The sequence below is a fragment of the Microvirga sp. P4_A5 genome (genome assembly GCF_056402495.1).
The window spans coordinates 1-53,442 of sequence record NZ_JBFUHH010000018.1; the positions used below are offsets into that span (position 1 = coordinate 1).

General features: G+C 59.8%; 34 protein-coding genes and 2 pseudogenes. 12 read left to right on the plus strand and 24 right to left on the minus strand.

Annotated features, from left to right (window positions below; all coding sequences use genetic code 11):
- Positions 1 to 309: 309 nt before the first annotated feature.
- The 10 genes from AC1DVM_RS07665 to AC1DVM_RS07710 all read right to left on the minus strand — a co-directional run bounded on the left by AC1DVM_RS07665 (position 310) and on the right by AC1DVM_RS07710 (position 11,978).
- Entirely contained in the window at positions 310 to 489 is a 180-nt protein-coding gene (locus AC1DVM_RS07665; protein ID WP_477253397.1) for a helix-turn-helix domain-containing protein, read from the minus strand.
- Positions 490 to 917: 428 nt separating this feature from the next.
- The gene (locus AC1DVM_RS07670; protein ID WP_477253399.1) at positions 918 to 1,439 is read right to left on the minus strand and encodes a hypothetical protein; all 522 of its coding nucleotides are present in this window, start codon (positions 1,437 to 1,439) and stop codon (positions 918 to 920) included.
- 303 nt (positions 1,440 to 1,742) lie between these two features.
- Positions 1,743 to 2,426, minus strand: a complete 684-nt coding sequence (locus tag AC1DVM_RS07675; protein ID WP_477253401.1) for a hypothetical protein — start codon at positions 2,424 to 2,426, stop codon at positions 1,743 to 1,745.
- 542 nt (positions 2,427 to 2,968) lie between these two features.
- Positions 2,969 to 3,556, minus strand: a complete 588-nt coding sequence (locus AC1DVM_RS07680) for a protein-S-isoprenylcysteine O-methyltransferase (protein ID WP_477253402.1) — start codon at positions 3,554 to 3,556, stop codon at positions 2,969 to 2,971.
- Positions 3,553 to 4,782, minus strand: coding sequence for a hypothetical protein (locus AC1DVM_RS07685; protein ID WP_477253404.1), 1,230 nt, complete (start codon positions 4,780 to 4,782; stop codon positions 3,553 to 3,555). The genes AC1DVM_RS07680 and AC1DVM_RS07685 overlap by 4 nt, the downstream gene beginning before the upstream one ends.
- A 1,145-nt stretch (positions 4,783 to 5,927) precedes the next feature.
- Positions 5,928 to 6,983: an amino acid ABC transporter substrate-binding protein gene (locus AC1DVM_RS07690; protein ID WP_477253406.1), complete on the minus strand. Its 1,056-nt coding sequence runs from the start codon at positions 6,981 to 6,983 to the stop codon at positions 5,928 to 5,930.
- A gap of 13 nt (positions 6,984 to 6,996) precedes the next feature.
- On the minus strand, positions 6,997 to 7,632 hold the full coding sequence (locus tag AC1DVM_RS07695; protein WP_477253408.1) for a L,D-transpeptidase: 636 nt from the start codon (positions 7,630 to 7,632) through the stop codon (positions 6,997 to 6,999).
- A 24-nt stretch (positions 7,633 to 7,656) separates the two neighbouring features.
- Positions 7,657 to 7,992 (minus strand): hypothetical protein, encoded by a 336-nt coding sequence (locus AC1DVM_RS07700; protein ID WP_477253410.1) that lies wholly within the window; start codon positions 7,990 to 7,992, stop codon positions 7,657 to 7,659.
- A gap of 524 nt (positions 7,993 to 8,516) precedes the next feature.
- Positions 8,517 to 10,310: a SulP family inorganic anion transporter gene (locus tag AC1DVM_RS07705; protein WP_477253412.1), complete on the minus strand. Its 1,794-nt coding sequence runs from the start codon at positions 10,308 to 10,310 to the stop codon at positions 8,517 to 8,519.
- 189 nt (positions 10,311 to 10,499) lie between these two features.
- Positions 10,500 to 11,978, minus strand: coding sequence for a CYTH and CHAD domain-containing protein (locus AC1DVM_RS07710; RefSeq protein ID WP_477253414.1), 1,479 nt, complete (start codon positions 11,976 to 11,978; stop codon positions 10,500 to 10,502).
- Positions 11,979 to 12,228: 250 nt separating this feature from the next.
- Between AC1DVM_RS07710 and AC1DVM_RS07715 the strand changes: the two genes are divergently transcribed.
- Positions 12,229 to 12,678, plus strand: a complete 450-nt coding sequence (locus AC1DVM_RS07715; protein ID WP_477253416.1) for an NUDIX hydrolase — start codon at positions 12,229 to 12,231, stop codon at positions 12,676 to 12,678.
- Between the two features lie 96 nt (positions 12,679 to 12,774).
- On the opposite strand, the gene AC1DVM_RS07720 is transcribed toward AC1DVM_RS07715, so the two are convergent.
- Positions 12,775 to 12,972 (minus strand): hypothetical protein, encoded by a 198-nt coding sequence (locus tag AC1DVM_RS07720; protein WP_477253417.1) that lies wholly within the window; start codon positions 12,970 to 12,972, stop codon positions 12,775 to 12,777.
- Positions 12,973 to 13,397: 425 nt separating this feature from the next.
- Between AC1DVM_RS07720 and AC1DVM_RS07725 the strand changes: the two genes are divergently transcribed.
- Positions 13,398 to 14,492 carry a PLP-dependent cysteine synthase family protein gene (locus AC1DVM_RS07725; protein ID WP_477253419.1) on the plus strand — a complete coding sequence of 365 codons (1,095 nt, stop codon included), beginning with the start codon at positions 13,398 to 13,400 and terminating at the stop codon, positions 14,490 to 14,492.
- A gap of 273 nt (positions 14,493 to 14,765) precedes the next feature.
- Here the strand turns inward: AC1DVM_RS07725 and AC1DVM_RS07730 are convergent, their stop codons facing one another.
- Positions 14,766 to 15,029: a hypothetical protein gene (locus AC1DVM_RS07730; protein WP_477253420.1), complete on the minus strand. Its 264-nt coding sequence runs from the start codon at positions 15,027 to 15,029 to the stop codon at positions 14,766 to 14,768.
- Positions 15,030 to 15,708: 679 nt separating this feature from the next.
- A complete protein-coding gene (locus AC1DVM_RS07735) occupies positions 15,709 to 16,491 on the minus strand; it encodes an outer membrane protein (protein WP_477253422.1) in 783 nt (260 codons plus the stop codon).
- A gap of 578 nt (positions 16,492 to 17,069) precedes the next feature.
- Between AC1DVM_RS07735 and AC1DVM_RS07740 the strand changes: the two genes are divergently transcribed.
- A complete protein-coding gene (locus AC1DVM_RS07740) occupies positions 17,070 to 17,558 on the plus strand; it encodes a hypothetical protein (RefSeq protein ID WP_477253424.1) in 489 nt (162 codons plus the stop codon).
- Positions 17,559 to 18,107: 549 nt separating this feature from the next.
- Positions 18,108 to 19,565: a porin gene (locus AC1DVM_RS07745; protein WP_477253425.1), complete on the plus strand. Its 1,458-nt coding sequence runs from the start codon at positions 18,108 to 18,110 to the stop codon at positions 19,563 to 19,565.
- 518 nt (positions 19,566 to 20,083) lie between these two features.
- Here AC1DVM_RS07745 and AC1DVM_RS07750 read toward each other — a convergent pair.
- Positions 20,084 to 20,982, minus strand: a pseudogene (locus AC1DVM_RS07750) (HlyD family secretion protein); the annotation flags it as partial.
- Positions 20,983 to 21,248: 266 nt separating this feature from the next.
- On the opposite strand from AC1DVM_RS07750, the gene AC1DVM_RS07755 reads away from it, so the two are divergent.
- The 4 genes from AC1DVM_RS07755 to aspT (AC1DVM_RS07770) all read left to right on the plus strand — a co-directional run bounded on the left by AC1DVM_RS07755 (position 21,249) and on the right by aspT (AC1DVM_RS07770) (position 29,270).
- On the plus strand, positions 21,249 to 22,877 hold the full coding sequence (locus AC1DVM_RS07755; RefSeq protein WP_477253426.1) for a bifunctional aspartate transaminase/aspartate 4-decarboxylase: 1,629 nt from the start codon (positions 21,249 to 21,251) through the stop codon (positions 22,875 to 22,877).
- 105 nt (positions 22,878 to 22,982) lie between these two features.
- Entirely contained in the window at positions 22,983 to 24,674 is a 1,692-nt protein-coding gene (aspT, locus tag AC1DVM_RS07760) for an aspartate-alanine antiporter (RefSeq protein WP_477253428.1), read from the plus strand.
- A gap of 123 nt (positions 24,675 to 24,797) precedes the next feature.
- Positions 24,798 to 27,545: a decarboxylase gene (locus tag AC1DVM_RS07765; RefSeq protein ID WP_477253430.1), complete on the plus strand. Its 2,748-nt coding sequence runs from the start codon at positions 24,798 to 24,800 to the stop codon at positions 27,543 to 27,545.
- 39 nt (positions 27,546 to 27,584) lie between these two features.
- Complete coding sequence (aspT, locus tag AC1DVM_RS07770) at positions 27,585 to 29,270, plus strand: aspartate-alanine antiporter (RefSeq protein ID WP_477253432.1); 1,686 nt, start codon at positions 27,585 to 27,587, stop codon at positions 29,268 to 29,270.
- Here aspT (AC1DVM_RS07770) and AC1DVM_RS07775 read toward each other — a convergent pair.
- The gene (locus AC1DVM_RS07775; RefSeq protein ID WP_477253433.1) at positions 29,227 to 30,399 is read right to left on the minus strand and encodes an AI-2E family transporter; all 1,173 of its coding nucleotides are present in this window, start codon (positions 30,397 to 30,399) and stop codon (positions 29,227 to 29,229) included. The two genes, aspT (AC1DVM_RS07770) and AC1DVM_RS07775, sit on opposite strands and share 44 nt — an antisense overlap.
- A 1,209-nt stretch (positions 30,400 to 31,608) precedes the next feature.
- Between AC1DVM_RS07775 and AC1DVM_RS07780 the strand changes: the two genes are divergently transcribed.
- Complete coding sequence (locus AC1DVM_RS07780; protein WP_477253435.1) at positions 31,609 to 32,100, plus strand: ATP-binding protein; 492 nt, start codon at positions 31,609 to 31,611, stop codon at positions 32,098 to 32,100.
- Between the two features lie 650 nt (positions 32,101 to 32,750).
- Here AC1DVM_RS07780 and AC1DVM_RS07785 read toward each other — a convergent pair.
- Both AC1DVM_RS07785 and AC1DVM_RS07790 read right to left on the minus strand, forming a co-directional pair.
- Positions 32,751 to 33,620 carry a hypothetical protein gene (locus tag AC1DVM_RS07785; protein ID WP_477253436.1) on the minus strand — a complete coding sequence of 290 codons (870 nt, stop codon included), beginning with the start codon at positions 33,618 to 33,620 and terminating at the stop codon, positions 32,751 to 32,753.
- Positions 33,621 to 33,650: 30 nt separating this feature from the next.
- Positions 33,651 to 33,866 (minus strand): annotated as a pseudogene (locus tag AC1DVM_RS07790) (hypothetical protein); the annotation flags it as partial.
- Between the two features lie 2,443 nt (positions 33,867 to 36,309).
- Here AC1DVM_RS07790 and AC1DVM_RS07795 point away from each other — a divergent pair.
- Complete coding sequence (locus AC1DVM_RS07795; RefSeq protein WP_477253438.1) at positions 36,310 to 37,170, plus strand: DUF2279 domain-containing protein; 861 nt, start codon at positions 36,310 to 36,312, stop codon at positions 37,168 to 37,170.
- Between the two features lie 1,632 nt (positions 37,171 to 38,802).
- Here the strand turns inward: AC1DVM_RS07795 and AC1DVM_RS07800 are convergent.
- Positions 38,803 to 39,195, minus strand: coding sequence for a hypothetical protein (locus AC1DVM_RS07800; RefSeq protein WP_477253439.1), 393 nt, complete (start codon positions 39,193 to 39,195; stop codon positions 38,803 to 38,805).
- A 142-nt stretch (positions 39,196 to 39,337) separates the two neighbouring features.
- Here AC1DVM_RS07800 and AC1DVM_RS07805 point away from each other — a divergent pair, with 142 nt between their 5' ends.
- Positions 39,338 to 40,363 carry an AraC family transcriptional regulator gene (locus tag AC1DVM_RS07805; protein ID WP_477253441.1) on the plus strand — a complete coding sequence of 342 codons (1,026 nt, stop codon included), beginning with the start codon at positions 39,338 to 39,340 and terminating at the stop codon, positions 40,361 to 40,363.
- A gap of 299 nt (positions 40,364 to 40,662) precedes the next feature.
- Here AC1DVM_RS07805 and AC1DVM_RS07810 read toward each other — a convergent pair whose 3' ends face one another.
- Positions 40,663 to 42,339: a recombinase family protein gene (locus AC1DVM_RS07810; protein ID WP_477253443.1), complete on the minus strand. Its 1,677-nt coding sequence runs from the start codon at positions 42,337 to 42,339 to the stop codon at positions 40,663 to 40,665.
- A gap of 448 nt (positions 42,340 to 42,787) precedes the next feature.
- On the opposite strand from AC1DVM_RS07810, the gene AC1DVM_RS07815 reads away from it, so the two are divergent.
- Positions 42,788 to 46,792, plus strand: coding sequence for a PIN domain-containing protein (locus AC1DVM_RS07815; RefSeq protein ID WP_477253444.1), 4,005 nt, complete (start codon positions 42,788 to 42,790; stop codon positions 46,790 to 46,792).
- Between the two features lie 366 nt (positions 46,793 to 47,158).
- Here the strand turns inward: AC1DVM_RS07815 and AC1DVM_RS07820 are convergent, their stop codons facing one another.
- The 5 genes from AC1DVM_RS07820 to AC1DVM_RS07840 all read right to left on the minus strand — a co-directional run.
- On the minus strand, positions 47,159 to 49,225 hold the full coding sequence (locus AC1DVM_RS07820) for an ATP-dependent helicase (protein WP_477253445.1): 2,067 nt from the start codon (positions 49,223 to 49,225) through the stop codon (positions 47,159 to 47,161).
- 78 nt (positions 49,226 to 49,303) lie between these two features.
- A complete protein-coding gene (locus AC1DVM_RS07825; protein WP_477253447.1) occupies positions 49,304 to 50,353 on the minus strand; it encodes a tyrosine-type recombinase/integrase in 1,050 nt (349 codons plus the stop codon).
- Entirely contained in the window at positions 50,353 to 52,458 is a 2,106-nt protein-coding gene (locus AC1DVM_RS07830) for a tyrosine-type recombinase/integrase (RefSeq protein ID WP_477253449.1), read from the minus strand. Before AC1DVM_RS07830 ends, AC1DVM_RS07825 begins: the two co-directional genes overlap by 1 nt.
- A gap of 175 nt (positions 52,459 to 52,633) precedes the next feature.
- Positions 52,634 to 52,813 carry a helix-turn-helix domain-containing protein gene (locus tag AC1DVM_RS07835; RefSeq protein WP_477253451.1) on the minus strand — a complete coding sequence of 60 codons (180 nt, stop codon included), beginning with the start codon at positions 52,811 to 52,813 and terminating at the stop codon, positions 52,634 to 52,636.
- A 229-nt stretch (positions 52,814 to 53,042) separates the two neighbouring features.
- Positions 53,043 to 53,442, minus strand: a 400-nt coding sequence (locus AC1DVM_RS07840) for a hypothetical protein (RefSeq protein ID WP_477253452.1), incomplete at its 5' end; no start/stop codon positions are given.

Consider the following 53,442-nt stretch of genomic DNA (forward strand, 5'->3'; position numbering starts at 1 on the left):
GACGGCGTCGCGCCGGGTCCGCTTGGCGCGGGTCCGGATCGTGACGGCAGCCTTGCGACGCGGAGTCGCCGACACCGGCTCGGCATCAACTTCAACGTTGTCACTGCTGAGGAAATCGAAGCTCATCTGGGACATCGGGACCGTCTCCTTGGGACAATCAGGGTCTCGGGATGACAGGGGCGGACAGGGGGTCCGATTCGGGAGATAGCAGCTTTTTGGTCTTACGGAGTTCAACCGCCGGCGGTCTCCCGACGGCCGATAAGATGCTGACAACGCTGGACAAAATCGGTCAGGTGGGGCCATCGCTTCTCACCCGCGGCGGAGGCGCTCGTAGACCGTCACATCCTCCTCGGAGAAGCGCAGCTGGGAGCCGATGCGGTGCGCCTTGAGCTCGCCGCGCGCCACCATCCGGCGCAGGGTTTTGACGCTCACCCCCCAGCGGGAAGCCAGCGTCCCAAGCGTCGAAAGCGGTTTGGGATTGGTCGTCATGGACGATCCTCCGGTTCAGGGTTGAGGTCATCGGAGGCGGCAGGGGACGGGCTGGCAGCGAGGGCTTCGCGCGCCGCTTGCCGGGCCAAGAGACGAACGAGTTCAACCAGCGCCGCAGGCGCCGAAGCCGGCGGGCTCTGGTCTGAGTCGAGACGTGGGCTTGCTGGTTCGTCCACTGGGTGCCTCCAGTGGACAGGTTCGGCCGAAACCGGACGTGCGGTCTAAATCGTAAAATCCGACTTAGGACTCGAGCTCGACTTCGGGAAAGGGCGGTGGCTCAAAGGACTGAATGTCACGAACTGGGAGCGCCCAGCGCACCATCTCGTCGATCAACCGGGGCTTGAAGGCTCTTCCCTTTGGTGCGTGGCATTTGAGGGCCCGTCTGATGAAGGCGGCGACGCCGGTCTTCGCCAGACCCGTGTTGGGATCTATGGTGAGAGTGGGAAAAACACCCAGGATCTGCTCGTAGGACTGCACGAGGTGAGCCACCAGACTTCGCAGATTATAGTCTGGCGTCCGTCCCCGCGATGGTCCTCAGCCGATTCCGCAAGGTCCTCGGCCGTCTCTGCTGCCTTGATGCTCCAGGCCGCGAGCCGCTCGAGATAAAGGAGATGGCGCGTGAAATCGCCGGCGGCGGCCTCCCGGTTGGCGCCTGACGATATGGCCATAATCAGCCACCCCTGCTCGCCGAGCGTGCTCGCAACCCCAGCGGCGTTGGTGAGATGCTTGCTCAGCAAGGTCAGCTGCTTGGCAATCTCCGCCGGCCGCAAGGCTTTAGGTGCCCGCAGATAACCCTCAATGGCCCTCTTGGATTCTTCCACGAGGGCGACAACGCTCTCGTAAGGTGGGGCGTGCTCGCGGCGACCCAAGTCTCGTCGCAACCCCTTCACGAGGTGAGCTTTCTTTGTGGCGCTGCCTATAAACTTTCTTTTGATGGGATGGATCGCCATCGAACCTCGCAGCGAACTCATTGAAACCACAGTCAAGGATCGTATGCCCGTTGAAGAAATATGGAAGGTGATTCGAATCCCTCCCGTCTCCGGGTTGGGCCCTGATACGAGTTGCCGGCCGCAATTCAATCGGAAGAGGTGCCGCCGGCCCGGTCTGGGCGCGTCGGAACCGTAGACGCCGAGAGGAGTGCGATTGACGTCAGAGCCGTGTAGGAGAGAAGCCTGCCTCCGGGCCCACGCTCTTTGATGTCAGCACGAGTGGTTTAGCAGGCGAGCGCTTCGGCATCAGTGGTTGCGTCGCTCTCAGCCAGCCGAGAGGGCGGTCGGCGGCCGACCTTCGTTGAGAGTGCGTAGGTTATTAATGAAGTCCGCCGGATACAACAACGTCGAAGATGGTGTTTCAAGCCCCATGAACTTTGCAATGTCTGCTACAAACGCATTGCAGTTGTAAAGAACTGCATGCCACGTGGGCGAGTTCGTCTGTAGTTGTTTGATATAGGCAGTGAGCTTGCGATACTGAGATTCATTCAAGGGAACACGGTAGCGAGCGGTAATATAACGCTCATCGTGATCACCAATGCTCGCTCCAGTCTCCGACGGTACCAAAAAAACGTGTCCGAGCATCCAGGGAACTGGGCTGTCGCCGGCAGGATGAAGCCCCGCAACCTCATATGCCGAAATATTGCCACGTCCGTTCAATTGGCCAAACGCCGCGAACGTGTGGCCGTAGCTCAGAGCTTGCCGCGACCGGAACTCAATGAAATATTGGGAAACAGATCGTTGGCGCTTGTGAGGCGCTCTGGCCGCCGGGGCAGTGGATAAAAAGCCGAACTGTCTTGGAGTATCAGCTCGCGAAGTGGCCGTTTCTGTAGCCATCATCGGAAGTGCGAACAAAACGGTTAACAAGCCCGCCCTCAGCCGGCTTTGCGATGCATTTCTCACCATCAGCTCCCAGTGGCCAAGCGGACCCGTTTTGGTGCTCATCATCCCGGAGATACGAGCCTACGAATCTTCAGATCGTTGCGTTTCCGCCTTCGTGCAATAAAGTACAGAAGGGCTAGCGAACCAGCCCTTCTGTGTGGCATCAGCCTTTGACGACCAAGGGGGCTTGGGCCGGAGGCGGAGCCTTGCCGATTCCAACAGGCCCGTATCCTGGGGCTTTGCCCACGCAGGCACCCATTCCCAATGCGACGAGAGACAGCGTTGCGGCAAGTAAGAATTTCCGAGCAATCATAATGCGAAGACCCCTCTTTGTTGGAACACAACGAGCCTAGCAATACCCAGACACGGTGCTAGTGCACAAAAGCCACACTTGGCCAAAGTAGTAATACTAACGGATCGCAAAAAGGTAGTCAGAGATGTTCTTGTTCATTTCTTCGTGGCGCATCGTAAGGAGTTTTCGCCACGGCGGGACGCTCTCGTCGGTTGCTAGGGGACGGGGCGTGGCGCCGAATCTGTAAATCGGAGGTGCGCCTCTGTGAAATTAGGGCAACCGGTGGGATCCCATGAATCAGGGCCTGCAACTCCAGTCAGAAGACCTTGGGAACAAGCCTGGTTGTACGGGCCATGTAGCTTCGATAGCTATCGCCAAACGCCTCAATCATTAGGCATTCTTCGTGGCGAATACGAAGAAAATAGAGCGTGCCAAAACCAAGAATCCCGGAGAACCCGGCAATCCAGTTAGGCAGGAGCAGCGCCTGCGCGAGTGCCCACAGCCAAAAGGCCGTGTACATCGGATGCCGTACCCGTTCGTAAATACCATCGGTCACAAGCTTATGGCTTTGCCGAACCTCTAATGTCACCGACCAATTCCGTCCAAGCGCGCTGTGTGTCAGATAAAACATCGTTATGGCGCCGATTGCTAGGAGAAGGCCGGCCGATGCGAAGATTGGCCGGAATGGATAGTTTGCGAAACGAAAGACGCCGGTGAAAACGTAGAGAAATGGCAGGATGCCCAAGCCAGTGAGTGAAACAAGCAGCAGCGCAATCTCCCTGACTCCCCTTGCGCTGCGGGAAATCGGCGTGCGACGTGAACGCCGAGCGTGCGGGAAGCGGATAAGGTACCAACCAGCCGCCATGAGAACGAAGGCAACCTTGGCAATCGTCAATGTGATCAAATCACTTCTCTCTCTGGGTGCTGAACGAATGGTGCYGCGGCGTCCGGAGTGTCGAGCAGACGTCCGTCCGATCCGATCACCAAAGTCGCTCCTAATGGAGAGTGGATCTGAGCCACCGCGGAGAGGGGACCGCACAAAAACATAAAATAGTCATAGGATGTGCGACAGTCGTTCGCCCGAACGAATTGACAATGCACACGAAAGAGATTCCGTCGAATGTGCCGGTAGGTCGACGGATCGAGCATGCGCCTAATGCGCACAAGCCGAACCACCGGCGACGTTCCCTTGAGGCCCAAGCTCGAAATTGGGTTGGTCTTATAGAAGTTCATAACGTCGGTGAGAGCCTGGTATTCACCCCAGACGACACCCGGTGCCGCAGCCACGCGTTGCAGGGCCGCACGGAACCGGCTCGCACCCTGATGCAGGCCAATCTTGAGGATCGACGAGCCGACCGACACGAATATCATTCGCGTTCCGCTCCGACCCAGTTGAGGCCAAAGCAGCAGCGCGCGGTCGAGAAGATCAACCGCGAGGACAGCCCCAAGGCTGTGGCCGACAAGGACGATTTCCTGTGCTTCGCCGCGTCTTGCGGAGGCGACAAGTTCGCGAGCCAACCGATCGAGCCTTGGATCGAGGACCGGGTGGGGGGATTTGATATAGGCCCGCGAGAAACTCCAATCATCGAAAAGGATCGGAAGATGGAGGCGTCGCCCCGGCCATTGCATCAGTCCAGCCAATGCTGCAGCGCCGGCAAAGGCACCAAGGGGAGCCGTTCCGCTGATGTGCCCGACTGATGCACCAAACATCCCCGCGATGCCTGCGAGGAGCGCAAGCAAGAAAAATGGGTAAAGAAAAAAACCCGCATAGCGCCAGTTTGACCGTAGATAGGCAAGGAGCGCACCGGCGGTGACGAAATCGACAAACGCGTGCACCCCATCCAGCGTGCGGCGCCAAAGTTGAGTCCGGGTGGATGCGTCGATCACGTCGTCCCAGCGGACCAGGCGATACTCCGTCTCGACGCCCCAGTTAGGGCCCGAAGCTATAACCTTCCATGTTGCCTTATCTTGATCGACGGTCGGCAACTCGGACGGCGTAGCCTGTACCGACCAGGTCTTCTCAAAGCGGCGCAACTCCTGAATGAAACGGCGATGCGCTGACATGGGTGACCGTGACTCATAGCCACCGATGTGGAAAACCAGCCTCGTCGACTTATTCATTTCCGACATTCGCACCCCGCTTGCGACGCCCAGCTGATCCCCAAGGTATCTGCGGCCGACGACTCGACTAATAGAGCATGCGCTAATGAGGTGCCACTGAGTTCGGGCCGTCTCGAATGAACGCAATGCGACAACAAATCCATGCGGCATTTTCGCGATTCCGAGACGATACTTCCCCGGTGAGCGCCACCTCGAAGTCCAAGTGGGTGCCCAAGGCTGGAGTGTCGAAATGGTATTGCCGCCGTTACGCCAACTCCCAATGGAACCCGGCGAGTAAGCCCGAGTTGGATCGCACGCGCTCAAGCGCAGCAAGCGCGACGCGATGAGAACGATGCCGATAAGGCCCTTCAACGACGCTCACACGGTCACAAAAGATCCGACGAAAGACGACCGACAAGGACTTGCCCGCGAGCGACCCGAACCGTCAACAGCGGACGTGGCGGCAGATAAAGACGAGGCTGGTGCTGAGTAATCAGTTATCGAGGCTGGCCGCGCATGGGCATCGCGGCTCCCCCGAAGGAGTCATTGCGGATCCCCGGCGACTGGGTCGCTTGCGACGCGACGTAGTTCGGCGGCCGACCTTCCGACCCTGAGCCGGAGACGCAACCCGTTAGGAAAGCACACGCTGCGAGCGAGAGAACGATGGTCCGCATAGAACCTCCTTTTATTGTGAGTGGCGGGTCGCCACTGTCGACAAACCCGCAGATGCGTGTAGCGGCATCCTATTCGATCGCCGGCGGAACCGTAGGTTCTGCAAGCAAGATCGCCGGCACAGACAGGCCGACGGCGATACCGAGTGGCACGCTCATTATGATCAAACCGAGCATGGCTCTTCCCCGTGAAAGCCCCGTCGGAACTATCCGAACGGGCGCGACTTCCGAAGGCCGCTGGTGCGCAGATTACGACAGGGGGAAGCCTTGCGGAAGGTACGATCCCGCATCCGACAACAGGTTGCTTGACCGTTCAAGACAGATGCTGAACTCTTCGGGACAATCGGCCCTTTCCGGAGGATTTCAGCCGCGTGCACCGTGACGACGTTTCGGATCCTCTTCCGCCGAAGCGTGGCGTTAATTCCTATCCGCCGGCGAGATATCGTAGCCGAACCCGATCAGTCGTTCTTGATCTTGAACGCAGGTTCTCGATGGCGCAGTTGGTCACCGGATCGGAGGCGCGTAAAGAATTCCGCCGTTGGACCACAATTGGTTTAGGCCACGCGGGATCCCGAGGCGTGAACCGGTCCCTACGTTACGTTCGTAGATCTCAGCGTAGTTGCCCACGGCCTTTACCGCACGCAAGGCCCACTCATTGTCGAGTCCGAGTGCGATGCCGAGCCTGCCTTCTGTTCCAGCGAAGCGACGAACGTCCGGCTTGACTGACTTTGACGCCTCGCTCGTGTTCGACGAGGTGAGGCCGAGTTCCTCCGCGTTGATCAATGCGAAGTTGATCCATTTGATGATGTTGAACCACAAGATGTCGTCAGCAAGCGTAACCGGCCCGAGGGGCTCCTTCGAGATGATATCCGGTAAGATTACGGCGTCCCCGGGTTTGCTGAGTTTCAGGCGTTCCGCGAAGAGGCCCGAACTGTCAGTCGTCATCGCATCACATTCGTTGGTTTCGAACGCCCTTAGCGTCTTCGCCGCATCGGGGTAAGCGCGCTGTTCGATAGCCATGGAGTTGGACTGGAAATAGTTTGCCAACAATTCTTGACCGGTTGTTCCGGCTTGCACGCACACTCGCGCTTTGTCGAGTTCGAGCGCCGAGGTAAAATTGCGCTCCCGCCGGACCATGAAGGCTTGTCCGTCGTAAAAGTTCACGCCTGCGAACAGCAGTCCAAGCTCAGCTTCTCTCTCGAGAGTCCAGGTCGAATTTCTGGAGAGGACATCGATCTTGCCGAGTTTGAGAGCCTCAAATCGCTCGGTTGCCGACAGCGGCACAAATGACACCTTTGTCGCGTCATCAAAGATCGCTGCTGCAACAGCCCGGCAGAAATCCACATCGAAACCGGACCAATGACCATTAGCATCGCGCTCGGAGAAGCCATACAATCCTTGGCTGACACCGCAGTTTATCGTCCCTCGTTGGCGCACCTGGTCGAGTGTGCCGGCAGAGGCGCTATCCGCGCCGATCGTCGCCAGCGTCAGAACGAGGCCGGCCAGGATGCTCCTAATTTTTGTTGCCGTGTCGCAACGCGCGTATCGATCGCTGTTCATTGGAATCCTCGTATCAGATCGAAGCGCCGTGACGGATCACGACCTTTGCGCCCATGGAAACCCGGTCGTACAGATCGATCACATCGCCATTCGCCAGTCGGAAGCATCCCGAGGAAATTGCATGTCCAATGGTTTCCGGCTGGTTGGTGCCATGGATGCGATAGACCGTCGATCCAAGGTACATCGCGCGTGCTCCCATCGGATTTCCGGGTCCGCCAGCCATGAACCGCGGCAGATAGGGTTGCCGGCGGACCATCTCGGGAGGCGGGGTCCAGTCCGGCCACTCGGATTTGCGCGAGACTTTTACCAGGCCCGACCACTGGAATCCTTCACGGCCGACGCCGATCCCGTAGCGGAGCGCACGGTTGTTCCCAATCACCAAATACAGAAATCGTTCGGATGTATGTACGACAACGGTCCCCGGTGGCTCCGTGGATCGGAAAAAGACCAGCTGCCGGGCGAAGGGCCCCTCGGTGATCGTGACTTCTTCGGTGGACACGCGTCCGGGCTCATCCCCGACATCCATCGTTTCCTTCACCACGCGCCCGCTGGCGGACTGCCCGAAAGAGTAAGTGGTCATCATGCTGGCGGCCCATGCCATACAGGCAGTGAACAGGATGGCGGCGCGTGCGGATCGTGCGAAGTTCATGTGGCACCCTCAGGCTATTGACGGTCACCCGACACATCTGACGTAAATAAATGTCCCATAGCGATTGTCGGCGTCAGGATCGGAAAATCGCATGACCATCCTCTTGTTCGACATGGAAATGATCTCGCGATCCTGTGGGTGGCCGGGCGGAGCTTCAAGACCCAGATAGGTCTTTCCATTTGACGCGCCTTTGAGGCGCAATTCATAGAGCTTCGCGTCGTCCGCCACATGCATCATCACCCCGTCGGTCGGACCCCTAGTGATGGTATAGGGGAGTTTGCACTGGTCGCGCGCCTGTGCCTCGACACGGTTCCTATCCTTCTCTTGTCGGTAGGAAGCCATGCCCCATTTGCCGATCATCGTTTCTGATCGCAGGGTCGTCGGGCGCTCCACAAGGCTGGAAGCCGAGGTCGGCGCAGAGGCAGGTTTCGCGGTTTCGGACGTCATGCTGCAGGCCGCCGCCGCGCACGACACGCCGAGGGTAATCGCCACTCGGACCGACCGAAGAAATGGAGTGTCCAGAACTAACACGACTGCAATTCCCCTCGATTTACGTCGATTTATTTGAACGCTACGATACCTTTGGAACAGTAGATATATAGACTGACGGAGTAAACGGCTGAGTTGGGGCCCTGTGATCCCCAATCTCAGCCGGAGTATCGTCTTCCCCACATCATCGCAGCTGGTCAGGCGAATTCTCCTATTGCTGGCCGTTGAATACATCTTTTGGGCGGCAGCTCCTTGTTCCGGGTTGGTTGCGTCGTTCAAAGATGCAGTCGGGACTCGGTAGGTCAACAATGGCGGCGACGACGAATGGCGCCCCAATGAGGGCATTGCATTCGAGCGCTCGCGGCGGTGCCTCCGGGCACAGCTTCTGCCGGTTTTTAGCACAACCTGTCCGGGTGTGAAGTATTGTGCCCTTGAATCCCCTCCCTTGGGGGCGGCGTCGTATGCCCGTGCGCACTGTCGCTTGTTCCGGTGCTGTCGTCGGACCGCTGATACGCGAGAAGGGCATCCTCGAGATCCTCGAAAATCATAGAGGGCGTTAGCGCCCGGATCACGCCGACCCGATCAAGGAGGGCCCGTGCTTCGCCATGCAGCTCCGCGATCCCAAGTAGGATCTTTCGCCGATCCAGCTCCGCATGAAAGTCTTCCAGCACGGCCGCACCGCTGCTATCGACCATGGAGACGGCGGCGGCATCGAGCACGAACCAGCGGGTTGCGGACGGAAGCTCATCGGCAATCGCGAACAGGCGGCGCCTGACCTCGTCGGCACTGAAGAAGAGGAGACTTCCCTGCACGACACAGATCACCAATCCCGGCACCGGTTTTGCAGCGTCAAAGCGATGAAGCTTGTAAAAACCGCCGCGCCCGGGAATTCGACCACACAGAACGACGCGGGGCTGCATCCCTTTGTACAACACGTAGGCTAGCGTCGCGGCGATTGCGATGCCCACGCCCTTCAGCACACCGAAGCTGACCGCTCCCGACATCGCGATGAGCGCGAACGAAAACTCCAGGCGGCTGATGCGCCAGATCTCCCGGAGGCTTGCAACATCAATCATATGGAGGGCCGCAGACACGAGAATCGCACCCAAAGCCGGAATCGGAAGCAGCCGAAGCAGGTCGCTCAGGAAAAGCAGAGTTCCAATGAGAACGAACGCAGCGGCAATTCCTGCAAGCTGCGAGCGACCACCGACCGACAGGTTCACGGCAGTTCGTGAATCGGCCGCTGTGACCGGGAACGAGCCAAACAGTCCAGAAGCAATGTTCGCGGCGCCGAAACCTGCCAGTTCTCCATTTGCGTCGACCGTTGCGCCCGTCTTGGCCGCAAAGCTGCGTGCTGTAATGATCCCCGATCCAAACGTGACGATGAACACCACAGCCGAGCCGAGAATGAGGTCGCCTATTGGCAAGTTACCGACGAAGGGCAACCTCAGCGGCGGAAGGCCGGACGATATTGAGCCCACGACCGCCACGCCACGCCCCTCCAGGCCGACACTCCATGACAGAAGAAGTGCCAGCACCACGACCAGGACGGGCCCGGGAACCGCAAACCTCGCGACCTTTGCGCCCTCAAGGATGATCAGCATGAAAAGGGCAAGGATAAGAGAGGGCAGATGTATGGATCCCAGCTTACTCACGAGTTCGACAAGAGGGGGGACCAGCCCGTCCGAGCTAATCTTCAGGCCGGTAACGCGGCCGAGCTGCCCGATGAGAATGTCGAGGGAAATGCCGGCGAAAAAGCCGGTGAGAATCGGTCGTGAGAGCAGACTTGCAAGCATGCCCAACCGAAGCGTCTTCGCCAGGAAGCAAATCACCCCGACGCCGAGCGCAACGATTGATGCCGCTGCAATCCGATCGGCCTCTGTCAGTGACGGGTTGTTTTGGAGCGTGGTGCCCAAGACGGCAGCCAAGACCGTTATGGTTGCTGCATCAGGCCCCACGATAAGCTGTCGGGAAGGTCCGAACACCGCATACGCCAGAAGCGGTGCAATGCTCGCGTACAGTCCTACCTCGGGGGGAAGGCCTGCGATCGCCGGATAGGCAATCGCCGTGGGAATGCTGACTGCCGCGATTGCGAGACCCGCCGCAATGTCATCCCGGAGCCAGGCAGGCCGGTATCCCGTAAGCCCGGCAACGATCGGGAGCGCGCGAAAAAACCGTGGACCTGACATCTCGTTTTGTGGCCTCCAGAACTATTCCGGTCCGSTGGACTTTGCACGCAGGACAGGAAATTCGGTTCGCTGCCGATTTCTGCCCTGCTGACTTCGATCCCGTAGTTACGGCGGACGCACAACTTCATTCGGCGTTAACTTGACGGCTCAGACCCGGGTTTGGCTATCTCCTGGCGGGCCTTATCTGCGTCAGCTCCAAAAGGGCTTGGCTCGTTTGAACTTCTTCCAGGTTGCGGTCAACTCCGCGTCAGCGAGGCTGGTGCCCCTAGCTTGCCAGCCAAGAATAAACCCCGATGCCGTCGCTGCATCAGAAGTCGTGGCCAGCTCTTTCAAAAACTGTTTGCCCGTAACGGCGTCGTTGTGGGTGCCGAGAAGGTTTTGTAGCGTCGAAACCATGCCAAGGTAGACTTTCGTCCCCCGAGGGTGGCCGAAAAGTCCGCGGAAAAACTCGGCACAATAGCGTAGGTTCTTTAGGGCGATCCGCAGATCATGCCGTGCTTCGTCAGACAGCTCCGCCAATTTCCTCCCTCGCTTCAGCGCGCGGTTGTTCAGCCGATTAAGGGTATGCTGGGCGAAATCAGCCGCCGGTGCGGTCAGCTGCGCCAACTCCTGACCGGAGAGTGCGTTGCGCCAGGCGCGGCGAGCCAGGAGGCTTTGCACCTTCAGGACGAAAAGCGTCGTGGCGAGATCCTCGATCTTCGAGTTCGCGTCTTCATAAGCAACAATCCGGCGCTCCTCGATCGCCGCGAACAACGAATTGCAGTTTTCGGGTCGGTCGGGATGCGCCAGCGGGCCACTTTCTGCGGTTTCGCGAAAGACATCGCATTCGCGCGCCGGGCCCAGGGCCGACGCGATCCGCTTTGCCTCTCCCCGGAGGAGATCGAATGCGGCGCAAGGCAACACCCTTTTGAACATCGCCAAGGCGGCCCGCATGCGACGCAGGGCAACCCGCATCTGATGGAGGGAGTCTGGATCTTGTGCTTCCCTGAGCGCGGCCCAGTTGGCCACGAAATGCCATAGCGTGTTTGAGATCACTGCCTGCACCGCGTCATCAAGCTTCGCCTCCGGGGCGAACCGGATCGGGGCGGCCTTGACGGCGCCGGCGGGTTCTCGAGCGAGTGCGCGGAAGCCGCACTCACCTTTGCTGACGAAGTCGAGCCGCAGGGCCAGTTCCTCGGCAAGTCTCATCGCCAGGTCGTACAAATCGGATCCATCCCCCGATTTCAACTTTAGTTCGATCTCGGTCAGCGGCACGCTCCTATCAGCCGCGGCAATGACTCCTTCATCGAAGGCCACTTCGACCCGGGAGCGACCCTGCTCGACCAGGATCGTCTGACGCTTGATGTCTGTCTCGAACTGCGCTGCAAGTGGGCGGCCACCCACAAGGGAGGTCAACTCGATCGCGGTGGCCTCCTCCAACAGGCTCAGGTCGGGTTGCATGTCCGGCGAGCGGACCTCGATTTCCTTTCGGGAGAATGGGCCATTGTCCGCCTGGGCCGCCCTGATGCCGAGGATCGGGCTCCCACGTCCTTTTCTTCGAATGCGCAGAAGGATCCCGTTCTTCCGCAGATCTCCCGCAGCGGTGTCGAAATAGGTTGTTCGCACACGCTCGGTGCGGGGGCCGGACACCGATGCCAGAACCTGCGACGCGCGCGCGCTTGAGGCCATCTCGGTCGGTTCTGAATTTGACCTCGATTTCCTGGCGGCCGAGCTCCACCTCGGGCGCATCGTTGACGGGTACACTTGCGGCAACGCTTGCAGGCTTGGTCATGTAACCATTCCGTTATCGACTGTGCATCCGCCTCAAATCGGAAGTAAGTGCCGAAGATCGACAAAAGTCAGCCGTCCATTTATTCGACGTTAAGATCGGGAGAGCAAGCTTGTCATCTGAGTGTCTTTTATTCGGGATATGCGTCCCATGCTCTCACCCACACATGAGCTGCGTCAGGTCGGGGCCTTGCCAATGTGCGTCAATGCGGCCGGTGGAATTGACGTATTTCTCGTGACGGCAAGAGGCAGCGGGCGCTGGATTATTCCCAAGGGCAATCTCATCCGTGGCCTTTCCCCGCACGAAGCTGCGGCTCAGGAAGCACGTGAAGAAGCGGGCCTGGTCGGCCGGATCGAGCGGCGTTGCATCGGGACATTTGATTTCAGCCGGCATCGCAGCGGCCGCGCGATCACATGTTTCGTCGATGTCTATGCGCTCGAGGTCGAGCGGCAGTTGCGCAAATGGGCCGAGGCGGACCAACGCTCCATTCTTCAGTGTAACGTAGGAAAAGCCCTATCGCTCATTTGCTCTCCGAGCCTCGCGACGCTGATCCAACGATACGTATTCTCGGCACGGCAATATGCTGACGGCGACGCATGACCTCAGCCTGCGCCTCGCCAATGCGCGTCGTAACGGCAGCCCGTCCCAGGGCCACGCACTCACGGGCGACGTAACGGAGGACTAAGGCCCCAGCGCTTACGGCGCCTCGCCTGCCCGCGCGAGACGTTCCGACAGAACCGCGATCAACTTTTCATGGGCCTCCCGCGCCTTCGCGATCTCTTCACCAAAACCGGCGCTGTCCAAGGCACGGAGGTGCTCTCGCGCAAGGGCAATGCGCTTTCGCATGCTTGCCGCCGTAATGTGCTTGGCCGCTTCTCCGTCAACCCATCGCATTCAGGAACCTCCGCGCGGTGGAAGTTTGTCTCATTCGGCAAAGTAAATTCTTAACAACTTGCCCAAAACTCAGTTCCCTCAACGTTTGTGAAAATCCGCCACTGTCATGCGCTTGCGATCCTTTGCCGCCACCAGGAAAACGAAGGCCTCGCTAGAGGCCCAAAAGAAGAAGGCGGCCCCGCGGGCTTTCCGCCCCGCTTGCCCCGCTAAGATTGCAAACGAATTCTGACCGGTGCCACGGCGACCACGCCGGTTTTTGCTGTCCGGAACGGCTTTTGGCATAGAAAGACGCCAACTCCGTCCTTAGGATTAGACAGGGTCCGGCGCTAGGCTGCGCAGATCCACCAGGAGCGGGCGGGATGCCTGATTAACGACTGGATGGAGCGGACACACCGACCATCGTGGTTCTGAACAGGAGTGGCAGAATGGGCAATGACGCTTCACGTCGGTCTTGGGTGTCCCGAGCCGTTCAAATTATCGAGGCCGATTTCAATCGATCGTCTGACACCCATCTTCTGCGCGTGCCACTGCCCGGTGCTCCCGGCGTCGCGCTCTACCTCAAGGATGAATCCACTCACCCGTCGGGSAGTCTCAAACRCCGCCTCGCGCGCTCCCTGTTCCTWTATGGACTTTGCAATGGGTGGATCGGGCCGGACACSACCATCATCGAGGCATCAAGTGGTTCGACCGCTGTTTCGGAAGCCTACTTTGCTCGGATGCTTGGTTTGCGCTTTATCGCCGTCATGCCGCGCTCGACCTCCCCAGAGAAGATTGCGACGATCGGCTTTTACGGGGGCGAAAGCCACTTCGTGGATAGTGCGGCGGAAATGTATACCGAGAGCGCGCRCCTCGCCACGGCTCTTGGTGGCCAYTACATGGAYCAGTTCACCTACGCCGAGCGCGCAACGGATTGGCGAGGCAACAACAACATCGCCGAGTCGATTTTCAATCAAATGGCCCACGAGGAACATGCCATCCCGCGCTGGATCGTCGTCGGGGCMGGAACAGGCGGTACGTCCGCCACGCTCGGACGGTACATCCGCTATCGGCGKCTGCCGACACGCCTGTGTCTTGCCGATCCCGACGCCTCCGTATTCCACCGTCACTTYGCCGATCGTCGCGTTCGCACGACATCCGRATCGCCATCCCTGATCGAAGGAATCGGGCGACMGCGGTGCGAGCCATCCTTCATTCCTGATCTTATCGACCGTGCATGTGSKGTGCCGGATACCGCCAGCATCGCCGCCGCGCGCGTCCTCTCACGCAGGATCGATCGCTCCTGCGGCGGATCGACCGGCACCAACATGTACGCAGTCGCGCAGGTCGTCAGCGAGATGGTTGCGCAAAACGAGGTGGGATCGGTCACGACGCTTTTATGCGACTCGGGCGAGCGCTACCGCAGTACGCACTTGGATGATGCATGGCTGAAACAACGCGGGATCGAAATCCAGCACGATGAGCAGAGGATCGAGCGCTTTTTCGAGACCGGTATCCTCGAGCGATCCATCCGCCGGATTTAAAGCTCAGCGGGCAACGATGTCGTCGCTCCTTGTCGCGTCGAGCGTGAAAGCTGCGCGGGCCGGGAGTACGACTTTAAAACGGCGAGGAGAGAATTATCGCCAGCCACGCTTCGGCGGAACAGCGGCGGCGAGGGATGCTCGTGCCGTATTAGCTCGCAACTCCGAATCATTCGCCGAATAAGTGGGTACTTAGCGACCAACATATGAGAGTCGTCCGCCACCGGAACGAAGCGGTGACGGCTTCTTTCTGGCTCGCGCCTCCGAAGCAAGCCTTTACCGCCGCGCTCCAACGCGATTGACGCCACCATTTAAGTTGCCACCGGCGTTATGACGGACCGCAGCGCGCGCCACCGGACGAGGCCTGAGCACGACGCCGGCCCTCGCCACGCAACCGGCAGGATAGCTGACGTACTGGCAGTACACGACCGCCTTGGCTGGCGCCGGATTGAGAGTGAGACTTGCAAGCCCCAACAGGCCGCTAGCAGCAATTCCGGCAAGGGTCGCTGACTTGATCGAAAGACGCTTCCACGGATGCATGGCGGACTCCTCTTTGCGCTTGCGGACCTGAAAGGTAACGGGAACCACACTCAAGTGCGGCTGAACATAGTGTTGTCGCCACTGTATCGCAGTCGTTGACCTAGATCAACGGAGGGCCTGCCTAGCGCCAAGCCATGAGACCGAGCGTACACTGGGGGTTCAAAACCCGGAAGTCGCGGCCTTGCGGCTGGATGCCTGCCAATGGCCGGTTCCCATGACGTGGTCCGCTTTGATTGTTAGTGCATGATCGGTCTGATGCGCTTGGGAATGGTGGTCCAGAGCCATACATCAGGGAGGACCACTTCAAAGATGTCAGACCAGAGCGGGCCGCCTCACAGCCTCCACCTGCGCTTCAAAAGGAACCCTTATGCGCGATCGAATTTCGCGGAAATGCACGGGTATGGCGGTGCGTTAGGAGTTTAAATGGACAAGGGACCGGCTCCGATCGAATGAACTCGCCCGCCACGCAAGGAGGGACCGCATGACTTTAGCCGTTGTGGCCGCATTGGGTATCACGGTGTTCGCCTTGCCGTTGGCGCATCTCTCGGGGTTCGTGGTGTGACCGGCCTCTAATAAGACTATTCAAAGGCTTATCGAAGATTCGCCTGTTTCTTGCCTCTCGGGCAACAAAGAGGCCCGGGTTTAACCCGGGCCTCTTTGTTGCTGTTGATCGGCGATCTTAGTACGTGCCGAACTTGAAGTTCAGCTTGGCCCGCGCGATGAAGAACTCGCTGTCGTTGTTCCCGATGGCGGGCGCAAAGACGTTGACTGTGGGGCCGCCGGCCGGTCTGAACGTTCCGATCGGAGTGGTGTTGAAGTTAAAATCGTTCTCATTGTCCACGCTGACCCACAAGCCTTCGATGCCGAAGGTGGCCGCGTTGCCGATACCACCGAACAACCCACCCACCGGGAGAGCCCACTCGAAGCCGCCGCCGACAGCCCAGCCGGTGTTTTCCTCGGTATAGGCGAGACCGCCAGTCGCGTAGACCAACACCCGGTCAAAGGCGACGCCGGCCCGCAGGCGCAGCGTGCCGAACCAATCCGACAGGTCATTTCGGAACGTGCCAGGCACGAAGGCGCCGTTAGTCCCGAACGGCACGAATGCGACGGCCTCGCTGTTACCGGACTCGACCCATTGGATGTCAGTCTCGGCGCCGACCACGAAGGAGCCGAATTGCCAGTTGTAGCCGATCTGGCCACCGCCGACGAAGCCGCCATCGCCATTGCCCGGGAAGAACAGCGTGCCAGGGACCGCACCGCCGAGAATGACGGCTTGCTCATTGCTGTCACGCCAGCCCCAGCCGGCGTTCACACCGGCGTAGAAGCCGGTCCAGGTGAAGATGGGAGCCATGATGATCGGTGCCGGTGGCGGTGCCTGAGGAAGATCCGCCGCAGAGGCGCCAGACAGTCCGGCCGTCGTCAGTGCTGTTGCGGCCAAGAGGCCAAGAAGACGATGTTTCATAGGCAATCCCCTTTTGTGCAAATATAGACAACAGCAAAGTATGACCCGTTAGCCAGGAAGAGCTATAGCAAAGATGCAACACTGAGAGACTTTGCCGGTAACGTCAGTATTACTGACTTGAATACATGCCTATCAAACTAAAAATACGGTTTTCTGATTTGACACGCAAAACGTGCGATGGCCTACTGAGCTGACTTCGGAGTCATCCCCGAAGGCGAGGAGAACACTGAACCCTGCCCTCTCCGGGCAGGGTTTTCTTGGCACCTCCTTCCGAATGCCCAATTTCGCCGCGCCGCTTCCGGCTCGCAGGCCTCCGTAGTATGCAGGAAATCCAGCGAAAGAGTCGTGAAATTGATGGGGCGGTCGAGATCCTGCAGACCCGCGAACAGGCTCGACGATCCGATGGCGGCCTCAGCATCATGGCTTTAGGGCAAGCAGATTCTTCGCGTCCGGCGGTAGGCTGGCCGGGCGCACGAGGTGGTTCGCTTTGACCCTGCTTGGTGGCAATTGGCCCGCTCCAAGCCCGCATTCAGGTGCGTCAGCCGCATTATGGTAGGGAAACATCCTTGAGTCGGGTCATGATGTTCATGCGTTATCTCAATCCACCAATAGGGGAGACTTCGATGGGGACGGTCCGGCAAGCTCTTGGCCACGTCGTAATGACAGTTGCGGTGGTAGCATCCCTTGTATTGACGGTACCGGCGTCGGCCGAAACTGGGATAGTTAACATCGAGATTGTGAAGGCAGGTTTCATCGTCGGTGTTGGGGGCGGCCGGGGGACCCTTGTCTTCCAGGGACGTCGCTATCCGTTGCGGATCGGCGGCTTGAGTTTTGGCGCAACGATCGGAGCGTCAAAGGCCGAGTTGTCAGGCCGCGCCAGCAACTTGCGTCGGGCTTCCGACATCGCCGGCACTTACACCGCTCTCGGGGCAGGCGCCGCGGTTGGCGGTGGCGTGTCGGCTATCAGGCTCCAGAACGGCAAAGGGGTCGTGCTCGATCTGAGGGGCCGCAACATTGGACTGGAGCTGAATACCAGCGTGAGCGGAGTCGAAGTTAGTCTGCGTTGAGGCTGAACTCGCAACCTCGAGTTCTTCAACAGACCTAAAGCCACCTCAAATCGGACACCGCGATATGGCGAGAGCCAACCCAAGTCGGAAAGCCCTCTGAAACCCGTCACTCCATCATGATCTCCTTGAAAGCATGCGGCACGGCAGCAACCTGTGACCGTGGACGTTCTTGATTTCGCCGAAGCCACGGCGAAATTCCACGGAGGCTATCTACTGCACATCCCATTCGGCGATTTTGCTCGGGTCTGCGCCGGTTCGACCGGCAATCCAGCGATCGTCGTCGCCGCAGCGGGGCGGCCGGCTCGCCGACAGGACGATATCGGTTGTGCTATTTGTTTTCAAGCACGACGATCGTAAAGATAATCGTCGTGCGAATACTACTAAATTAATCAAGTATTTACCGCGCGTCGCAGTGGTGCTTCTAAGCAACAGAGCACGGAATTTCATAATAGCGGAAGGCTTTGATCTTGAGAGCCGCTTGACGGAATCTGCCTGCCTGCCCAATCTGCCGCCGTCGCGTGTGTAATTTTTTTTCGGGGAGTCTTTCCAATGCCGCGTTTGCGAGACCTGGTGCTGGGTTCGGCTGCCGCGCTCTCCGTTTTGGCAAGTGCCCAGGCGGCTGACCTTCCAGTCGCCAAGGCCACACCCGTCGAATACGTTCGCATCTGCGCGACCGACGGTGCCGGCTTCTTTTATGTTCCTGGCACCGATAGCTGCCTGCGAGTCTCGGGCCGTGTTCGTGCCGACTACCTCTACGCCGAACCGGTCAACCGTTTTCAGGACATCACCGGCTTTCGTGCCCGCGCCAGGCTCAATCTCGATCACCGCACGGCTACTGCATACGGTTTGTTACGCGCGTACATCCGCTACGAGATCGATCGCAATTCTGGCGCGTTCGCGAGCCCGGGGCAGATATCTACGAACCCGAAAGTCAAGCAAGCCTTTGTGCAGTTTGGGGGACTCACGGCCGGTCGGGTCACGTCATTTTTCGCGGACGCGACGCTTCCGGCGCCGAATTTCGGCGACCTGCGTTTCGACGATCCGACCAATGCAGACGTGCATCTCCTCGCCTACACCTACACCTTCGGCAATGGTTTCTCGGCGACGTTGTCGCTTGAAGATGCCCTCGAACGCCGCGTCAGCAACCCACTGGCCTTCCCGCTCTTCGGCGCTGGCGCGACGGCCCCGGCCTTCCCTCCCATCCCGTTCACCTATGGCGGTGAGCGCTTGCCGGACATCGTTTCAAACCTGCGCTACGTCGGGAGCTGGGGCAACGTACAACTCTCCGGTGCGTTGCATCAGATTCGTGACGTGGCTGCTGGCGTGACCACCGTCGATGGCGTTTCCGTGCCCGTCATCAACCCCATCACCGGCTTGCTGAACCCGAGCTTCGCCGACACTGATTATGGCTTCGCGCTAGCGTTGAATGGCACGGTCAACCTACCGTATCTCGGCGCCGGCGACGTGGCGTGGATGTCGGCAACCTATACAGACGGTGCGGTCGGCTACATCAATGCCGGACAGGCGGGGCCTATCAACAGCGGAGCGATTGGCGCCGGGCCGCTGGTGTTGCCCTTCGCTGATGCGTTTGTCGATCCGTTCACCGGTCAACTCAAAACCAACAAAGCCTACGGCGTCGCAGGCGGCCTCAACCATGTATGGAATCCGGCATTCCAGACGAACGTCTTCGGCTCGTGGATGCGCTTCGACGCGCCCGGCGTTGCAAGTTTTCTCGTGCCGGCGACGCCAGTCACGATCGCGGCCGGAACGGCCGGTACGGTGACCGGACTTGTCGATTTCAACGAATACCGCGTCGGCACCAATTCAATCTGGACTCCGGTATCCGGCCTGATTTTCGGCATCGAGGTTCTCTACACGAGGGTTGACCCGCGCGCACGCCTCGCGGTCCCAGTGACGAACTATGCCGGCGCCGCAACAGGAGTTTTCAAGCCGACCGGATCGGACGATGTCTGGGAGGGCCGTCTCCGTGTCCAGCGCGACTTTTGATCCGTTGATGAGGATTCCTTAAAACTGAACTACGCCCGAGCGCTTAAGCCTCAACCGAGTTCTCGGCCGTCCACTGCTCCGAACGTTCCGACCTTCCGGCGATGGTTCAGGGGCCATCTCGATGCGCCCCAATGGTGTCGGAAGATTTCGCCGGTGTTCGGCTAACGGCGTCGGCCGCCCGGGCCCTCGCGCGCCAAATCTGCCTCCCCCGAAGCTGCGTTGCTGTGGTGAGAAAAATGCTGCCCTGTGCGAAATTGCTCGGGTGTCGGCCAGTCAGACTGCTGCGAAAACCTCCGCATGGCTCCAGATTGATTCCAGCTCAAGCAAGTGAATTTTGCGATACGGCTGCTCCTGAGCCCAAGCAATGGCAACAAAATCGGCATAATGACCGGTCTGAATTTCGAAGCTTCCAAGGTGGACGGAAGCAGACGGCCCGCACGTCACCGCAGAACAGGATACGCCCCGGCGAAATCAACTAGGACAGCGTGGCTGCCGCGGCAACCCTCCTGCTGTGAAAGTCAATGTCCACCGAAAACGAGGGTCTGAATCGGGAGCAGCAGGCCTGTATCCGCAGGATCATCGCATGCACCAGCCGGCCGCATCCACCGCGTGAAGCGCCAGGCTCCTAACAGCGCCGACGTTTCCTGAGGCGATCAGATCGTGATTGCTCGAATAGGCGTTGGCGATGCAGGAGCTGCCGGCGTCACCCCCTCGAGGCCGCCCTCATAGAGCGGCTCGAGCACGATCAGGATGGTGCCAGGCCGCAACACCTGCTGCGGGTCGATCAACTGCTCGCCGCCGCGGAATTGGCCGGCGGCGATGAAATCCTGCACGCCGGTCACGACCATCGGGATGGTGGTTTAGGGCTTCGACACGCAGGCGACCTCCGCCACCATGCCCAGCTTCATCACCTGCGCCTCGATCTGCCCAAAGCCTGCGTGGATGGAGCGTCCGGCATCCTGCGGGATGAGGATTCCGGCCGACGCAACCGATTGACGATGTCGCCGACCCGCAGCGTGAACTGCTCCRCCTGCGCACCCACGCCGGCCCGGACTTTAGTCTTGGCGAGATCCACCTCGACCTGCGCCAATGCCGCCTCGGCGCTGGCTTTCTGAGCCGGAAGGCATGTGGAGATCTGTGCCTCAACGGAATCCCTGGAGGCGGTCGCAACTGATCCTCGGCGCCGGTCCACGAGATTCTCGAGGCGCTCGATCTGGCGCGCCACGACGGCGGAGTTGTTCCGGTTGAGTTCCTGCTTCGTCTGCAATTCGTCGAGGGCTTGCTAGGCGCTTCTGGCCTCTTGGAGCTTGCCCTCCGCGGTCGCCACATCGGCCCGCGCCGCCACCATTGCGGCGTCGGTCTCGGCGATTTTGCGGCGCGCAGCCTCCGCGGCCGCCGCTTGCGTCGAGCTGTCGAGCCACCGCAAGCTGGGTTGCGACAGCCGCGAGTTTGGCTTCAGGGTGGGGTAAAAAAAACACTTTTCAGGATCATTGACCTAACAGTCGTCGAAGCGTAACGTTCCCGATGAAACCATAAGGCTGTGCGAAAATCGTACGACCGTTTGTTGCTGAGGCTCTCATTACGTTTATTGAGCCTTTTAGGACTCGTTTGCTCTCGCGACCGTACTGTTACTTGCTTTGCAAATCAGCGCGTCCCCTTCCCAAGAGCACAAGGTTTCGACCCATGACAGATGCGAGCATCTACGCGAAGTTCGAGGATCTCGGCCCCTTCGAGATCAAGGACGAGCTGATAAGGCTTGCGCAGGCGGAAGGGGACCAGTCTGCGCGAGCGTTTCTAAATGCAGGCCGCGGTAACCCGAACTGGATTGCGACGCGCGCGCGAGAGGCGTTTTTTCTCCTGGGCCAGTTCGCTTTGACCGAGGCCAAACGCGTTGATGAGGACGAAGATGTCGGGCTTGCTGGGATGCCGGCCGGCCCTGGGTGCTACAAGCGCCTCAAAAAATGGCTGGGCGAGCGGGGTGAGTTCCCCCCCGGCGCTGCGACACTCGACACCGCCGTGGATTTCGCAATCGCCCATTTCTCGTTCGACCCCGACACATTCGTCCACGAACTGACCGATTCCATCATCGGCGACCACTACCCCGTTCCGGACCGCGCGCTCGTCCACAACGAGGCGATCACCCATGAATTCCTGATGTGGGCGATGTGCGCCGGACACCGCCCCAACGTGAAGTTCGACCTCTACCCGGTCGAGGGCGGCACGGCGGCGATGTGCTACATCTTCAAGGCGCTGAAGAACCAGCGGTTACTCAATGCTGGCGACACAATCGCGCTTGGCACGCCGATTTTCACGCCCTATCTCGAGATGCCGCATCTCGAAGACTACGACCTGAAGCAGATCCATGTCAGCGCCGAGCGGGAGGACCTCTTTCAGTTGACCGACGAGGATTTTAAGGCGCTCGAGGACAAGAAGGTCAAGGCACTGTTCCTCGTCAATCCGGGCAATCCGTCCGCTGTGGCGCTCACGTCGGACACGATCAAGCGGCTGGTCCACTTCGTGAAAACAAAGCGGCCGGACCTGATGATCTTGACAGACGATGTCTACGGCACCTTCGTGCCGGACTTCGAGTCCATTCTGGGCCACCTGCCGCGGAACACTATTGGCGTCTATTCTTTTTCCAAGTATTTCGGCTGCACCGGTTGGCGGCTCGGCGTAATCGCGGTCGCGCAGGACAACATCTTCGATGAGATGATCCGAAAACACCCCGAAGCGACGAAGAAGCTTCTCGACAAGCGCTACCGGACGCTGACGCCGAACCCGCGCGGTATCAAGTTCATCGACCGAATCGTCGCCGACAGCCGCGACGTCGCGCTGAACCACACCGCGGGATTGTCGCTGCCGCAGCAGGTGATGATGTCGCTCTTCGGCCTCGTCGAATTGATGGATACTGACAAGGCCTACCAGAAGGCCTGCATGGCGATCTGCGACGGGCGTTTCAACAAGCTGGTCACGGCATTGGGAATAGACGCCTCGGATGCCGGTCCGTTTTACGATCGCTACTACGGCATCATCGATTTTGAATACATCCTGCGGAAGTATGTCGGCGAGGACGTTGTTGCGTGGCTGAMGGAGAACGTCCACCCGCTCGACCTATCCTTCAAACTTGCTCAGGACCACGGCATCGTGCTTCTTAATGGCTCGGGCTTTGAAGCCCCAAACTGGTCGGCGCGGGTCTCCTTCGCCAATCTGCACGACGATGCCTACGAGTCCATCGGCAGGGCGGTGCGGGCGGTGGCCCGGGGATATGTCCAGGCTTTTCGTGCTGCCAAAGGGGAGCCGGTTCAACCATAACATAGCAGTCCATCGGTCTAGCTCCGAATCTGATCCAGTATTCGCCTTCCTGCTTTGAAGTTCCGATAAATCACCAGTTTTGCTTCCTCACACCGGAGCTACCCTATGGTCGATTGGTTCGCGAATACGCTCAGAAGCTACCCGGAAATCGCCATCTTCCTGTCGCTGGCGATCGGTTACTACTTTGGATCCTTCACCTACAAAGGGCTGGGTCTCGGAGCCGTCACGGCAACCTTGGTCGCCGCCGTTCTCATCGGGCAACTCGGGATCACGATCTCGCCCCCCCTGAAATCAACATTCTTCCTCATGTTCCTGTTTGCGATCGGCTATGGCGTCGGTCCGCAATTCGTGCGCGGGATTGCAAAGGACGGCATTCCTCAGGCGCTGTTCGCGGCCGTCGTCTGCGTGTTCTGTCTTGGGGCGGCCTATCTCGGATCGCGGCTCGCCGGGTACGACGTTGGGTCGGCAGCGGGACTCTATGCCGGCTCGCAAACAATCTCAGCCTCGATGGGCCTCGCGACCGATGCCATCAACAGGCTCGGCCTACCGGCTGACGAGACGAAACAACTTCTCGACAATATGCCTGTCGCCTACGCGGTTACTTATATTTTCGGGACTGTTGGTTCGGCGATCGTGCTGGCGTTGTTCGGACCTGCTCTCCTGGGGATCGATCTCGAGGCGGAATGCAAGCGCTACGAACTCGAGCACGGTGGAAAGAAGGCGGAGGGGGGTGCAGGCTCCGCTTGGCACCGCTTTGAATTGCGGAGTTTCCGTGTTGCGGAAAGGGGAGCTGTCGTCGGACGGACAGTGCTGGACGCCGAATCTCTCTTGCCCGGACAACGGGTGTTCGTCGAGCGGATCCGCCGCGGTGGGAAGCTGATCGACGCGACTGTCGACATGGTCATTCAGGCCGGTGATGTCGTGGCGGTGGCCGGCCCGCGTGAGGCCCTGGTACAGCTGATTGGGCCTCGGGCGGAGGAAGTCGAGGATCGGGAACTGCTCGCCGTGCCCGTCGAAGGTGTCGACGTCTTCGTGACAAGCAAGAATGCGGATGGGAAGACGTTGGAGGAACTCGCGAAGATGGCGGAGGCACGCGGCGTCTTCCTTCGGAAAATCACCCGCGGCGCGACGGCGACCGACATCCCGATCCTACCCACCACGAAGATCAATCGCGGCGACATCCTCACCTTGGTTGGCCGCACGCAGGATACGACCGCGGCGACCAATGCGCTGGGGCGTCCCGACCGCCAGACCGATGTCGCCGACGTGGCCTTCATCGGCGCGGCCATTGCGATCGGCGCCCTGGTCGGAGCCTTGGTCTACAATGTCGGCAGCGTTCCCCTGACGTTGTCCACATCGGGTGGGGCGTTGATATCCGGTCTCTTCTTCGGCTGGCTGCGGTCCGTTCGTCCGACCTTCGGACGAATTCCCTCGCCGACCGTGTGGTTCATGAATTCGGTCGGGCTCAACGTCTTCATCGCCGTGGTGGGCATCTCCTCTGGGCCGGGGTTTGTCGCCGGACTGCAGGCGAAGGGCTTCAGCCTGTTCCTTTGGGGGATCTTTGTGACCACGCTGCCATTGGTTCTGGCAATGTATACCGGGAAATATATCTTCAAATTCCACCCCGCGATCCTGCTCGGTTGCTGCTCAGGGGCCCGCACGACAACCGCCTCCCTCGGCATGATCAACGATCGCGCCAAGAGCCAGATACCTGGGCTTGGATACACGGTCACTTATGCCGTCGGCAACACGTTGCTGACGATCTGGGGAATGGTGATCGTGATGCTGATGACCTAACGACATCCTGCAACTTTAGACGCGTAGAGTTGGGGATTTCTCACCGCCGATCTGCACGATCCGTGGGGAGTTAAACGCCTCGGCCTGTCAGCAACACGCTTTCAGCCACGAAGGAAGAGCACGATGGACGAGACGGTACTTCCGTATAGAGACACCGATCATTTTTTCTCGGCTCCTTCGTTGCGGCCCGACAAGTGGGTCGAGGTGCTTGCAGCCGCAAGGGCTTGGCAGAGCGGCAAGACATCGGCAGTCGACCGGGTCACAGAGTTGCTCTCTGACCTCGCGCCGCTCGAGGCATTTTATGCCTATCCTGGCTTAGCCCTTCTCGAGCGCCTGCGGGCCAAACTGATCGAAGGAGATATGAAAGGATTCTATTTCCTGGCGCAGCGAATTTCGTCGGCAATCATATCCCAGGATTTCAAGCACGATCCGGCGGAATGGGAGAGCAATGACGAAGTTGTCGATATCCCGGCCGATCGGCTCCCCCCGGCCTTGGGAGGTAGAGCGGTATTTCGACCCTATTTCGAAGTGCTTTTCGTGACGCCTCACCAGCCCTCCCGCTGGCAGCATATGATTCACGAAATTCGTCGATTGCGACGACCGGAGGACGAGTTTATTTACGAGCCGGTGATCGTCGGTAGCGCGGAGGACGCCGTCGCAGCCGCAATCGTGAATCCGAATATCGCTGCAATCGCACTCTACGAAGGTTTCGCCCTGCGCACTAGACAGGATGCGTCATTGATCCGTGCACTTCTCGAAGCCTATGGAGTGCAGGCCGAGATCGGCGAAGAGGACCTGACGCTCGACCTTGCGGACATCTTGAAAAGACTCCGGCCTGAATTGGACATCTACCTCCTCACCGATCGCAGCGTAGAGAAGCTCGCGGGTGATGTGCGCTCCAATGCCGTCCGGAGAGTCTTCTATCAGGTCGAGGAACCGCTTGAGTTGCACCTGTCGATCCTTGAGGGCGTGCGGGCGCGATTTGTGACTCCGTTCTTCGACAACCTCAAGAAATATGCGGCGCGGCCGATTGCGACGTTCCATGCGCTGCCGATCGCCCGCGGCAAAGCCGTTTTCAAGTCGGGCTGGATCCGTGATATGGGCGAGTTTTACGGCGTCAACCTGTTCCTTGCGGAAAGCTCCGCGACGACGGGCGGCCTCGACAGTCTCCTGGAGCCGACTGGGAACATCAAGAAGGCGCAGGAACTGGCAGCCCGTGCCTTCGGGGCGGATCGGGTCTTCTTCGTGACCAATGGCACGTCGACGAGCAACAAGATGGTCGTTCAGGCGCTCCTTGCACCCGGCGACATCGCCATCATCGACCGGAACTGCCACAAGTCGCACCATTATGGCTGCGTTCTGAGCGGGGTACAGCCCTATTATGTGGAGGCGTTTCCCCTCACGAAATACTCGATGTACGGAGCTGTGCCTCTGCGCGCCATCAAGAAGGCTCTCCTGGATCTCAAGGCAGCGGGACGCCTCGATCGCGTCAAGCTCCTCGATCTCACTAACTGCACTTTCGACGGACATGTCTACAACACCCGTCGCGTAATGGAAGAATGTCTCGCGATCAAGCCGGATCTGATCTTCCTTTGGGATGAGGCCTGGTTCGGATTCGCCCATTGGTCACCCTTCCTGCGCCCGCGAACGGCAATGGGCGCTGCCGCCGACATCGAGCACTATTTACAGTCGTCCGAAGCATTGGAGGCCTACGAACGGCAACAGAAGGAAATGGGCTGTGAAGCCAAAATCGAATCTCTTCTGAATGCGCGTCTTGTTCCCGATCCGCGGCAGGTCCGGCTCAGGATCTATCAAACGAACTCAACCCACAAATCGATGTCCGCGCTCCGACAGGGGTCCATGATCCTAGTGAAGGACGTAGACTATCACACCGTCGAGGAACAGTTCCACGAGGCGGTCTTCACTCATGCTTCGACCAGCCCCAACCAGCAGCTCATCGCCAGTCTCGATGTGGCCCGGCGACAAATGGAGCTTGAGGGCTACGGACTCGTCGCGAATGCGATTCAAATCGCCTTGGAAATCCGCCGCCAAATCAATACCCACCCCATCATCTCCAAGTACTTCAAGGTGCTCGGTAACGACGAGCTGATACCAGAAGAGTTCCGGGCGAGCGGCTTCGAGGACTTCCTTACCCCAGGAACGACCTGGTTCGACGCCGCCAAAAGCATCAGAGACGATGAATTCTTTCTCGATCCGACGCGTCTCACGCTCGTGAGCGGTCATGCCGGATTTGACGGTACGCAGTTTAAGGGGATCCTGGCGGAGAGATACAACATCCAGCTCAACAAGACCTCCCGCAACAGCGTTCTTTTGCAGTCGAACATCAATAACACCCGCAGTGACGTGGCACTGCTCATCCGGGTGCTCCTGGAGCTGTCGCAGGACATCGACAAGCAGCTTCGCAACGGTGGCGACGAAGAGCGAGTTTCGTTCGAAAGGCGCGTGAAGTCCTTGATGCATGATGTGCCCGAGCTGCCGAACTTCAGCCGGTTCCACGAACGTTATCGGACAGAGTCCGGCGACGGCACGATCGAGGGGGATATTCGCGCCGCGTTCTTCGATGCCTACAATGCCGCGGGTTGCGAGCACATTTCCCTCGCGAGCCCGGAAATCACCCGGCGGCTGAGCGACGGGCCGCCGCTCGTCTCCGCCAACTTCGTGATTCCCTACCCACCTGGTTTCCCGATCATGGTGCCGGGTCAAGTCATCACTCCGGAGATCATCGATTTCATGCGCAAGCTCGATGTGAAGGAGATCCATGGGTACTCGGCTGCCCACGGACTCAAGCTTATTCGCATAGGAGAAGATGGGAAGCCTTCCAGATCCGCGCGAGCGTCTCGACGGACCTGAGGAAGGGCACCAGCGGCGATCCCTCGAAGGGAGTCAAACGTGGATTACATCGTATCTGCTTTACGCCAGAATCCAGAACTTGCGATCTTCCTGACCGTCGCAACGGGCTTTCTTATCGGCCGCATCAAATTTGGAAGCTTCAGCCTCGGAATCGTAGTCGGTTGCTTGTTGGCTGGTGTTCTGATCGGCCAGCTCGACATCAAGGTTCCCCCTCTCGTTAAAACCATTTTCTTCGACCTGTTCCTCTTTACAACGGGTTACAAGGTAGGACCGCAATTTTTTCGGGGGCTGAAGGGCGATGCAGTTCCCCAAGTCGCGCTGACTGTGCTGCTTTGCGTGACATGCCTGCTCACTGCATTCGGGTTCTCAAAGCTCCTTGGATATGACGTCGGGACGGCGGCGGGCCTTCTTGCAGGTGCGTTCTCCGAGTCGACTGTTATCGGCACGGCCGGTGAGGCGATTCAGCGCCTCGACCTCCCAGAAGCGGAAAGGAATGCGCTGGTCAACAATATTCCTGTCGCCTATGCCGTGACATATCTCATTGGAACGGCCGCTTTGGTCTGGTTCCTTCCCAAGATCGGGCCAAAGCTCATGAGGGCCAATCTTCGGGAAGAGGCCGCGCGCATGAGGTCGAAAGGTGGAAGCACGAGCCAAACCGCGGAAGGCATCATGTCCGCCGCCCGCCCATTCGATGTTCGCGCTTATCGTGTCACCAATCCAATGCTGATCAACCAAACGATCGCTCAGCTCGAAGCTCTCCCCGAGCAAGCGAGAGTTTTCATCCTGCGGCTCCGTAGTGGAGACCAAATCCTGGAACCTCTGCCGGACATGCTTGTGCGCGAGAATGACGTCGTTGCGGTGATTGCACGACAGGAAATCCACGCGACGCGCGGCACCACCATTGGTCCAGAGGTCAGCGATCACGTCCTGTTGGACATCCCGATCGAGGCGTTGAATGTTGTCATTACGAGCCGGGCCGTCGACGATAAATCCTTGGCTGAGTTGTCTCGCTTTCCGTTCACCCGGGCCGTGTTCTTATCGAGATTCACCCGCTCCGGGATTGAAATGCCGATCATGCCGGAAAGCCGCATCGACCGGGGTGATGTGGTTCGTCTGATCGGTCCCCTGTCGGAGGTAGAGAGAGCGGCAAAAGAGCTGGGCTATCCTGATCGTCCCACCACGGAAACAGACATGATTTTTGTCGGAACAGGAATTTTTTTGGGTGGCCTGGTAGGCTTGCTCTCGGTCGTGGTTTGGAATGTGCCGCTGACGCTCACCGCGAGCGGAGGGGCGCTTGTCATGGGCCTTTTCTTTGGCTGGCTGAGGTCTGTCTACCCGTTCTTCGGTCGCATTCCGGAACCGGCGATCTGGATTTTCGATACTGTTGGACTTTGTGTGTTTATCGGCATCGTCGGCTTGGGCGCCGGGCCGAGCTTCGTGTCCGGATTAAAGGCGTCGGGGATCAGTTTGGTCTTGGTGGGTTTAGTTTCGGCCTTGTTGCCTCACACGCTTGGGATACTTTTTGGCCGGTATGTTCTGAGGATGGATCCGCTCATTGTTTTAGGCGCATGCGCAGGCGCTGGCACCATTACGGCTGCGCTTCGAGCTGTGCAGGATGAAGCGCAGAGCAACATTCCGGCGCTCGGGTATACGGTCCCCTATGCAGTCGGAAATATTCTCCTTACTGCTTGGGGGCCGGTGATTGTAGCGATGATGTCGGTCTAGCAGGCGTAGTCAACAACGAGCCTTGGGCATCGCCGTCGGCGGCGGGGGAGCCACCGTGAGCCGGGTGCTGCTGCAACCATTCATAGAGGAGGACATAGCAAACGGATAACAGCACAGGCCCCACAAACAAGCCGAGTAGACCGTCAACAAGCATGCCACCGATGATACCGATTAGTATGATGGGCATAGGCACTTCAAGCCCCCTGCCGAGCATCAAAGGTCGAAGGATATTGTCACTTAGCCCGATGATCACGTTCCAGATCAGAAAAATGATCGCAGGCTGCGTTGCTTCGGTCGCGAAAACATAGCCGACGACCGGGAGCGACAGCAAAATCAACGGCACCTGCATGATACCCAGCAGGAACGCAATAAGCGTCAGCGGGCCGGCCGCCTGAAGTCCAATGGCCAGATAACCGATCCCGAGCAGCAGCGACTGGACGACAGCCACACCAACTACCCCCAGCGCCACACCTCGGATCGTGGCTGCGGTCAGCGTGATCAGGTGCATTGCGCGCGTTTTGTCGCTCATAAGACGTTCTAGCAACCTTCGGGCAAATTCCGTGGCGCCCTTGCCGTAAACGACAATCACGGCGGCGATCGCGAATGAAGCAACGAATGATAGTTCGCCGATCGCCAAGCTGCCAGCGAAAGAGGCTAGCCGAGCCAAGGGTCCACTGAGCAGATGTCCGTATTTCGTTAGGGCCGCCGGAAGGTTGGTGGCGACGAGCGCCCAGATTTCCATCAGCTTTTTCCCAACCAGCGGGGTGCCATCGAGCCACACTGGCGGCGGCGGCATCATCAGATCTTGGCTCTGCAAGCTCGAGATCAGCGAATAGATCGATGTCGCGAGCGACGTCACGATCATGACCATCGGCCCCAACGCCACGGCGATGCCAGTCAGTCCGATGAGCAAGGCCGACGAACGATCGCCGATCCGCGCCGCCAGACGGAGATGGAGTGGATACAGTATCACCGCTAGGATCGCTGACCATAGCAAGATGAAGGCCAAAGGGAAAATGATCCGGACGCAGGAGTAAACGAGCAGAGCGACGAGCCCAATACGGAGAACGGCATCGAACATGGTCGATGCCGAAGGTTCATCTCCGGAGTCTAACGCATCTGGGTCCATGGTCTTGTCCCTTGCGCGCTGTCGCCTCAGTACACCAAGCGTTCGACGTTTCCGATCCAACCGCGACCCTAAAAACCCCGCCTCCGATTTCGGAACTTCCCTGGGTGAGTTGCAGAAATCGGTTCGAATTCGCGATGTCTGGTCTTGTTAACTAATCTGCCGAAACGAGCGTCGGGCTCATGACTCAAGCCTTGGCGCAGACGGAACTCCCTCCATCCACGCTCAGTTCAATTCGGGACCGACCTTGAAACCACGCACCAGTACGAAGGTCGTCGCCACAGGGAAACCCGACAAGAAGAACATGTCGAGGTTTGAGCATGGATTACTCGGTTCGTTATAAGCAAGATTTTCGTCTCTAATCTACGCCCTATCTCGGGCATATGCTATCGCTGCCTGAATGAAATCCGGTTCGGCGGATGTATGCGCTCGGTCTCAACGCGCTGCCTCCCATCGTCCAGAGCAGGCCCGCCGTCCCGTCGAGCTCCAAGTCCCGGAGGCGCTGTTCCCGGCGACGCTTCCCCTTACGATAATCGTCGTGTTCCGAATACGAACGCTTCCGTCAATACGCCCGGCAGCGTCAAGCCCGCCCTTGACCTCGTATGTTCGTGACGTTCTGTCGAATGCTCTTCCGTTGCGGATGCGAACCACGTGCTGACGGTCCGAACGGCATGTTCCGGTCTCGGAAATCGCCCTCGCATGCCAAACTCCATCGAACGCATTTTGAGCGGAGCTTGGATTGCCGGAAAGGATTGTCACGCCGGAAGCGATAAAGACTCTCATCGCCCATCGGACAGGTTTAGTTACTGCCTGGACTGAAGGCTGCGCGCTCATCGGAATCGTCCTTATTCAACGACATCACCTGTTACGCCCTCACTCGTGTCCTGGTCGCTTACGAAGCGATAGATTACTCCATTGCTCCTGGCGGTCAAAATCGCGAAGCGCCTACACGAACGCCGGCCGTGGCAAGCATCAGACGTATGGCGCCCTCCTCAATCCCGGTGCCCCTTGCGGGCGATGTGCTCGCCAAGTGTCCCGACGGCAGCGACGAAGATGCCGAATACACATAAGCGATGGTGAAAAGCTTGCCGGCGGCCGTTTTCGGCAGAAGTCACCGTACCCGATGGTGGCGATTGTCACCACCTAAAATACGTGGCGTCGAAGAAGCTCTGGCCGGCCCCAAGAGGTTCTCTACTCGCGTTGGTGAGCGAAGTGTCCGTCGAGTCGGTGCAGCAGGCGTCCAAGACGTTCGGGATGATTCTGGCGTTTGTCGGTTTCGTCGTCGTGGCCCTTGTGGCCGCTGCGGAAATGACGACGGCTGTTTCCGGCGCGCGCAAAAACCGGCCGTTCCTGAGTCTAGGTACCGCGCTGGGGAGCACGTCTCAAACTCTTCGTCGCCCCAGTGCCGGTGCTGCTCAGTTACGTCATCGGCCCGGCGCCGCTACCCAAAACCGCATCATCAGTATTCAGAGTGAGCGCGCCGAGAACCTTGCCGAACTCTTCGTATCGGATAACGGTCTAGGAATTCCCGAAGACAAACTGACCGAGATCTTCGAACCGTTCTTTACGAGCAAGGCCGAAGGCATGGGCATGGGGCTGTCCATCGGGCGCACCATTATCGAGACGCACGATGGGAGTATATGGGCAGAAAATCGGGATTACGGCGGCGAGTCGTTCCGGGTCAGGCTTCCTCTTATCGTATAACTGGTGATCCATCGCGCGAGCCGTACGAAGCAGATCCGACTTCCGCATATGGCACTAACCAGAATTAGCCGTTCTTAATGCGGTCAGGAGCCGCCATTTTTCACGACGTTAGGCTAGTGGAAATGGGTACCGGCATCAATCTCGGCTTTTGTTTGAGCCGGGGCGCAAACACCGGGGCTGGCCGGTTTTCAATGATTCACGAATTCTCGGTGACCATCGCCCGAACCATTCGCCTGCCCTTGGTTCCTACAAGCTAATGCCGCGACTGTGCTGGATTTCTGCCACCGCCGACGCGCCGATTTTCATTTACGTTGATAGTTTTAAGGACACGACTGTTGGGGGACGAGGCATTGGGTGGAGGAAGGGAGCACGGTGGCAGCGGCTTTTCGGTTCGTATTCTCAACGGCGAAAGGCCGGCGACATCAAAACGACCCTCACCCGATACGCATCGCCGATATTCGACTGGCGGCAAATGCAGCGATGGGGAACAACCGAGAGCGACCTTCCACCGGAAAGTACGGTTCTGTTCAAACCTACCACGAGGTGGGAAACCTATCGCTCACAGACGTGCGGCGCACATCCGGCGTTCTTTGTCGGGACCGGCCTAAACCAAAGGTGCGTCGCCGAACCAATGCGAGGTCCGGTGGCCTTCAATCGACAGTGATGGCGCCCAGCCCAAAGCTTGTCTTGCCGAGCGTGATCCACACTGCCCCATCACCAAGCATCATTCCTTTGTCGCGGACGAAAACCGTCTCAAAACTGGATTCCGCGACAACCTCCCGAAGACGCGGGCTCATGAGCGTTTCCTTTGCTGCGATGAACTGCTCGCGGTTGCGGATCGTCCGCTTGGCCTTGCGTATGATCGATAAAGGGTAATTTGTGACCCGGGCGAGGATCTGGATATCACCAGACCGGAAGGCCGCCTTGACGCGCCGGAAGCTGTAATAGGCGGCAAGGGGATCGAAGTTCAGGTCCCGGTAGCTGGCCTCGACCTCAGGCGAAAGCTTCGGTCGGGAGAACCCTGCCTCCGGGGTCTTTACCGGCAGGTCCACCGCGCGCCGCAATTCCCGCGCGAGTAGGTTCAAGGCCCTGTGACGATCGTAGAGCATCTGCAACGCCGGCTCACGGGCCTGTGTCGCCTCGTTCGCGAGGGATCCCGTGATCTCCGACTCGACCGCCGCCGCGTCAGCTCCGGCATATTGCCCCGCGCGGGGAAAGGAACTCTTCGCCAGTTCGTAGGCAAGCTGGTGGCGGGCAATCCAGGTCCGTTCCTCCACGTCGGCCAGGACCTGCTCGTGCGACGGCTTGAAGCCGGGACCTCTGGCGATGTCGGCCGGCAGGGCCTTAAGGGACTCCTGCGGCTTGGCGCCCTCCGGCATATCGGATGGGATTCGCGAATCGACCTTGTAAGTGCGGCCGTACACCCTGACGAAGAAAGGGGCCCCCAGAACCGGAACGGTGCAAGGGAGCACCAGCAGACACCCGCAAAGCCCGATAACCGTTGCGGTGAAGCGGGTCATCGCCGCCTCCATTTCCAAGGTTCAGTAGTGTCTCCGAACCGCGCGGCGCGTCGACCGCCTGGCCACGCCGGCCACGCTGCCTGGCGTCCCCGGCCGGCCGACGACTGCCTGAGCGGTGTCGCATTTGAGCCCGATACTGACGGTGCTCCCGTGACCGGGAGCCGCGGCATTCGACCGGCTTACGCTGATCGACACCGGAAGGGCGATGAGAAACGCTGCGACGCCGCCTGTCATGGCCAGTTTCATTGGTAGAAAACGCATCGTCATTCTCCATTTGGCTGGTGTTGACGGATTCACGGCGCTCGTCATAGACCTGCTGACAAGTGTTGCTTGACCGGCTGGGCCAGCGACTTTTCCTTTTGAGACAAGGACCCTTCAATTCCCTTTTTCGGGGAAGTCTTTTGCCTGACAAGGGCACTTCGCCTGTCTCTTTCCAGGCATGCCTGTGCTGGAGGAGCAGATCCGGTGGCAGCGGGGTGGCTCGGGATCAAGTTGCTGGATGGCATCTGTCGGCTGCTGCGCACGCGGACCATAAGCCAACGCTGTTCCGCCGATGACATGGCCGGCTGGCGATGCACCGCCGCACCTGGAGCCGGCGCCTGAAGGACAGCGGCTCGGGCTACGGAGCCATCGCCAACGAGATCCGGTTTGGGTTGCCCGGCAATTGCTGGAGGACACCACATGCCGCTCGCTCAGATCGCGGCGGCGCTGGCCATTCCGAAGCCAGTGCCTTCACCCGAGCCTTCCGCGCTGGTCGGTGAGACTGTCGCCTGGCAGGGTGACAGCCGGCCCAGATGACACACCAATTGGCCCATCCGCGCGACTACGCAATTGAGGTGGTGAATGCCGCGGACGAATTGATCTTCAGGCTCACATTCTCTGAGGCCCTCGACAAACGGATTCCCCGCTTCACCAGGCGCTTGCGCCAATGACGCCGCTCGATCGCGCAGTTTGGTCCGATATCGAAGGGGCTCATCGGTGTCAAAACGCCCCAGTTTCATAACCGGGCCGTTCGCAATCGGGGGGCCGCCTTCAGCTCCAACAGTTCATTCCAAACTTGGTCGTCAACGGATCGATGCGATTGGAACATGCCGAAGGGGGCGCGAGATTGCCTGCAGATCATGGGCCTCGGACGCACCGCCTCGCCCCGAACTTCCGTCAGATCGGTTATTCGAGCCGCTCTTTACCACGAAGCAAGAGGGCCTGGGCAAGGGGCTGTGCATTGCCCGTACCGTCATTGAGTCGTGCGGCGGCAAGGTTTCGGCAAAAAACCATGCCAGCGGCGCCGTATTTCACGTGAGCGGCGCAACGGCCGTCGGGAGCGCGCCCGGTGCAGCAGCGCCCAGTGGCCCAACAGCGCCCGGCAGCGCAGGAGCGCCAGTTGGCACAGCAGCGCCCCGCGACAAAGCCCCGTCCCGTCCCGTCCCGCAGAGACCCGCGCAGCGTCCGGCGGTCAGTCAACAGCTGCCCTCGAACCTGATGCCGGACGTCCAAGCGCGGAACCATGGAAACCAACGCCAGATTGCCAGTCGGCAGACTTACCGGCCGCCGTCGGCGCAGTTCGCCCGTTCCCCGGCGTCGTTTGCCCCCCAACGCAGCCTCGCACCGCGGGGTGGGTTCGGCGGTGGTGGCTTCCGGGGAGGAGGCCGCGGCGGCGGTCGGCGTTGAGCGGAATGGCGCTCGTCCGGTTCACGTACTCAGGGGACAACAGTGCGGGTTCCAATACCCCATTCTATCTGCATCATCCGGGCAGTGAGCCGGACGCCCTGGCGAGGGCGTCCTCGATGCGGTGACGCCCGCAGGAATGCATCGGCAGTCCAATGACGTGGAGGACGTCTGCGACACAATGACGTAGGTGGGGCCTTTAGGTTAAAGGATCTTCGAGGTCGTGACATTATCACTTGCCTGACCAGCTTTGAGAGCGTCCCTGCTGACCTCATCCCAGCCGGTCGCCTCGCCACCTCTGGCAAGGGTTGCATCTAAGGCGGGCACCGGCACCTTGAACCGTTTCGGCGGTCGAGACGGCGTTTGTCGGCAGCACCGGCTCGACAGCCGGCGTTTCCTCCAGATGTGCGGCCATTATCTCGTCGAGCCCACAGCCTTCACGCCGACGTTCGCAGCCTTAAGAGTCACCGGGCCCTGCTTTGGGGCGCCGGCGACACCGGCGGAGGTCATTGGTGCGGTTCGCCCTGTAAACCGGACTTTGGCACTCCGTGTACATGGCGAAATTTGCAGCTCTGCCGCCTCAGTCGGCGTCCGTTCAGGTCAACCCCGGCAATTAGCGGCACCCCTATAATGGAACGCTGGCGCTTAAGGAAAAATTTCACAAAGATTGCTATGGAAGCCGCGTTCCTCCAATCTTTCACAAAGACTGCATTAGAAGGCGCGCTGCTCAACCTTCGGGCCTCGACCAGCGTGAACATGGGGGGCTAGTGATGAATGCGACTCCTGCGTGGTGAATGAGCTCAATGGCGCTCAGCAACCCGGAGTGAACCGAAGCGTGCGGTCCTTCGCCTTCATCGCTTGTCTGTCGGTCCTGGCCGACCCGCTTGGCGTGATGGGCCCGACTTCGGCTCGGGCACAGACGACTGAGACGGTGGAAGTGTCTCGTGCCAAGAAGAATCAAAAAGGCAGGTCGAACGCGCAACGGATCACTCCGCCACCACCTACCAACAAACGGGACAAGGGTTTGGCCCCGCTTCCCCCATCCTTCTATTCGGTGAGTCAACTGGGCGATCACCTGTCCTCCGTGCGATGGGAGTTGGCCGCGGTCGGCGCCGGCTTGGTCGCGATTGGGATTCGGGACTGGGATTGGGGTGGTTCGGAATTTCAGTTCATCGAGGAGGGATGGTTCGCGAAGAACACCCGGCATGGCGGCATGGACAAGATCGGCCACGCCTTTTCGACTTACGTCATTGCCGACATCCTGACCGACCGGATCCGGGCGAACGCGTCCAATCCCACCGGCGCCCCGATCACAGGGGCACTCGTTGCCTTCGGAATCATGGGGCTCGGCGAGGCCCTGGACGGGTTCACGGGCAAGCATCGCTTCTCGCGCGAGGACATTGTTGCGAACGGCGTGGGCGCGGCCTTTTCCATCCTGCGGAATTCCGTGCCTGGCCTGCGGGAGAAGCTGGACTTTCGGTTCATGTACACGCCTGCCAGCTACGAGCGGCCGGGTATCACGTCCTCGGAGGATTCCGGCATCATCCCTCCTTATCAACGCCAGCGCTACATCATGGCCTTGAAGGGCAGCGGGTTCGAGGAACTCAGGAACACGCCTCTGCGCTATGCCGAACTGCACGCCGGCTTCGATGCGCGCGGCTTTGAACTGGACGAGCGGAGACTTGGCTACCCGATTGAACGGACTTTTTATGTTGGGGTCGGCCTGAACCTCAGCGAGGTCCTTTTCGGAGCAGGCTCGGTCCCGAACTTCGCGAAGCACAAGGACACGCTCCCTGCCCGGGTCGTCCAGAAGAGCCTGGAATACATTCAGGTGCCTTACACGGCGGCCTATCACGGTAACACCTTCTCGACGATCCGCCGGTAAGCGGGCGCACTGGTCGCCTAAGGCGGATTCACGCTGGTGGATTTCGCAGAAGGCCGGATCGAACGCTCTTTACCATGATGGGCCGTTTCGCTCAGTCCCTGCGCTCCTCTCGTCGCTCCGTGCGCCCGGTGCGCCGGGTCTGACGCCGCTCGTGGCGTCCGGTCCGCCGCTCTCCACGCCGCTCCATTCCCGAGGTCTGAGCCTCAGCCTGTGACGCCGTCAGTACCACCGCAGGCGCTGCAAGGCCAAGGGCGGCCGCCCACCCCACGAGACAAAGAGCACGCCGACGAGAGATCACGTCCAAAGTGATTTTATCGCTCATGTCCAGAACTCCAGAGCAAGGTGGTCCAGCAGGTTCCCTTATCGGCGAGGTCCCCGTGGATCAATTGACCTTACGAACTGAGACATCGCCGGCGCAGGCAATCGGCACGCGGGTTCCTAGCTGCCGATCATACATCGTGCGGCAGGGCACCCCGTTGATCGTCCGAATCTCGTTTGGCCTCGCATAGGGGAAGAGGGATTGAGGCGTGCCCGCGATGGGGATCCCAGTTGTCGCACCCAAGCGAGTGCTACCAGTTGTGCTCACATCAACTCGAGGTACCCGAACGTCGCCGGCGCAGGCAATCGGGACGCGGGTTCTGGACTGCCGATCATACATCGTTCGGCATGGTACCCCATTGATCATCTGGATCTCGTTCGGCCTTGCATAAGGGAAGAGGGATTGAGGCGTGCCCTGAATAGGATTGGGTTGTGCTTGAGCGGCGCCAACGGCGCTGAGAAAGATGAGGCCCGCGCACGAACTGATGCTGAATACCCGCATGGAATCCTCCTTGCAGCAATCGAAATATCCTGTCCTAGTTAGACAGGTCTACGCTTGACAAATGGAGATCATCTTGAACGCTCTAGCCTGAGAACATGCCATGTCCGTCAATCTCATGGCTTTATTAGTCATCAAATTTTGGCTAATCTACCACGACCCAAATGTTTTGCTTGATCAAATGTGACAACCGCGTGACACTTTGGGACAGCCGCTCGCGCCACGCGGAGACCGCGTCACCGGCTAGCTTCGAAGTGCATGCAATTTTGTTGATGAATGCGCGCCGGCTCGCTGAGCACAGGCTGAGCCTGCGCCGGTCTAGCGAGCGTTCGATTAAGTGGACCTCGGCATCTGGGACCGACACAATGGCCGCCTTTTCCCTCAAAGGGAGGACCTCGAGTCCGTAATCCGCTGTACTCCTACCAGGAGACAAGCTTGCTCCGCCTTCCGTTCTGAGGGCTGGAATCTGCTGAATCCGGGCCTTGCACGAATGGGATGGCTGGGCCTTCGATTTCTTATGGGGCCGCGTACTGGTCGCTGCGGTCTGGGGATAGCGCGACGTCGTGGTTGCGCGGCACTCGGTTTGCGCCCGCCGTATCTTAAGAACCTCCGCCAGCACGTAATCAGGAAGAAGTCACGGCCGCCCAGATGCTAAAATGAGGGGTCGTCATAGACGGCCCCTCAGTGGCGGAAGGAAATCGTCAGGTGCTGAAAAATAACATCAAAGAAACAAGAGACGAGATTTGATCCCAAGACGCAGAAAAGACTAGCGTAAAAATCGCGAGCTTAATTTGACTTGGCCAGCATGCCCCCCTTCAGTTAAGTGAATGATGACGCCGCTTGGCCCGGCAGACGAACTCGACAGCCGCGGCCAACTCGCCCTCGTCAAACTCGAGGCATTCGAATCTGTCGATCGCAGAGCCGCTCCTGCCGGAGTAAATCTCCAGCCAATACGACGACAGGGCTAGCGGCGCCCCGGATTGGGGATTTTTGGTCAGGCGCACCTCAACCTCGCCGAACCGCGCGAGCATGACGGTCTGAAAGCCGTTATTAGATTCCAGCGGCACCGCAAGCTGAACGTATGCGCGGATGATTTTTTGCTCGATCCGATCACGGCAGATGTCGGGGCCATGTAGAATCTCGCGGCGGTTACGCCGAGACTGCGGCATCCCGTTCCCCATCGTTTTCAAAGGGATCAAGCCTTCCAAGTCGACTGCCCTTTTGCTGGACCGTCGTGTTGATAGTGGCCATGTCGGCCACCGTCTTGCTATGTTGGGTCAAAGGCTTGCTGTACGAAGCCTCGGGGAATCGGAGCCCATGCAGCGCGGGAAGCGGTCCATGTCGCAACCTATGGCGTCCGACACGCCGCCCACGGCAGCCGGGGGAATTGCCCGACTGGCCGTTGCCCGGGCTGTTGCGGACGGCGTTGATTTGGAGCCCATCCTACACAAGGTTGGTATTTCGCGCGGCCAGATGGAGGATTGGAACTCACGCCTGGCAGTCGATAGCCAGATCAATGTGTTGAACCTAGTGGCAGAGGCAATTCAGGATGGCCTGCTCGGATTCCATCTCGCTGAAACGTTTGAACTTCGCAAGATAGGGCTGCTGTATTTCGTGCTCGCCTCTTCCGCGACGCTCGGGGAGGCGCTGTCCCGCGGGGAACGGTATAGCACGGTCACCAACGAAGGCGTCCTTTGGCGATGTCACGCGGCGAGCGATTTCGCCGTTCGCTACAACTATGTCGGCGTGGCGCGACACGCGGATCGGCACCAGATGGAGTTCTGGGTGACGACGCTCGTCCGGACGTGCCAAAATCTGACAAACACCAGCGTCAGACCCRTCCGCGTCAGCCTAGCCCATCCTCGCTGCGTCGATTCCGGACGGCTCGACGAATACTTGGGATGCGAGGTTAAGTTCGCCGCCGGGCAGGACGAAGTCGCTTTCGCTCGCGGTGCATCGCAGCTACCAATCACGGGTGCCGACCCGTATCTGAACGAGCTTCTCGTCCAGTATTGCGACGAGGCACTATCCCGGCGGGGCCGCCCTTCCAGCCCGATCAGGGCCAGCGTGGAGAACGCGATCGCCCCGCTCCTGCCGCACGGCAAGGCGCGGGTGGCCGAGATCGCGCAGGCGCTCGGCATGAGCCGGCGGACGCTCGCCCGGCGGCTGGCGGGGGAAAACTTAACCTTCGCCAAGATCACCCAGGAGGTCCGAACGGATCTCGCCCGACACTATCTGAGGGACGCAAGCCTCTCAATCTCTCGCATCGCTTGGCTCCTCGGTTACCAGGAGGTCAGCGCCTTCACTCATTCCTTCAAACGGTGGACGGGGCAAACGCCGACGCAAGTGCGTTTGCTGGCTCGCCAAACACCTTGATGGGCCCCACAGCTCGTTGCGCGAGATGGCGCCACTTCCATCCACAAACATCCGCGAAGAGCTGCTGATTTCCACATCTTTTGCGGGGGATCGATTTTTTTTGCCCAGCAATCCGCCACGCACCACTCCTGGCAAATTCCGTCGTACGCCTTTGACAAGTCTCGCCGGTTTCACGTCTCCGCGACCCCCGACGCTTGTAATCGACGCGGTGTCTAGACGGGAAATCCCGTCCATAMGAGCARCAATTCAAGATGGTTGCGKGTCCYCGCAACCCCCGAAGGWTGTGACCGGCGCGGTGTCTAGATGCCGAAGTCCCTCGTCCATAAGAGCAGCAATTCAAGATGGTTGCGTGTCCYCGCARCCACCGAYACTTGACACCCCCGAACGCAAACCGCGTCGGGGGTGTCTTGCTGTAGGGGTCTAGTTGATCCTGCCTGGCACAAAACCAGAATGCGGGCGAGGTCGCCGCTTAAGATCGCCTCGAGGCCACCAGCACCGACACGCGGTGTCAGCACGATGCCCTCGATCATCGAGCGCATGATGGTCATCGCCTCTTCGCGCGCCGTCGCGTCCTCGAGCAGCAGTTCCAGCTCCTCGACCTTGCGCCGGTAAAGTCCAGCAAGGTTGGGATGCACAGACACCTTTGGATTGGGCCGTGGCGCCTTCTGGCGCGACAGCAGCGCGGCCTTCTCGGCCTCGAGCGCGGTCAGACGCTCCTTCATCGAGGACTGGTACAGGCCGTCCTCGATCGCCCGCATGATTCCGTCGATCTTGCGCTGGATGGCCGTGAGTTTGCCTGATAGGGCCGCGTCATCGTGACTGGCCTCGGCGACCAGGCGGTTGATCTCCTGCGTGTAGGCGTGCGTGAACTCAGCGACGAGCTCAGGCGTCAGCAGGTTCTGTTTGATTGCCTTGAGGATGCGGCTCTCGATCTCCCGGCGCGTAATAGTGCGATCGTTCCTGCATAGTCCCTTGGAGCGATGACCGGAGCAGCCGTAGCGGTCCTTGGCCATGATGGTATAGCCGCCGCCACAGCAGCCGCAGGTGAGCAGGCCAGAGAGCAGGAAGCGGCGACGATGCGCCCGGTTCAACGCAACTCCAGCCTCATCCTCGCCGACCTCGAAGCTTGTCGCCTCCTGGCGTCTCTTGGCTGCCTGCCAGAGGTCGTCCGAAACGATCCGCAGGTCGGGCACCGGCATCCGCTCCCATTGCGCCACCGTGTTGGGCCTGGCCGCCCGCTTGCCGGTGCGTGGGTCCTTCACATACGAGCAGCGGTTCCAGACCATCTCGCCGACATAGAGCTCGTTGTTCAAAAAACCGGTGCCGCGCTCCTTCTGGCCGCGGATGGTGGTGTCCTGCCACAGCCGCCCCTCCGGACCGGGCACGCCCTCCTCATTGAGCCGGCGGGCGATCGCTCGAGGGCTGACCCCACTCGCAAACATCGAAAAGATCCGCTCGACGATTTTGGCCTCTGCTTGGTTGATCGTCCGGCCACCGCGCTCAGCGCCCTCGACGACGTCATAACCAAAGGCCTTGCCGGCAGCGGACTTGCCCTGCAGCACCCGGCCGAGCTGGCCGCGTTTGGTCTTCGAGCGCAGGTCCGAGAGAAATATCTGCGCCATGGTGCCGAGCATGCCCACATGCATGGTGGTGATCGCGCCCACATTGACCGCATGCAGGCTCGCCCGATGGAACGAGAGCTCGTCATGGACGCCGGCAATGTCGGCGAGCTTGCGCGCCAGGCGGTCGACGGCCTCGACGATCACCACATCGAAGGAGCCCCTGCGGGCTTCCGCCAGCATCTTCTGATAGCCCGGCCGGTTGTTGTTCGAACCCGAGATGGCCCGGTCATTGAACGTCGCCGTGACCTCAAAACCCAGCCGCGCCGCATAGCGACGGCAGACCTCGATCTGATCCTCGATCGATTCGTCGCGCTGGTTCTCGCTCGAATAGCGGGCGTAAATGGCGGCGCGCATAGGGAACCCCTGGCTTGGCGACTCGGCAGTTGATGCCTGAGTCTAGCCGAGAGATGAGGCGGGCAAAATGGAGGCTGGTCAGGCAGGGGGTCCGTCGCCAGTTTCCAGTTGAACTTCCGGAATGTGCTACGAGCGGACCGACGGGACCGCCATCGGGACCGTCGCGTATCGACCCATAACGGAAGTTGAACATCAACCGCGAGCAATAGCCTACGCCTTTTCGAGCGTATGGCTCGCCGCATGGAACTATTGACCTTCAGCGTAAATATCACCCTGGACGGCTGCGTCGACCACCAGGAAGAATCCGCCTCATACTGAAAAGGGGCCAAGCCTACCCAATCAAATGGTCATCCGTTTGACCTTTTTCCTAAAGCATTTGGAAAGAGGGTAGTTAAAGGCTACACACGCGCACTCCCGACGTTTCAATCTTGGTATCTACTGGACGGTGATGTCGCTACTCGCTGCTACACAAATTCCGAAGCCCTCAGATGAGCAGGCTTTTGAACGTGCATCGATCGTGCTTTGGCGCGGTCTTCTGAGCGACCCAAATGTCCAGCGCAATGGCCGCCGGGGACAACGTCAGAATGGCGTCGACCTCTTTGGACTCCGCGACAGTGACCCGGAGCGTCACGTCGGAATCCAGTGCAAGCTGAAAGGTGATGGCAATGCCCTCACGGAGGATGAGGTTCGCGGCGAGGTCGCGAAGGCGCTGACGTTCAAGCCCCGGCTGAAAGAATACTTCGTCGTCACGACCGCCCCCGACGATGTTGCAATGCAAGAGTTGGCACGCGAGCTGACGGCCGAACTCAACAAGGCAGGTACGCCGCTGCTCGTCTATGTCTGGGGGTGGAATACACTCGAGGAAAAGATTACCGAGGATGCGGCGGCAAGAAAGGTCTTCGACCCGACCTTTGGACCATTCAGCGAGCAAATTCTCTCGGAAACCCAGAAAATTGCCGCCAGCCAGGATCAAAGTCGAATCGAGATTGGCGCCGGGCTCTCGCGTATCGAGGCAAGGCTCGCAGACGTCGTAAACAGGCTTCCAACGCCACCTGGCGACACGACGACGGCAGCCAGCTCGGTCGAAGCTCATCTTGACGCCGAGATCGACAATTACCGGGATATGGCAAACGGTGGGAAACCCCGCGCAGCCTTGCCTTTCCTGAAAAGCCTCCTGCGTCGAGTCAATACGTCAGCTTCGGGTCGCATCCTCTTCCGCATCAAGGCAAATATTGGCTCATGCCTGCTCGCTCTTGGCGAGGACCAACAGGCCGCCGCGATGTTGTCGGAAGCCTACGGCCACGCGCCGAACGAACCCAAAGCGATCGCCAACAAGGCATTTTCCCTTCTTCTGCAGGGGCACTGGCAGGAGCTTCTCTCATTCGGCAGGGAGGCGCTGCAGGCTGATCCGACGAACGAAGGATTGGCAGGCTACCTGGTTCAGGCGGCTCGATTCGATAATTCGATCGATGAACCGCTTGATCTTGTGCCTGAGGGCCTCAGGGGAACGGCAGCGGTTGGGATCGGTCGGGTCGATTTCATCCGCCGACGTCGGTCGCCGGCCGAGTGGTGGGAATTCGCGCGCGAGGTTGTCGCCGCACATCCAGAGAATCCGCATGCCATTCAATTCGCCGCCGAGGCGGACATCGACGAGACCGTCACGAGCGAGAGCTTTCAACGTATTAGGTGTCTGGGGGCTGGGGAACGGAACCGTCTGGAGAGCGCCGCCACCGCCCTGATCGACCTATGGGACAAAGCCAGAGCCAGCGACGGTGTCCTGCGTGACGAGGATGCGGCTTTGTGCGGCAACATTGTCGTCGCCCTGCATGCGCTGGACGATCTTCCGCGCGCAAAGAAAATTGCGCGCCAGGGTCTCTTGCTCGCGCCTGACGACGTCCCGATCATCACGCGCGCCGCGATGATCGCGATCGACAGCCATGACCACAAATGGGCCGAGGAACTGCTCGCGAAGATGCCGGAGGGGCCGGAGGCAACCGTCGTAGCCTTTCAACTTTATTCTGCAGAGAATAACTGGAGTGAGCTCGCCCGCCTCTATCCGGCTAAGGCCGAGCACATTCCCGAAGTCGAACGGCTCGTCGTGGCAGCGGCGGCCAGGCTCGCGGCGATCAAAATCGGTGATGTCGACGCTAGGCGTGAGCAAATCGAGCAGGTGGCGCGCGACGTAGCGACCGATGCCCGCGCCGGTATTGTGGTTGCCGATTTCGCGCGCATGGAGGACTTCGACGACATTGCCGAGGTGGCATTTCAGAACGCCCTGAAGCAAATCGACGACAATACCCACATCGCAGGCCGGATGATGGTGGCTATGCATGCCGGCCGCCGCGGTGACTGGTCGGTTGTCGCCGACCTGCTCGACGGTCATATCGCAGAAGATTACGACAGCGACGAGCTTCGTACCTTGGCACGAGCCTTCGTCAACGACAGCCCGATCCGCCAGCGGGCCCTGCGGTTTTTCGCCCGCCTTACTCCGTCCATTCGTGAGCTCCCATTTTTTTTGCACGCGGAAGGACTGCTGCATTTTAACCATGGTGATCTCCCCGCAGCCGAGACGATCCTGCGGAAGGCGGTCGAGGCGCAGCCGGAACTGGACAACTATCTCGCCCTGATTTCTGTCCTACGCCGAAGCCAGCGCAGTGATGAGATAAAACCGCTCCTGGATAGCATCGATCTCGCGACCGCGAGAGGCACGGCGATCCAGAAAATGCATCTCGCGCAGCTGTTGCGCACAGCGGGAGAAGGGCCGAAAGCTCTCGCCTACGCATACGATGTCCTTCAATCGGCCAGGAACGATCCGGAGGCCGCGCTCGGCTATTTCGGGCTCATTATGATGAACCCCGATGACGGCCTCATCCCGGCGGTCGACACCGTCGGGAAGGATGCTTTTGTTCGCTTGGAAGGCGAGCACGGACAGAGCAATTCATTCCTGATAACGCGAGAGGACGACCGGCCCGCAGAAGGAATAGTCAGCTTGGCTCACCCGACGGTGATCGCCGCCAGCGGGCTGAAAGTCGGCGACACCTTCGATATGCCTGCGGCCTTTGGCGAAAGTAGGACGTGGCGCGTCGCCGAGATCAAGCACAAGTTCCTGCACGCCCTCCACGACGTCATGGAGAATTTCGAGAAGAGGTTTCCCGACGCTAGGGGTTTCTACACCGTCAACATGGTCGACGGCGACATACAACCGGCGCTGGATCAGATCCGTCGGGCATCCGAGAGCAATCGCAAACTCGCCGATCTCTATCTCGTCCAGAACGTACCTTTGAACATGGTTGCGGAACGTCTCGGCGGCGACACGATAGGGTTCGTTGAATATATCCGATCCCTCGACACCGACATCCGAACTTGCGTCGGCATGGAGGCCGAACGCCTGGCAGCCAGGGCGCTCATCTTTCAGCACCGAGCCGCGGGCGCGGTGCTGGATACGTATGCCGCATGGACGGTCGCGAACATGGACGCCTTTGATGTCCTGAAAGCGGTCTTCGGCGTGCTCGTGGTGCCGCAATCCGTTATCGATGAACTGCGAATTCTCATAGACAAGCAGGAGAGCACCGGCAGCCCTTCGTTGACGATCTCTTGGCACAATGGCCAATACATCAAGCAAGAGCATACGCCAGAAGACATTGCTGCCCGGCGCAGCTTCATCGCCCAACAGCTTGCGAAGATTGAAGCCGCTTGCCAGGTTCGACCAGCAACAGCGCCAGATGCGCCGTCCGAGGTGGCCTCGCTTATCACTGGAATGTTCAATACGCACGTGCTCGATGCGGCATATCTAGCGGCCGAGGGCTACGTGCTGGTTTCGGACGACATGCATTTCCGGCAGTGGGCAGAGGCAGCCTCATCAGTAAAGGGTGTCTGGCTTCAGACCGTATTCGCCTTCGCTCAGGAAGCCGGTGAGATTGGCCGCGATCGATACGCCAATTTGCTGGTGAAGCTGGCGTGGCGGCGCCACGGCCACCTAGCGATCGATCCGCAAGCGCTACTCGATGCATTCCAAGCTGATACAGCCTCAGATCTGCCAGACTTCCACGCGCTGRCCAACTTCATCGGCAACAGAAATGCCGAAATGAAATCCCACCTCAATGTGTTGATGACCTTTCTAAATCACATCTGGAAAAACAAGAACGCCTTCGATGTGAAGACGATGAAAGCAACTGGGATGCTTCTTGAGAAGCTTATCCGACATACTGGGGGGACTTGGGCCCTGACCGTCGCCTTCGTTAAAAGCGGTGTGGACGGCGCGCTTCAGCAGTACATTGACAATTGGGTCCGGGGGCATTTCCTGCCGGCCAATGATTTCGCTGTTGCGCAAGCTGAGGTTGCTGAGATGACCCTTCGCGTGACAGGCCGTCGCGCGGGCCAAGTTGGGTCGACTAAAAGAGGTAAGAATCAGAAAGAGGGTCGGCTGTTGAAAAAACGAAAGCGGCCCCGCTGACAGCAATTCATTTACATCGGAAGGTCGGAAGTTCGGAAGTTCGAACGGCTGCTTCATCGGAAGAAATCTAAAAGCTGTCAGTCAGCAAACGGCCCACTTCAGACGTTGAGGCCGACTCCGCGCAACGTTTGAGATTGGTCAAACTTGATAGCGGAACTGGCTCAGCGAATGTCCACTTCCCTCCATGTTCGCTCGAGCTGTGCGTTTATGGCGCCACGATTGATATCGTCTATCGRCTAGCGGTGGTCCTTGGGACTGAAGCGAGCGAGCTGTTGAAACGGCCCCAGCGGAATAAGAGTTAGGCAGTGACGACTTGGTCTCGGCGGACTTGCTCCACCGGCGAGACCGGCCCGGCGAGCTCTACGCTTATGCAAACATCTTCCGCATTCGCGCCGCGACATCAACTTGCGGAGCACGCGTGGTCAGAAGTGCAGTTTCAGCCGGCTCGCTCGACCAGTTCGCGCATTCGAACATCTTCAGGAGCTTCGAGGGAATGAAGCGCGTCCGCGGCGTGTAGACATGCCTGTCGCCACGCTGATGCTGGCTGTGAGTGAAAAATCGCTGGGGCATGACAAGGTGCAGATGATCTATCGCCCGCGTCATGGCGACGTAAAGAACACGACGTTCCTCATCGATCTCGGTCTTTGTCCCGGTCGAAAGATCACTGGGGATGCAGCCATCGACGGTGTTGAGGATAAACACCGATTTCCATTCCTGGCCCTTGGCGGAATGGATGGTCGAGAGAATGAGATAATCGTCGTCGAGATAGGGGATACCGGCCTGGTCGCTGGTGGCGTCGGGTGGATCGAGCGTCAGCTCCGTCAAAAACCGCTCCCGAGAGGGGTAGCCTGATGCGATCTGCGCCAGTTGCAGAAGGTCATCGTTTCGCACGCCCGCATCCTCGTGGGTCCGCTCGAGATGGGGCTGGTACCAGTCCCGGACGAGCTCGATCTCGGCAGRCCATCCAACCGCTCCCGTCTTGAGCTCACGGGGCATCGCAATGAAATCGTCCCATGCCTCGCCGGTGCGCTGAGGCGRCGACAAGGTTGAGATCGCAGTCAAAGGGTCGGGCGCGTCGGCCATCACGTTGATGATGTCATTGGCCGAACGCGGCCCGATGCCGGGAAGGAGCAGCAGCACCCGGAACGCAGAAATCTTGTCCCSGGGATTTTGAACGAAGCGAAGGGTTGCGAGGATATCCTTGACGTGGGCGGCGTCCAGAAACGTCAGCCCGCCGAACTTCTTGAACGGGATGTTGCGACGCGTGAGTTCGACTTCCAGAGGTCCGCTGTGAGAAGATGTCCGGAACAGGACGGCCTGCTGCTTGAGATCGAGACCCTCTTCGCGATAGGCGAGAACCTGATCGGCCACATAATGCGCCTGATCCGCTTCGTCGCGAACGGTGACCAGATACGGGCGCTCAGCGGAGATGCGGTCGGACCAAAGGTTCTTGGTGAAGCGTTCGCTCGCCTGTTCGATCACGGCGTTCGCCGCATTCAGGATCGGTTGGCTCGAGCGGTAATTCTGATCGAGGGTAATGATTGAAGCGGCGGGCTCGAACTGACTGGGAAAGTCGAGAATATTACGGACGGTCGCCGCGCGGAACGAATAGATCGACTGGGCGTCGTCGCCGACCACCGTCATGCCGTGGCCCTGCGGCTTGAGGCCGAGCAGGATGGAGGACTGGAGGCGGTTGGTATCCTGGTACTCATCGACCATGACGTAATCGAAGCGACCAGAAAATTCGGCCGCCAGCAAGGGCTCGATAATGGCCTGCGACCAGTAGAGCAGGAGATCGTCATAATCGAGGACGTTCTGGGCCTGCTTGGCCTCCACATAGGCTGCGAAGAGAATCTTGAGATCGCCTTCGAGCCCCGCGTACCGGGGAAAGAACCGCTTCACGACCTCATCGATGGTCGCCTCGGTGTTGATGATCCGGGAATAGATCGAAAGGCAGGTACCCTTCTTCGGGAAACGGTCATGGGTCTTTGAGAAGCCCAGCTCGTGACGAACGAGGTTCATCAGGTCTTCGGAATCGCGCGCGTCGTGGACCGTAAAATCCGGGTTTAACCCGAGCTGCTCGGCGTGATCACGCAACAGCCGGGCGCCAATGCCGTGGAAGGTGCCGGCCCAGGGAAGCAGATGGTGACCCGCTCCGTTGCCCAGCGTCCTTTTGCAGATGCGCTGCACCCGGTGCGACATCTCGGCGGCGGCGCGGCGCGAAAAGGTCATCAGGAGAATGCGGTGAGGGTCTGCGCCATGGGCGATGAGGTGGGCCACCCGATGGGCGAGGGTCTTGGTTTTGCCGGAGCCTGCGCCGGCGATGATCAGAAGCGGCGAGGCCATGGTCGCCCATCCTTCGATCACGCCGTGTTCGACCGCCTGCCGTTGGTGAAAATTGAGGGTGTCGAGTGAGGACGCCRTAYTGTTCAAGGCCGAATCCTTCCAAGYRTGGKYGAGAGTCTCAGATTCTTGGTTTGTTCGCAAACTCACGGCTTGTAGGGAGGGGCGTCACTCGCGGCGTCTGATGGCTTCGATCAGCGTTCCGAGGGTCCGGCTCGCCGCGAGATTGTCGGCCTGGATGTAGTACTTCTCGGTCGTGGAGCGGTGGCGATGACCAAGAAGGGCAGGGGCGGCCTGGGCCATCTCGACGGAATCATTCGCAAGGCTGGAGGCGGCGCAGTCGCGTAAAAGATGCGGATTGATCGACATGCCGAAGAGACGCTCTGTCAGCTTTTTGATGCGAATGCCAATCGAGTTCTGATCGGTGAGGATTCCGTCCTTGCCCATCCAGAGCCGGGTGGACCCGGCTGCGCCGGGAAACAGAACGCGGACTTCAGAAAGATAACGCTCCAGCCACGGCAGAAGCATCTCAGGCAGATTGAAGGTAATCGGCTGCTTCGTCTTCGTCTCCTCCGCCGGGATGGCGATCAGCCAATTATTCTCAGTGCGGGTGAGATGCCGTCCAATCTCGAGGCCGGCGAAGTTTTTGACCCGCAAGGGGCGGGCTGCCATCAGCGCCAGCATGAAGGCGTCGCGATAGGCGAGAGCCTCGTTGATCGTCGTCACGGGGCAGGGAAGGCTTTCGAGCTCGCTGAGGGCCGCCGCTACGATCTCGGCGGTCGGCCGCATCCGGGATCGCTTGTCCTTGCTCGGTCGCGCGGTGATCTGGATGCGGTTGCAGACATCCTGCAACCAGCGCCAGGAGCGATCGGGCGCCATCGCCTGCATCACCACCTTGAGGCCGACCATCATCGACAGGCGGGTGATCGGCGCGACCAGGGTCGCGAGATGCTGATGGTAAGCCCGCACAGCCTCGCGGGTGACCCGATCGGCTGGCGCTGTGTCGGCTTCAAGGGTGCCGCTCCATGTGAGATACCCGAGCCAGCGAGCATAGTGCTTAATGTTGGTCTGCTGGGTTCTCGTTGCCCATTGAGCGGCGCCACCGCCCTCATCGAAGAGGTCGCCTGCCGTCAGGGCTGCACGCCACAGCGCCTGATCGGCAACGGGCCATTCGTCATATCGCATGGCGCGACGGATCGGATCGACGATGATGCCCATCACGACGTCCCTTTTGGTTTGGTTTTACCTTTGCGCTTGCCGAACTGCAGCGCCGTGCCACTCTCCCTGGCCTCGGTGAGGAGGCCATCGAGATGGCGCCCGGCGGCCTTGGACTCGGTGCCGAGGTAATGCGCCATGGTGGTGTCGAGGCTGGTATGGCCGAGCACCCGCGATACCGACAGATAAGCGCCGGGATCGCGTTCGACCGCGATCTTGGCGATGGCATGCCGGAACAGGTGGACGTTCATCTCGAGACCTGCCCGATCGCGGAGCGCCTCACAAATCGCCTTTGACATGGACGTTTGCGAGCGGGCCGGGCCATCCTCACCTGGAAACAAGCACGGACCGTTCGCCCCCGGCAGCAGCGGCCGGTGATGCTCGATGAAGCGGCGCAGGAGTGCCGTGACCTCAGGATTGAGATCGTGTTCGAGCGCACGATCGCCCTTCGTTCGCTCCTCCGGTACGAACAGAATGCAGCGGCCCTTGTCGATAAAGCGGAAGTCGGAGAGCTCGAGCGTCCGCAAAGACGTGATCCGCAGGCCGCAAAAGATCAGCAGAGAGACGGCCAATGCCCGTTCCATGCCCTTGGCCCGGCGAAAAAGATTGGTCTGCAACATCGCCCATGCCTCTTCCCGTTCGGGAAAATGCAGGAGTCTTGCGACATTCGCCGGGTCGTCGAACTGGGCGAGCCTCCGGCGATTGCGATCGGTCATCTGATGGCGCTTGCCGGCATCGAGCCGCTTGCAGATCGCCTCCAGCTGCGCCAGCGTCGCCTCCTCGAACCGGCAATGGTTCTTGCCGATTAGCCGGAGATTGCGAGCCATGTTGTGGATGCGCTGGGTCTTTCCCCCACTGCGATCATGGAAGAAGCGGATGCCGGCCTTGAATGCGTCCGGCTGGAGCAGAACACCAAGGGACGTGATCTCCGCCAGAGCGTAATGGCCGCATTCCACCAAAGCAGAGGCGAAGCTGCGGAACGTATAGAGCCCGTGCGCGAGGGTCGCCGGGCGCAAGGGTTTGACGGGCGCATCCTCGTCGAGCGGGTCGGGATCGGACATCTTCTGGTACCAGGCGTCCACATCGGCCTGGAAGCTCGCAGGAAAGTCGTTCAAGGGCCGCGCGAGCGGGACCTCCCTGTTCGGTTCACAAAGCTTCTGCTGCGGCCAGCCCGGGACATCCCGCAAGGCGCCGTTCCACTTCGAGATCGTGTTGCTGACGATCTCTGCGGGGTCCTTCACGAYCTCCTCGGCCTCGAGSGCCGCCTTGAACCCKATCAGGGTCTCAGGGATGACGTCCCCCGGCGAAAGTCCCGTCCGCGAGCAGTAGATGGCGAGGCGATGGAGGGTCTGACGGTTGTAGGGCTTCTCGATGCGGTCGAGCAGCTCGCGCCAAGCCGGCGTCATGGCAAAGCGCCGGGTCACCGGCAGGTCAGCCTTGCCGTAGCGCGCGAGCGCCTGGACGGCGAGGGAGCGGATGTTGGCGAAGCTTTTGTCGGAGAGGCCGAGTTGGGCGGCGCTCTTTGAAGCAAACAGAATGCGCAGGCGCCGCGGACTCGCCTCGATCGTGTTGAGCGCCGTGCCGAAGACCTTCGCAATGCGCTTCATCGCGGAGACCATGTCGCGCAGCTGGATGGTCGAGAGGGTGCTGTCGGTCGCAGCCTCCGTCATCATGTCAGCAAGGGTGGACGACGCAGGAGCGATGAAGGCTTCCGCGCTCGCGACGACAGGCAACGGCGCAGAAACCACCGCGTCACGGTGAATGCGTTTGGCGCGGGTGCGGGATGTCACGGCAGCCTTGTGTGGCGTTGTCGCCTCCGCGTCGATAGCAACTGCGACGAGGGGCAGCTGCGCCGACATCACAGCATCACGGCGGATGCGCTTGGGACGAGTGCGGGGCGTGACGGAAGCCGCGCAAGGCGGCGTCGTCGACACGGGATCCACGGCAACTTGGACGAGGGCCAGCTGCGCCGACATCACAGCATCACGGCTAATGCGTTTGGCGCGGGCGCGGGGCCTGACGGAAGCCTTGCGGGGCGCCATCGGCACTGGATCGACGGCAACTTCATCGTCGCCGCTAATGCAGAAATCGAAGCGGATTTGAGACATTCGGGATAAGCTCCTTGGGTCAATCGGGGTCTCGGGATGACAGGGGCGGACAGAGGGTCCAATTCGGGAGATAGCACCCTTTTGGTTTTACGGCGTTCAACCGCCGGCGGTCTCCCGACGGCCGATAAGATGCTGACAACGCTGGACAAAATCGGTCAGGTGGGGCCATCGCTTCTCACCCGTGGCGGAGGCGCTCGTAGACCGTCACATCCTCCTCGGAGAAGCGCAGCTGGGAGCCGATGCGGTGCGCCTTGAGCTCGCCGCGCGCCACCATCCGGCGCAGGGTTTTGACACTCACCCCCCAGCGGGAAGCCAGCGTCTCAAGCGTCGAAAGGGACTTGGGGTTGGTCGTCATGGACGATCCTCCGGGTCAGGGTTGAGGTCATCGGAGGCGGCAGGGGACGGGCTGGCAGCGAGGGCTTCGCGCGCCGCTTGCCGAGCTAAGACACGAACGAGTTCGACCAGCGCCGCGGGCAAGAAAGCCTGCGGATGCTGTTCTGGGTCGAGACGTGTATTGGCTGGTTTGTCCACTGGGTGCCTCCAGTGGACAGGGTTGGCTCAGCTCGGGAGCGAGGTCGAACTCCTTAACGCGACGATTTTGAATCGCGTGATCGGGGTACCAAGGGCGGGCGATAAGGAGCGGGCCCTCGAACGTCGAGCATTTCCAGAACCACGTTGTCGATCAACACCGGCTCGAAAGTCATCCCTTCCGGCTGATAAATCCGCAAAGCTTCCTTCACGAAACCAGTAAACCCGACCTCGGCGAGGTGACTGACCTTGTTAACGGTATGGCGGGGGCGAATACCGAGCACCTTGTGGTAGGTGAGCAACAAGTCCGCGATCAGTGATCGAAGATTGCGATTTGGGGTCCTGCCGCCCTTGTGGTCGGTTGAGGACAGGCTCAGCTCTTTTGCGGTAAGGGCGGCCTTTCGGCTCCACTCCCCCATCCTTTCCAGATAAAGCACGTGATCGACCCATGTCGGC

What these genes read in the sequence shown, in the direction of transcription:
- AC1DVM_RS07675 (WP_477253401.1), bottom strand. Translation starts at nt 2,426, where the DNA reads ATGATGAGCACCAAAACGGGTCCGCTTGGCCACTGGGAGCTGATGGTG.
- AC1DVM_RS07700 (WP_477253410.1), bottom strand. Translation starts at nt 7,992, where the DNA reads ATGATCGGCAAATGGGGCATGGCTTCCTACCGACAAGAGAAGGATAGG.
- aspT (WP_477253428.1), top strand. Translation starts at nt 22,983, where the DNA reads ATGGTCGATTGGTTCGCGAATACGCTCAGAAGCTACCCGGAAATCGCC.
- AC1DVM_RS07715 (WP_477253416.1), top strand. Translation starts at nt 12,229, where the DNA reads ATGCTCTCACCCACACATGAGCTGCGTCAGGTCGGGGCCTTGCCAATG.
- AC1DVM_RS07745 (WP_477253425.1), top strand. Translation starts at nt 18,108, where the DNA reads ATGCCGCGTTTGCGAGACCTGGTGCTGGGTTCGGCTGCCGCGCTCTCC.
- AC1DVM_RS07785 (WP_477253436.1), bottom strand. Translation starts at nt 33,620, where the DNA reads ATGACCCGCTTCACCGCAACGGTTATCGGGCTTTGCGGGTGTCTGCTG.
- AC1DVM_RS07690 (WP_477253406.1), bottom strand. Translation starts at nt 6,983, where the DNA reads ATGAACAGCGATCGATACGCGCGTTGCGACACGGCAACAAAAATTAGG.
- AC1DVM_RS07670 (WP_477253399.1), bottom strand. Translation starts at nt 1,439, where the DNA reads ATGGCGATCCATCCCATCAAAAGAAAGTTTATAGGCAGCGCCACAAAG.
- AC1DVM_RS07665 (WP_477253397.1), bottom strand. Translation starts at nt 489, where the DNA reads ATGACGACCAATCCCAAACCGCTTTCGACGCTTGGGACGCTGGCTTCC.
- AC1DVM_RS07735 (WP_477253422.1), bottom strand. Translation starts at nt 16,491, where the DNA reads ATGAAACATCGTCTTCTTGGCCTCTTGGCCGCAACAGCACTGACGACG.
- AC1DVM_RS07775 (WP_477253433.1), bottom strand. Translation starts at nt 30,399, where the DNA reads ATGGACCCAGATGCGTTAGACTCCGGAGATGAACCTTCGGCATCGACC.
- AC1DVM_RS07765 (WP_477253430.1), top strand. Translation starts at nt 24,798, where the DNA reads ATGGACGAGACGGTACTTCCGTATAGAGACACCGATCATTTTTTCTCG.
- AC1DVM_RS07835 (WP_477253451.1), bottom strand. Translation starts at nt 52,813, where the DNA reads ATGACGACCAACCCCAAGTCCCTTTCGACGCTTGAGACGCTGGCTTCC.
- AC1DVM_RS07695 (WP_477253408.1), bottom strand. Translation starts at nt 7,632, where the DNA reads ATGAACTTCGCACGATCCGCACGCGCCGCCATCCTGTTCACTGCCTGT.
- AC1DVM_RS07705 (WP_477253412.1), bottom strand. Translation starts at nt 10,310, where the DNA reads ATGTCAGGTCCACGGTTTTTTCGCGCGCTCCCGATCGTTGCCGGGCTT.
- AC1DVM_RS07720 (WP_477253417.1), bottom strand. Translation starts at nt 12,972, where the DNA reads ATGCGATGGGTTGACGGAGAAGCGGCCAAGCACATTACGGCGGCAAGC.
- AC1DVM_RS07730 (WP_477253420.1), bottom strand. Translation starts at nt 15,029, where the DNA reads ATGCATCCGTGGAAGCGTCTTTCGATCAAGTCAGCGACCCTTGCCGGA.
- AC1DVM_RS07825 (WP_477253447.1), bottom strand. Translation starts at nt 50,353, where the DNA reads ATGGGCATCATCGTCGATCCGATCCGTCGCGCCATGCGATATGACGAA.
- AC1DVM_RS07710 (WP_477253414.1), bottom strand. Translation starts at nt 11,978, where the DNA reads ATGGCCTCAAGCGCGCGCGCGTCGCAGGTTCTGGCATCGGTGTCCGGC.
- AC1DVM_RS07740 (WP_477253424.1), top strand. Translation starts at nt 17,070, where the DNA reads ATGATGTTCATGCGTTATCTCAATCCACCAATAGGGGAGACTTCGATG.